This window comes from Nitrosococcus wardiae, assembly GCF_004421105.1.
In the GTDB taxonomy this organism is placed as follows: domain Bacteria; phylum Pseudomonadota; class Gammaproteobacteria; order Nitrosococcales; family Nitrosococcaceae; genus Nitrosococcus; species Nitrosococcus wardiae.
The window spans coordinates 2,983,258-3,039,990 of the sequence record NZ_CP038033.1 but is presented as its reverse complement, the minus strand read 5'-3'; the positions used below and the strand labels follow the sequence as shown (position 1 = coordinate 3,039,990).

General features: G+C 46.9%; 57 protein-coding genes, 4 tRNA genes and 1 pseudogene (2 of these 62 cut by a window edge). 43 read left to right on the top strand and 19 right to left on the bottom strand.

What is annotated here, in order from left to right; translation table 11 throughout:
- The 8 genes and pseudogenes from nuoG to E3U44_RS14405 all read right to left on the bottom strand — a co-directional run.
- Positions 1-159, bottom strand: the start of a protein-coding gene (gene nuoG / locus E3U44_RS14440; RefSeq protein WP_134358832.1) for an NADH-quinone oxidoreductase subunit NuoG. The gene continues 2,559 nt to the left of window position 1, outside the view; 159 of the gene's 2,718 nt are visible here — the first part of the coding sequence; its start codon is at positions 157-159; its stop codon lies off the left edge, out of view.
- Positions 159-1,451, bottom strand: a complete 1,293-nt coding sequence (nuoF, locus tag E3U44_RS14435) for an NADH-quinone oxidoreductase subunit NuoF (RefSeq protein WP_134358831.1) — start codon at positions 1,449-1,451, stop codon at positions 159-161. The genes nuoG and nuoF overlap by 1 nt, the downstream gene beginning before the upstream one ends.
- A complete protein-coding gene (nuoE, locus tag E3U44_RS14430) occupies positions 1,448-1,912 on the bottom strand; it encodes an NADH-quinone oxidoreductase subunit NuoE (protein ID WP_134358830.1) in 465 nt (154 codons plus the stop codon). The genes nuoF and nuoE overlap by 4 nt, the downstream gene beginning before the upstream one ends.
- A 2-nt stretch (positions 1,913-1,914) precedes the next feature.
- On the bottom strand, positions 1,915-3,657 hold the full coding sequence (gene nuoC / locus E3U44_RS14425; RefSeq protein WP_134358829.1) for an NADH-quinone oxidoreductase subunit C/D: 1,743 nt from the start codon (positions 3,655-3,657) through the stop codon (positions 1,915-1,917).
- Positions 3,658-3,815: 158 nt separating this feature from the next.
- Positions 3,816-4,328, bottom strand: a pseudogene (locus tag E3U44_RS14420) (NuoB/complex I 20 kDa subunit family protein); the annotation flags it as partial.
- A gap of 4 nt (positions 4,329-4,332) precedes the next feature.
- Complete coding sequence (gene ndhC / locus E3U44_RS14415; protein WP_134358827.1) at positions 4,333-4,728, bottom strand: NADH-quinone oxidoreductase subunit A; 396 nt, start codon at positions 4,726-4,728, stop codon at positions 4,333-4,335.
- Positions 4,729-4,840: 112 nt separating this feature from the next.
- On the bottom strand, positions 4,841-5,074 hold the full coding sequence (locus E3U44_RS14410) for a hypothetical protein (RefSeq protein WP_134358826.1): 234 nt from the start codon (positions 5,072-5,074) through the stop codon (positions 4,841-4,843).
- A gap of 18 nt (positions 5,075-5,092) precedes the next feature.
- A complete protein-coding gene (locus E3U44_RS14405) occupies positions 5,093-5,566 on the bottom strand; it encodes a hypothetical protein (protein ID WP_134358825.1) in 474 nt (157 codons plus the stop codon).
- 222 nt (positions 5,567-5,788) lie between these two features.
- Here E3U44_RS14405 and E3U44_RS14400 point away from each other — a divergent pair, with 222 nt between their 5' ends.
- The 7 genes from E3U44_RS14400 (at position 5,789) to E3U44_RS14370 (ending at position 13,669) form a co-directional block, all read left to right on the top strand.
- Positions 5,789-6,517: a PRC-barrel domain-containing protein gene (locus tag E3U44_RS14400; protein ID WP_134358824.1), complete on the top strand. Its 729-nt coding sequence runs from the start codon at positions 5,789-5,791 to the stop codon at positions 6,515-6,517.
- A 31-nt stretch (positions 6,518-6,548) separates the two neighbouring features.
- The gene (locus tag E3U44_RS14395; RefSeq protein ID WP_134358823.1) at positions 6,549-7,913 is read left to right on the top strand and encodes a cytochrome ubiquinol oxidase subunit I; all 1,365 of its coding nucleotides are present in this window, start codon (positions 6,549-6,551) and stop codon (positions 7,911-7,913) included.
- An 18-nt stretch (positions 7,914-7,931) separates the two neighbouring features.
- Positions 7,932-8,930 carry a cytochrome d ubiquinol oxidase subunit II gene (gene cydB, locus E3U44_RS14390; protein WP_134358822.1) on the top strand — a complete coding sequence of 333 codons (999 nt, stop codon included), beginning with the start codon at positions 7,932-7,934 and terminating at the stop codon, positions 8,928-8,930.
- Positions 8,931-8,949: 19 nt separating this feature from the next.
- Positions 8,950-10,002: an RNA 3'-terminal phosphate cyclase gene (gene rtcA, locus E3U44_RS14385; protein WP_134358821.1), complete on the top strand. Its 1,053-nt coding sequence runs from the start codon at positions 8,950-8,952 to the stop codon at positions 10,000-10,002.
- A gap of 288 nt (positions 10,003-10,290) precedes the next feature.
- Positions 10,291-11,394 carry a pyruvate dehydrogenase (acetyl-transferring) E1 component subunit alpha gene (gene pdhA, locus E3U44_RS14380; RefSeq protein WP_134358820.1) on the top strand — a complete coding sequence of 368 codons (1,104 nt, stop codon included), beginning with the start codon at positions 10,291-10,293 and terminating at the stop codon, positions 11,392-11,394.
- Complete coding sequence (locus tag E3U44_RS14375) at positions 11,387-12,367, top strand: alpha-ketoacid dehydrogenase subunit beta (protein ID WP_134358819.1); 981 nt, start codon at positions 11,387-11,389, stop codon at positions 12,365-12,367. Before pdhA ends, E3U44_RS14375 begins: the two co-directional genes overlap by 8 nt.
- Positions 12,368-12,379: 12 nt before the next feature.
- Positions 12,380-13,669, top strand: a complete 1,290-nt coding sequence (locus tag E3U44_RS14370) for a dihydrolipoamide acetyltransferase family protein (RefSeq protein ID WP_134358818.1) — start codon at positions 12,380-12,382, stop codon at positions 13,667-13,669.
- 42 nt (positions 13,670-13,711) lie between these two features.
- On the opposite strand, the gene E3U44_RS14365 is transcribed toward E3U44_RS14370, so the two are convergent.
- The gene (locus E3U44_RS14365) at positions 13,712-14,608 is read right to left on the bottom strand and encodes a carbonic anhydrase (protein ID WP_134358817.1); all 897 of its coding nucleotides are present in this window, start codon (positions 14,606-14,608) and stop codon (positions 13,712-13,714) included.
- Positions 14,609-15,045: 437 nt separating this feature from the next.
- On the bottom strand, positions 15,046-15,429 hold the full coding sequence (locus tag E3U44_RS14360; protein WP_134358816.1) for a hypothetical protein: 384 nt from the start codon (positions 15,427-15,429) through the stop codon (positions 15,046-15,048).
- A gap of 311 nt (positions 15,430-15,740) precedes the next feature.
- Between E3U44_RS14360 and E3U44_RS14355 the strand changes: the two genes are divergently transcribed.
- The 5 genes from E3U44_RS14355 (at position 15,741) to E3U44_RS14335 (ending at position 18,798) form a co-directional block, all read left to right on the top strand.
- Positions 15,741-16,355 carry an inorganic pyrophosphatase gene (locus E3U44_RS14355; protein WP_134358815.1) on the top strand — a complete coding sequence of 205 codons (615 nt, stop codon included), beginning with the start codon at positions 15,741-15,743 and terminating at the stop codon, positions 16,353-16,355.
- Positions 16,356-16,888: 533 nt separating this feature from the next.
- Entirely contained in the window at positions 16,889-17,089 is a 201-nt protein-coding gene (locus tag E3U44_RS14350) for a hypothetical protein (RefSeq protein ID WP_134358814.1), read from the top strand.
- 859 nt (positions 17,090-17,948) lie between these two features.
- Positions 17,949-18,167, top strand: coding sequence for a hypothetical protein (locus E3U44_RS14345; RefSeq protein WP_134358813.1), 219 nt, complete (start codon positions 17,949-17,951; stop codon positions 18,165-18,167).
- On the top strand, positions 18,167-18,442 hold the full coding sequence (locus E3U44_RS14340) for a hypothetical protein (protein WP_134358812.1): 276 nt from the start codon (positions 18,167-18,169) through the stop codon (positions 18,440-18,442). The genes E3U44_RS14345 and E3U44_RS14340 overlap by 1 nt, the downstream gene beginning before the upstream one ends.
- Before the next feature lie 53 nt (positions 18,443-18,495).
- The gene (locus E3U44_RS14335) at positions 18,496-18,798 is read left to right on the top strand and encodes a thermonuclease family protein (RefSeq protein ID WP_134358811.1); all 303 of its coding nucleotides are present in this window, start codon (positions 18,496-18,498) and stop codon (positions 18,796-18,798) included.
- Between the two features lie 587 nt (positions 18,799-19,385).
- Here the strand turns inward: E3U44_RS14335 and E3U44_RS14330 are convergent.
- Both E3U44_RS14330 and E3U44_RS14325 read right to left on the bottom strand, forming a co-directional pair.
- Positions 19,386-19,461 (bottom strand) — tRNA-Asn (locus tag E3U44_RS14330).
- A gap of 66 nt (positions 19,462-19,527) precedes the next feature.
- Positions 19,528-20,715, bottom strand: coding sequence for a pyridoxal phosphate-dependent aminotransferase (locus E3U44_RS14325; protein WP_134358810.1), 1,188 nt, complete (start codon positions 20,713-20,715; stop codon positions 19,528-19,530).
- 93 nt (positions 20,716-20,808) lie between these two features.
- On the opposite strand from E3U44_RS14325, the gene uvrB reads away from it, so the two are divergent.
- The 15 genes from uvrB (at position 20,809) to E3U44_RS14250 (ending at position 35,934) form a co-directional block, all read left to right on the top strand.
- Positions 20,809-22,854 (top strand): excinuclease ABC subunit UvrB, encoded by a 2,046-nt coding sequence (gene uvrB / locus E3U44_RS14320; RefSeq protein WP_134358809.1) that lies wholly within the window; start codon positions 20,809-20,811, stop codon positions 22,852-22,854.
- Between the two features lie 140 nt (positions 22,855-22,994).
- Positions 22,995-23,071, top strand: a tRNA-Val gene (locus E3U44_RS14315).
- 79 nt (positions 23,072-23,150) lie between these two features.
- Positions 23,151-25,085, top strand: a complete 1,935-nt coding sequence (thrS, locus tag E3U44_RS14310; protein WP_134358808.1) for a threonine--tRNA ligase — start codon at positions 23,151-23,153, stop codon at positions 25,083-25,085.
- Positions 25,086-25,106: 21 nt separating this feature from the next.
- Positions 25,107-25,604: a translation initiation factor IF-3 gene (gene infC / locus E3U44_RS14305; RefSeq protein WP_134358807.1), complete on the top strand. Its 498-nt coding sequence runs from the start codon at positions 25,107-25,109 to the stop codon at positions 25,602-25,604.
- A 76-nt stretch (positions 25,605-25,680) separates the two neighbouring features.
- Positions 25,681-25,878: a 50S ribosomal protein L35 gene (rpmI, locus tag E3U44_RS14300; RefSeq protein ID WP_134358806.1), complete on the top strand. Its 198-nt coding sequence runs from the start codon at positions 25,681-25,683 to the stop codon at positions 25,876-25,878.
- 12 nt (positions 25,879-25,890) lie between these two features.
- Positions 25,891-26,250, top strand: coding sequence for a 50S ribosomal protein L20 (gene rplT, locus E3U44_RS14295; RefSeq protein ID WP_134358805.1), 360 nt, complete (start codon positions 25,891-25,893; stop codon positions 26,248-26,250).
- Positions 26,251-26,383: 133 nt separating this feature from the next.
- Positions 26,384-27,403, top strand: a complete 1,020-nt coding sequence (pheS, locus tag E3U44_RS14290) for a phenylalanine--tRNA ligase subunit alpha (RefSeq protein ID WP_134358804.1) — start codon at positions 26,384-26,386, stop codon at positions 27,401-27,403.
- Between the two features lie 23 nt (positions 27,404-27,426).
- Positions 27,427-29,805 carry a phenylalanine--tRNA ligase subunit beta gene (gene pheT, locus E3U44_RS14285; protein WP_134358803.1) on the top strand — a complete coding sequence of 793 codons (2,379 nt, stop codon included), beginning with the start codon at positions 27,427-27,429 and terminating at the stop codon, positions 29,803-29,805.
- A 3-nt stretch (positions 29,806-29,808) separates the two neighbouring features.
- On the top strand, positions 29,809-30,111 hold the full coding sequence (ihfA, locus tag E3U44_RS14280) for an integration host factor subunit alpha (RefSeq protein ID WP_013034103.1): 303 nt from the start codon (positions 29,809-29,811) through the stop codon (positions 30,109-30,111).
- Positions 30,089-30,445: a MerR family transcriptional regulator gene (locus tag E3U44_RS14275; RefSeq protein ID WP_013034102.1), complete on the top strand. Its 357-nt coding sequence runs from the start codon at positions 30,089-30,091 to the stop codon at positions 30,443-30,445. The genes ihfA and E3U44_RS14275 overlap by 23 nt, the downstream gene beginning before the upstream one ends.
- 45 nt (positions 30,446-30,490) lie before the next feature.
- Positions 30,491-30,567: transfer RNA gene (locus tag E3U44_RS14270), tRNA-Pro, on the top strand.
- A gap of 979 nt (positions 30,568-31,546) precedes the next feature.
- Positions 31,547-32,326 carry a PEP-CTERM/exosortase system-associated acyltransferase gene (locus E3U44_RS14265; protein WP_134358802.1) on the top strand — a complete coding sequence of 260 codons (780 nt, stop codon included), beginning with the start codon at positions 31,547-31,549 and terminating at the stop codon, positions 32,324-32,326.
- Positions 32,327-32,481: 155 nt separating this feature from the next.
- A complete protein-coding gene (locus tag E3U44_RS14260) occupies positions 32,482-32,853 on the top strand; it encodes a substrate-binding domain-containing protein (protein ID WP_420812597.1) in 372 nt (123 codons plus the stop codon).
- A 4-nt stretch (positions 32,854-32,857) separates the two neighbouring features.
- Positions 32,858-34,078: a TonB-dependent receptor gene (locus E3U44_RS14255; RefSeq protein WP_134358801.1), complete on the top strand. Its 1,221-nt coding sequence runs from the start codon at positions 32,858-32,860 to the stop codon at positions 34,076-34,078.
- A 656-nt stretch (positions 34,079-34,734) separates the two neighbouring features.
- Complete coding sequence (locus E3U44_RS14250; protein WP_134358800.1) at positions 34,735-35,934, top strand: O-succinylhomoserine sulfhydrylase; 1,200 nt, start codon at positions 34,735-34,737, stop codon at positions 35,932-35,934.
- Here E3U44_RS14250 and E3U44_RS14245 read toward each other — a convergent pair whose 3' ends face one another.
- Positions 35,935-37,131, bottom strand: coding sequence for a class I SAM-dependent rRNA methyltransferase (locus E3U44_RS14245; protein ID WP_134358799.1), 1,197 nt, complete (start codon positions 37,129-37,131; stop codon positions 35,935-35,937).
- A gap of 36 nt (positions 37,132-37,167) precedes the next feature.
- Between E3U44_RS14245 and E3U44_RS14240 the strand changes: the two genes are divergently transcribed.
- Positions 37,168-37,587: a secondary thiamine-phosphate synthase enzyme YjbQ gene (locus tag E3U44_RS14240; RefSeq protein ID WP_134358798.1), complete on the top strand. Its 420-nt coding sequence runs from the start codon at positions 37,168-37,170 to the stop codon at positions 37,585-37,587.
- 20 nt (positions 37,588-37,607) lie between these two features.
- Here E3U44_RS14240 and E3U44_RS14235 read toward each other — a convergent pair whose 3' ends face one another.
- The 3 genes from E3U44_RS14235 to E3U44_RS14225 all read right to left on the bottom strand — a co-directional run bounded on the left by E3U44_RS14235 (position 37,608) and on the right by E3U44_RS14225 (position 40,331).
- Positions 37,608-37,973, bottom strand: a complete 366-nt coding sequence (locus tag E3U44_RS14235; protein ID WP_134358797.1) for a hypothetical protein — start codon at positions 37,971-37,973, stop codon at positions 37,608-37,610.
- 1 nt (position 37,974) lies between these two features.
- A complete protein-coding gene (locus E3U44_RS14230) occupies positions 37,975-39,297 on the bottom strand; it encodes a sulfite oxidase (RefSeq protein ID WP_134358796.1) in 1,323 nt (440 codons plus the stop codon).
- A gap of 131 nt (positions 39,298-39,428) precedes the next feature.
- Positions 39,429-40,331: an alpha/beta fold hydrolase gene (locus tag E3U44_RS14225; RefSeq protein ID WP_134358795.1), complete on the bottom strand. Its 903-nt coding sequence runs from the start codon at positions 40,329-40,331 to the stop codon at positions 39,429-39,431.
- 121 nt (positions 40,332-40,452) lie between these two features.
- On the opposite strand from E3U44_RS14225, the gene E3U44_RS14220 reads away from it, so the two are divergent.
- The 8 genes from E3U44_RS14220 (at position 40,453) to E3U44_RS14185 (ending at position 46,359) form a co-directional block, all read left to right on the top strand.
- Positions 40,453-40,526 (top strand) — tRNA-Gly (locus tag E3U44_RS14220).
- Positions 40,527-40,609: 83 nt separating this feature from the next.
- Complete coding sequence (locus tag E3U44_RS14215) at positions 40,610-41,578, top strand: site-specific integrase (RefSeq protein WP_134358794.1); 969 nt, start codon at positions 40,610-40,612, stop codon at positions 41,576-41,578.
- Between the two features lie 466 nt (positions 41,579-42,044).
- Positions 42,045-42,308: a recombinase family protein gene (locus tag E3U44_RS14210; RefSeq protein WP_134358793.1), complete on the top strand. Its 264-nt coding sequence runs from the start codon at positions 42,045-42,047 to the stop codon at positions 42,306-42,308.
- The gene (locus E3U44_RS14205; RefSeq protein WP_134358792.1) at positions 42,308-42,535 is read left to right on the top strand and encodes a hypothetical protein; all 228 of its coding nucleotides are present in this window, start codon (positions 42,308-42,310) and stop codon (positions 42,533-42,535) included. Before E3U44_RS14210 ends, E3U44_RS14205 begins: the two co-directional genes overlap by 1 nt.
- 24 nt (positions 42,536-42,559) lie before the next feature.
- A complete protein-coding gene (locus E3U44_RS14200) occupies positions 42,560-42,841 on the top strand; it encodes a hypothetical protein (RefSeq protein WP_134358791.1) in 282 nt (93 codons plus the stop codon).
- A gap of 216 nt (positions 42,842-43,057) precedes the next feature.
- Complete coding sequence (locus E3U44_RS14195) at positions 43,058-43,618, top strand: hypothetical protein (protein WP_134358790.1); 561 nt, start codon at positions 43,058-43,060, stop codon at positions 43,616-43,618.
- Between the two features lie 283 nt (positions 43,619-43,901).
- A complete protein-coding gene (locus E3U44_RS14190; protein ID WP_134358789.1) occupies positions 43,902-45,407 on the top strand; it encodes a hypothetical protein in 1,506 nt (501 codons plus the stop codon).
- Between the two features lie 637 nt (positions 45,408-46,044).
- Positions 46,045-46,359, top strand: coding sequence for a MarR family winged helix-turn-helix transcriptional regulator (locus E3U44_RS14185; protein ID WP_134358788.1), 315 nt, complete (start codon positions 46,045-46,047; stop codon positions 46,357-46,359).
- A gap of 705 nt (positions 46,360-47,064) precedes the next feature.
- On the opposite strand, the gene E3U44_RS20710 is transcribed toward E3U44_RS14185, so the two are convergent.
- Positions 47,065-47,268 carry a KilA-N domain-containing protein gene (locus tag E3U44_RS20710; RefSeq protein WP_420812623.1) on the bottom strand — a complete coding sequence of 68 codons (204 nt, stop codon included), beginning with the start codon at positions 47,266-47,268 and terminating at the stop codon, positions 47,065-47,067.
- 157 nt (positions 47,269-47,425) lie between these two features.
- Between E3U44_RS20710 and E3U44_RS14175 the strand changes: the two genes are divergently transcribed.
- Positions 47,426-48,088 carry a hypothetical protein gene (locus E3U44_RS14175; RefSeq protein ID WP_134358786.1) on the top strand — a complete coding sequence of 221 codons (663 nt, stop codon included), beginning with the start codon at positions 47,426-47,428 and terminating at the stop codon, positions 48,086-48,088.
- Between the two features lie 98 nt (positions 48,089-48,186).
- Here the strand turns inward: E3U44_RS14175 and E3U44_RS14170 are convergent, their stop codons facing one another.
- Complete coding sequence (locus E3U44_RS14170; RefSeq protein WP_240761515.1) at positions 48,187-48,999, bottom strand: GIY-YIG nuclease family protein; 813 nt, start codon at positions 48,997-48,999, stop codon at positions 48,187-48,189.
- Positions 49,000-49,762: 763 nt separating this feature from the next.
- Between E3U44_RS14170 and E3U44_RS14165 the strand changes: the two genes are divergently transcribed.
- The 4 genes from E3U44_RS14165 to E3U44_RS14150 all read left to right on the top strand — a co-directional run bounded on the left by E3U44_RS14165 (position 49,763) and on the right by E3U44_RS14150 (position 53,795).
- On the top strand, positions 49,763-50,410 hold the full coding sequence (locus E3U44_RS14165; RefSeq protein WP_134358785.1) for an arylesterase: 648 nt from the start codon (positions 49,763-49,765) through the stop codon (positions 50,408-50,410).
- 134 nt (positions 50,411-50,544) lie between these two features.
- The gene (locus E3U44_RS14160; RefSeq protein ID WP_134358784.1) at positions 50,545-51,258 is read left to right on the top strand and encodes a retropepsin-like aspartic protease family protein; all 714 of its coding nucleotides are present in this window, start codon (positions 50,545-50,547) and stop codon (positions 51,256-51,258) included.
- 124 nt (positions 51,259-51,382) lie between these two features.
- Positions 51,383-51,808 (top strand): DUF2267 domain-containing protein, encoded by a 426-nt coding sequence (locus E3U44_RS14155; RefSeq protein WP_134358783.1) that lies wholly within the window; start codon positions 51,383-51,385, stop codon positions 51,806-51,808.
- A 55-nt stretch (positions 51,809-51,863) separates the two neighbouring features.
- Complete coding sequence (locus tag E3U44_RS14150) at positions 51,864-53,795, top strand: S9 family peptidase (RefSeq protein WP_134358782.1); 1,932 nt, start codon at positions 51,864-51,866, stop codon at positions 53,793-53,795.
- Positions 53,796-53,824: 29 nt separating this feature from the next.
- On the opposite strand, the gene msrA is transcribed toward E3U44_RS14150, so the two are convergent.
- The gene (gene msrA, locus E3U44_RS14145; RefSeq protein WP_134358781.1) at positions 53,825-54,466 is read right to left on the bottom strand and encodes a peptide-methionine (S)-S-oxide reductase MsrA; all 642 of its coding nucleotides are present in this window, start codon (positions 54,464-54,466) and stop codon (positions 53,825-53,827) included.
- Positions 54,467-54,615: 149 nt separating this feature from the next.
- Between msrA and E3U44_RS14140 the strand changes: the two genes are divergently transcribed.
- Positions 54,616-56,244 (top strand): bifunctional metallophosphatase/5'-nucleotidase, encoded by a 1,629-nt coding sequence (locus E3U44_RS14140; protein WP_166805090.1) that lies wholly within the window; start codon positions 54,616-54,618, stop codon positions 56,242-56,244.
- Positions 56,241-56,733, top strand: the 5' portion of a protein-coding gene (locus tag E3U44_RS14135) for a DsrE family protein (RefSeq protein ID WP_134358779.1). It continues 56 nt past the right edge of the window; the window shows 493 of its 549 coding nt (coding positions 1-493); it begins with the start codon at positions 56,241-56,243; the stop codon falls past the right edge of the window. Before E3U44_RS14140 ends, E3U44_RS14135 begins: the two co-directional genes overlap by 4 nt.

Below are 56,733 nucleotides of genomic sequence, written 5' to 3'. Positions count from 1 at the left end.
AAACTGCTTGACCGCGCATTGCCGGCAGGCACCCACCGATCCCATCGCTGGATGCCAGCAGAAGTAAGGTAAGTCGAAACCCAGAGATAGGCAGGCCTGCAGCAGGTTGTGTCCGGCATCGACCTCGTAGGATTGGTCATCAATATGGATGATGGCCATCAATTCCTCCAGGGGCAGTGCTGTTCGCGGATATGTCGCTCGAAATCTTCCCGGAAGTATTTGAGGGCGCTTTGCAGCGGTTCCATAGCGCCTGGCGCATGCATGCAGAAGGTTTTGCCTGGCCCAAGAAATTGGGTATGCATTTCTAATATCTCCAAATCTTCCATTTGCCCTCGGCCTTCCTCGATAGCTTGTAGAATGTGCGCCACCCAGGGCAAGCCATCTCGGCAGGGTGTGCACCAGCCGCAGGACTCTTGGGCGAAGAACCGTTCCAGATTGAGAACCATGCCCACCGGACAGGTTTTATCATCTAGAATGATCATTCCCCCGGTACCCATGCGGCTGCCCGCCTCCATGATCGAGTCGAAATCCATCGGGACATCCAGATGTTCCTCCACTAAAAAATCGGTGGAGGCACCGCCGGGCAGCAGGCCCCGGAAGAGATAACCTGCCCGCATCCCCCCCGCATATTCCTCTAGGATCTCCCGGATGGTCGTGCCCATAGGGAGTTCCCAGCAGCCGGGCTGTTTGACTCGGCCACTGGCCCCATAAAGCTTGGTCCCCCCATCCTCGCTGTGACTTAGGTTGTGATACCATTCGGCACCATAGTTGATGATATGGGGCACATTGCAGAGGGTTTCCACATTGTTCACCACGGTGGGTTTGCCCCACAGGCCAGAGGCTTGAGGATAAGGTGGCTTCTGGCGGGGAATGGCGCGTTTGCCTTCCAAGGAGGTGAGTAGAGCAGTTTCTTCTCCACAGATGTAGCGACCAGCGCTAGTATGGATGTGGAATTCCAGGCTAAATCCTGAACCTAGGATATGTTTTCCCAGAAAGCCTTGTCCATGGGCTTCCTGAGCCGCCTGTTTTAGGCAGTGGGCTGCCAGTTTGTATTCGTCGCGTAGGAAGATATAGGCTACATCGGCTTGGGTAGCATAACTGCTGACGATCATTGCCTCAATCAACTGGTGGGGATCGTTCTCCATGAGTAGGCGGTCCTTGAAGGTGCCTGGTTCCATCTCGTCGGCGTTGGCAACCAGATATTTGGGGTGAGGGGCATCGTCGCCCATGGGGATAAAGCTCCACTTCATTCCCGTGGGAAAGCCTGCCCCGCCTCGGCCCCGGAGTTTAGAATCTGTGACCGCTTGCTGAATCTCTTCGGGAGTCAGTTCCTTGATGGCTTTGCGGAGTGCTTGATAGCCGCCGGCCTGCTGGTATTGTGTGATGTCTAGCGGTTCCCGGTCAGGGATAATGTTTTGGGTGAGAGGAGTTGCCATGGATTTTCCGGTCATTGATACCTCCCCAAAATTTCATCGACTTTCTCTGGGTCCAGATCCCGATGCAGATCCTCATCCACCATCATTACCGGGGCATGGTTGCAATCACCCAAACAGCAGGTGGGCAACAGCGTAAATCGATTATCCTTGGAGGTTTCCCCCAGCCCTATTCCCAAACGATTCTGTAAGTGTTGGTACAGCCGGTCATAGCCCATAATCCAGCAGCTGACGCTGTCGCAGAGTAAAATAGCGTGTCTACCTACTGGCCGGCGGAAGATAAGATTATAAAAGGTGGCTACCCCATCCAGTTCCTCGAGCGACATTTCCAGCATTTCCGCGACATCGCGCAGATGCTGGTCAGAGACCCAGCCGTGGCGCCGCTGCACTATCTTGAGCGCTTCCACGGAGCCCGCCTGCTTTTGCTCGTACTGGCGAAGCTCGGTCTCGATCTCTTTTTTCGCTTCATCACTTAGCATAATTAGCGATCTACATCTGCCATTACAAAATCGATGCTACCCAAGGTGGCAATCAGATCAGGCACCATTGCCCCCCGGCTAATGAGCGGAATCATCTGAAGGTGGGGGAAGGAAGGGGTGCGGATGCGTACTCGATAAGGCTGAGTTTGGCCATCGCTAATCAGATAATAGCTGTTGTTGCCTTTAGTCGCTTCAATGCTCACGCAAGCTTCACCCGCGGGAATCACGGGACCCCAGCTGACACTCAAAAAGTGGGAAATTAAGGTCTCAATATCATGCATGGTGTGTTCTTTTCGCGGCGGGGTGGTCAGAGGGTGGTCGGCCTTATAGGGACCGGCGGGCATATGGTCAAGGCATTGCTTGATGATCCGCAGGCTTTGGCGCATTTCTTCAATGCGTACTCGGCACCGGTCGTAACAGTCACCGTGCTGGGCAATTGGGATATCAAACTGAAACTGTTCATATCCTGAGTAGGGACGTTGTTTACGAAGATCCCATTCTAAACCGCAGGCGCGTAGGCCTGGTCCCGTAACCCCCCATTCAATGGCCTCGGCAACCGTGTAACTGCCTACGCCCTGAGTACGCTTTTTGAGTATCCGGTTTTGCATGGTAATTTTGTCGTACTCGTCAAGGCGTGGCGGCAAATAATGTAGAAAGTTTCGAATTAAACGTTTCCAAGCGAAGGGTAGATCTTGGGCTACACCGCCGATACGAAACCAGTTAGGGTGCATCCGGCCCCCGCAAATGGCTTCGATAATGTCAAAAACCCGTTCTCTATCCGTAAACATGTAAAAGACGGGGGAGAGTTGGCCCACGTCCTGCGCAAAAGTGCCGTAAAACACCAGGTGACTGGCAATGCGAAAGAGCTCTGCTAGCATGACCCGGATGACCTTAGCCCGCTCCGGGACTTGGATACCTGCCAATTGCTCGACGGCTAAGACATAGGGGAGGTTATTCATCACCCCACCCAGGTAGTCGACCCGATCGGTGTAGGGAATATAGGTATGCCAGGATTGGCGCTCGCCCATTTTTTCAGCGGCCCGATGGTGATAACCGATATCGGGGACGGCATCGACAATTTCTTCCCCATCAAGCTGCAGAACAATCCGAAAAACCCCATGGACACTGGGATGGTTGGGACCCAGGTTGAGGAATATAAAATCAGTGCTTTTAGCGGTCCGTTTCATCCCCCAGTCTTCCGGTTTAAAGCGTAGAGCCTCTTGTTCCCGCTGTTGTTTTTCTTCAGACAGGTGAAAAGGACCCATCTCGGTTGCCCGGGCCGGATGATCCTTGCGCAAGGGATGGCCCTGCCAAGTAGGGGGTAAAAGAATACGGCGAAGGTGAGGGTGGCCTTCAAAGTTAATACCAAAGAGATCCCAAACTTCCCGCTCATACCAGTTCGCGGCCGGCCAGATCGAGGTAATGGTAGGCAAGGAAGGTGATTCCCCGTGCAAGGGAACTTTGAGGCGGATATCCTCATTCCGATCAAAGGATAAGAGATGATATACCAGGGTAAAATCGCTCTCCGGTTGACCGGGTCGATGGGTTCGGACTCGTTCATCGATAGCCGTTAAGTCGTAGAGCATAGGGTAGGGCCGCTCCACTTCGGATTTGAGATACCGTAAAACTGCGGCAATTTGCCTCTTTTTTACCCAGAAAGTAGGGACTCCCTCGCCGGTTTCTTGCAAGATAAAGTTTGCTTCATCAAATTGCTGATAGAGCGCCTCCCTAATAGAGCTAGCCATGGGGAAAGTCTCCCTTTGGGTTTTGCTCTGGTTTAAACTTCATCTGGACTTCGCAGGACAGTGGCTTGCTGGCGTTCAGGGCGTTTTTGATCCCGCAGGCTCGCTTTGGGTAACTGTTCTACGCCTTGGGGGCCGATCATCCAACTTAAAGGGCGTTTTTCTTTGCCGATCGCCTCCTGAAGCAGTAGTAATCCTTCCAACAGGGCATCGGGGCGAGGAGGACAACCGGGAACATAGACATCCACCGGGAGAAATTTATCGACTCCTTGAACTACACTGTAAATATCGTACATCCCGCCGGAATTAGCGCAGGATCCCATAGAAATCACCCAGCGGGGTTCCATCATCTGCTCATAGAGGCGTTTAATGACAGGAGCCATTTTTATAAACACTGTTCCCGAGATCACCATGAGATCGGCCTCTCGGGGGGTGGCGCGGATGACTTCGGAACCAAAGCGGCCGAGGTCATATTTACTGGTAAAACTGGTGGCCATTTCCACATAGCAGCAGGAAAGCCCAAAATTAAAGGGCCAGATAGAATTTTTCCGGCCCCAGGAGATAAGATCCTGCAACCGAGCAAATAGCAAATTACGCCGGACAGCATCTTCAAAAGAATCTTTGCTCTGTTCAATTGAAGCTGCTGTTTTGGGTTTGCTTAACCACCATCGCATAGGATCACAACCCTCTAGATGTTCGTTTTTTTCTTCCCTGGGGCTGCCAATCCAGAGCTCCTACCCGCCATTCATAAATCAGGGCCACCACCAAGATGGCGATAAAAGCTAGCGCCCCCCCATATCCTATCCAACCTGTTTCCCGGAACGCCACCGCCCAGGCGAAAATAAAAACGGCTTCCATATCAAAGATGACGAACAAGACAGCAACCAAATAAAACTTGGCAGAAAAACGTAACCGTGCGAAGCCAACCGGCACAACACCTGATTCAAAGGGTTCACCGGTCGCTCTTTCCCTATGACGCTGCCCCAAAATATAGGATAGCCCGAGGATTGCTGCGACTAAGGCAAGGACAATACCGGTATAGAGCACAAAAGGCCAAAATTCAGTTGATTGCATGGGGTTGATAAAAATCTTAAAAAAGGCTTTTACTAAACCGTAGGCGAGGAAGGCGCTGGCTGCAAGGTTAATAAATACCTTAAGAAGAGAAGGGGCTTTGGCGGTACTGTCCTTAAAAGGGAATTAGGCTATTATGTTCTTGAGTGAGTGAGAGCCATTCCTCAAACTCTTGGATTGATTTTTCAAAAAGAGGCTTATAGTTTTTTTGGGAAGCATGACTGGCCGGGCTAGCGACCGCTTCGCGATAGATATTGAGCGTTCTTGCGACCCAGTTTTGGGTCGCCTCTAACCCATCACGCTGCAGGAGTAAGTTTATCCTTTCCTTTTCGGTATTAAGTGGTGGCATTTTTCCCTTCAAGGGGCATTAGGGCCCTTCGAAAATTTCATTGAGAGAGAAAGTATCGGTAATAAAGCGGGCAAGTCTTTCCCGGGCTCCTGTGAAAGCGCTTAGATCATGGGTCATCAAGGGTATTACTTCGATTTCAGCACTCACTATGTCGCGTAGCAATTTTACCTGGGTTTTAAGTAGTTCCTTAGGTTTGAAAAGGTAGGCTAGACGGCTTTCCTCTAAAGCATATTTTCCTAATTTCTCTTTTAGATCAGGTTCGAATAAGGAAAGGAGAGAGTCCAAAGTATAGAGGGTAGAAATAAAGCTATCGATGGCTAACACCGCATTGGCTAAATCAACTTCGGACTGGGTGTTTTTGTGCCGTGTAAATGCTTCTTCGCAATTGATAAAACCTCCATAAAGCAATATCGCTGCCCTGGCCTGATGTTGCCGTGGCAATGCATCATTAAGACAACGCTGCTCCATTATTTCAACAAGTTCAATCCACATGGTTTTCCCTGTCTGTTCAATAAATCATTAGACCATTGCCTATCCTCTAGGATAGATCAGGGCTATTCCCTATATGTAGTCGGATATTGGCAGGATTCAAAGAAAAAATTGCATTACACTTTATTAAAAGACTAAAGGAGCTAAGGAGGGCAAAGTGAATATTTTGGGCTAGGGTGCTCAAAATGAGGTTGATATTTAAGCTACTGGAGTTAAGAGGTTGCGATGTTACACGTGCTAAGAAGGATCCAAGGGTTGAAATGCTTCACACTTCATGCCAAAGATGGGGATATTGGGAAACTCCGAGAAGTTTATTTTGACGACTCTTCTTGGAGGGTGCGTTATCTGGTGGTTGAAACGGGTAATTGGCTAATAGAGCGCCCGGTTCTGATTACTCCCGAGGCTTTAGGCTCCATTCATGAAGAAGAATGGATATTGCAAGTGGAATTAACCCGAGAGCAGATAGAGACTGGTCCCCCTATTGATGTAAAAAAACCAATATCACGGCAGCAGGAGGAAGAGTACCACCGATACTATAGTTGGCTACCTTACTGGAGAAGCGATTTGTTTGGCCACCTAGGCCAGGAGTCTAAAAAAGAAAACAAGGGGGAAGAGGTTGGAGACCCCTATTTACGGAGCAGTGCTGAAGTGACAGGGTATCGTATCGAAGCCCGTGATGGGGAGATCGGGCATGTGGAAGATTTTATCGTGGATGAGAAGGACTGGGTCATTCGATATCTGGAAATCAGTACCCATCCAGGGTGGTTTGGAAAGAAAGTTCTTGTCGCACCTGCCTGGATTGAGCAAGTCAATTGGAAGGACCGTAAAGTGCAAGTTGATCTATTGCGTGAAGCTATCCGTTCCGCACCTGAATATGAAGAGGGACAAATTATCGGTCGTGATTATGAAGTAAGTCTCTATGGGCATTATGGTCGCAGCCAATATTGGGAATAACCACTAAAAAATTCTCATAAGGAGCCAGACGATGGAATTTGACGCTGTGTTGCTGTCCCGGATTCAGTTTGCCTTTACGCTAGCTTTTCATATTCTCTTTCCCACCCTTACCATCGGGCTTGCTGTATTTCTGGTGATTATTGAGGCCTTATGGTTAAGGACAAAAAAGGATTTGTATTATTACATCTACAAATTCTGGGTAAGGATTTTCGGGCTGAGTTTCGGGATGGGCGTGGTCTCTGGCATTGTGCTTTCCTTCGAGTTTGGAACTAATTTTAGTCGTTTCTCTGAAGCCACGGGAAATGTCCTCGGCCCACTGCTTGGATACGAGGTGATGACGGCTTTTTTCCTTGAGGCGAGTTTTTTGGGTGTCATGCTATTTGCATGGTATCGAGTAGGTAATCGTTTGCACTTTCTGTCAACTTGTGTCGTTGCCTTGGGGACTATCATTTCTGCTTTCTGGATATTGGCGGCAAATTCCTGGATGCATACACCGGCAGGATATCGTTTGGAGGAAGGAATTTTTTACGTAACGGATTGGAGTGAGGTGATTTTTACTTCTTCTTTCCTTTATCGTTTTACTCATATGTTGTTCGCTTCCTTTCTTAGCACTGTTTTTCTGATCGCCGGTGTAGCAGGATGGTATTTGTTAAAGGGTCAGCACGAGTTTGTGGCCCGTTCCTGCTTTTCTCTTACTCTGGGGTTAGCCGCGGTGCTTGCCCCTGCCCAAATTCTCATGGGTGATCTCCACGGTTTGCAGGTTCAGCGAGATCAACCTATGAAAGTGGCTGCCATGGAGGGACTTTGGGAAACTGGCCGTGAAGTACCTTTCCTGATTTTTGCTTGGCCAGACCAGGAGAAGGAAACCAATCACTTTGAGATAGGTATCCCCAAGGCTGCTAGTCTGATTCTTCAACATGATCCAGAGGGCGAGGTAAAGGGTCTGAAAGAGGTCACCCCAGATCAGCGGCCCAATGTGCCTATTGTCTTTTTCTCTTTCCGAATAATGCTATTTAGCGGGTTTTTATTTCTAGGGGTAGCATGGATAGGGTTATGGCTTCGCTGGAAAAAGCAACTTTATAAACAGCCTTGGTTCTTTCGCCTTTGCATGTTTACTGCCCCCTTAGGTTTTGTCGCCACGGTGGCGGGGTGGGTGGTTGCGGAGGTGGGTCGGCAGCCTTGGATAGTGCAAGGCTTGATGCGGACGGTAGATATGGCTTCTGATATTCCGGCACAGGCCGTGCTGATCTCCCTTTCACTCTTTGTGTTGGTCTATGGGATTTTATTCTTGGCCTTTGTCTATTACCTTTTCAAGTTATTCCGAGCCGGCCCTGATTATAAAACCGAGCCACCCCCCTTTACCTCAGCCCGCACAGCGTGGCTTCCAAGTGGATGAAAGCGGAAGGAGAAAATTATGGATCTGGTGCTAATTTGGGCTGTACTGCTGTCTTTTGCCATTTTGATATATGTGATTCTGGATGGTTTTGACCTAGGAATCGGGATACTTTTTCCGTGGGGTCGAGATGCCAAGGAGCGGGATATGATGATGAACAGCATCGCCCCAGTTTGGGATGGCAACGAGACTTGGCTTATTTTTGGGGGCGGCGGGCTTTTTGCGGCTTTTCCCCTAGCCTACAGCATCTTAATGCCGGCCCTTTATATCCCCGTTCTGATAATGTTGTTTGCCCTAGTTTTTCGCGGTGTTGCCTTTGAATTTCGTTTTAAATCTGAGCGCAGTCAGGGGGTATGGGACGGAGCATTTAACTTTGGCTCTTCTGTAGCGGCCTTTGCTCAGGGCTTAATCCTGGGGGCTTTTATCCAGGGATTAGAAGTCACCGAGGGGGGCTATACGGGAGGGGCTTTAGATTGGCTGACCCCTTTTAGCCTGATGACGGGTTTTGCCTTAATGTGTGGTTATTCCCTATTGGGAGCGACTTGGCTTATCATCAAAACCACGGGAGAGTTACAGCAGTGGGCTTACCAGGCTGCCCGTTGGTTGCTGCTCATTGTCTTAGCTTGGATTGCAATGGTGAGCCTCTGGACACCTCTAGCTAAACCTGAAGTTGCCGAGCGCTGGTTTTCTTGGCCTAATTTTCTACTTTTGTCTCCTATCCCTGTCGCTACCCTGGGGGTCGCTCTCGCCCTTTGGCATGCTTTGAAAAAACAGCGTGAACGGGCTCCATTTATCTTCAGTGTATCCTTATTTTTTCTTTCTTTTATTGGTCTGGCGGTAAGCATCTGGCCTTACACCATACCCTATCAATTGACCCTGTGGGAAACTGCAGCACCCCCTGAATCCCAACGCTTCTTATTGGTAGGTGCCGTCATCCTCGTGCCTCTCATTCTGGGTTATACCACTTTTAGTTATCGCATATTTAAGGGAAAAGTCGCTGCGGGAAGGAGCTATTACTAAATAATGGTTCAATAAGTTAATGGCAAGAGGGGAAAATATCAGCTCCGAACTGCTGATTATTGACGGTTCTATAGGGGAAGGCGGGGGGCAGATTCTACGCACTTCACTGGCTCTTTCCCTGTGTTTAAACAAACCCTTTCGTATCATCAACATTCGCAGCAGGCGAAAAAAACCTGGCCTTAGGCCCCAGCACCTGGCGGCAGTTCGGGCCGCGGTTGAGGTGGGAAATGCTCGGGTGCAAGGGGCAGACATCGGCTCGCAGGCATTAACTTTTCTCCCTGAGCGGATAAAGACCGGTCCCTATAGGTTCGATATTGGTACTGCCGGGAGCACCAGCTTGGTGCTCCAGACGGTCTTACCGGCGCTGTTGCAGGCAAAGAGGGTTTCCCAGTTAGCGTTAATCGGTGGTACTCACAATCCATTGGCGCCACCCTTTGAGTTTTTGCAGCAGGCGTTTGTCCCATTGATTAACCGTATGGGGCCTTCCTTGAAGATTGAGCTGGAGCAGCCGGGATTTTATCCTGCCGGCGGAGGTATGGTGCATGTCCATATTGATCCCAGAGACCGCTTGGAGCCGATTCACCTGCTTGAACGGGGCAATATTGTTGATATACAGGTCTGTGTGCTGCTGTCTCGGTTACCGGATCACATTGCCCAGCGGGAGCTGCAAGTATTGTCTAAGGCGCTCGATATTCGTAAAGAACAACAAATTATCACTTTAGTGAGCAATGCCAGAGGCTCCGGCAATGCGGTTACAGTGAGCGTAATCAGTGAGTTTATTACTGAAGTGTTCACCGGCTTCGGTGAGCGGGGCGTGCGCGCGGAAACTGTGGCGCAACGGTTAGCTGGCAAAGTACAGCGTTATCTCCAGGCTAAGGTGGCGGTCAGCGAGTATATGGCTGATCAATTGCTGTTGCCCATGGCGTTGGCAGGAGCAGGGTCCATGTTGACTGTGCAGCCCAGTCTGCATACCAAAACTAATATTGAGGTTTTGCAACAATTTATGCCTCTTGAGGTGAGTGTGCAAGAGCAGGCCCCGGATCGTTGGATGATTGCGTTACAGGCTCGGTAAGTTTTTGCACAGGAATCATCAGCATTTGAAAGGATAACAGGCTCTCCTCGCCCGGTGTAGAAGACAGGAGTCGGCATCTGTTGCCAGGATCATCAGGTCTAGGTTCTACATATTCAAAGAAAAATTATTGCAGACAGGAGGTGTCCCTGACAGAAATTAAGTCATTCTGACCTGGCACTTGGTACAAGGCTTTGCTATAGATTTATAGCAGTGGCAAGAATAAACGTCCCACCCAGTTGCTGCAATTAGCGATTGGTGTAAACAAAGGGCAAAGAACAGGATGCCGATATGCCAAGAAAAGAAATCGAGTTAGAACATTCTATTGAGCACCTTTCCATACTTGATGAGAATGGCAGTCTCGATCAGGATTTAATGCCAGAGCTCTCCAAAAAGCAATTACTTCGGTTCCACCGAGGGATGTTGCTTGCTCGCCGCTTTGATGAGCGCTTGTTGTTGCTGCAACGGCAAGGACATATTGGAACCTTTGCGCCCGTCAAGGGTCAGGAGGCAGCGCAAATTGGCGCTGTTGCCAATTTAAAAGCTGAAGATTGGATGCTTCCCGCTTTCCGCGAAATTGCCGCTATCCTCTGGCGAGGGACGCCCCCTTCAGCCCTAATCATTTTTAATGCAGGCTACAATGAAGGTGGAAAGATTCCAGAGCAGCAGCGAGATTTTCCCAATGCAGTTCCGGTAGCCTCCCAGCTTCCCCATGCGGTGGGAGTTGCTTATGGGATTAAATACCGGAAGAAACAAGAGGTCGTGTTGACCTTCTTTGGCGATGGAGCAACTTCCGAAGGCGATTTTCATGAAGCATTAAATTTTGCCGCTGTGTTTGGGGTCCCCGCGGTTTTTGTATGCCAGAACAATCATTGGGCCATCTCCGTTCCCCGTGAGAAGCAAACCAAGTCCAAGACCTTGGCACAAAAAGCTTTGGCCTATGGGATACCGGGGATTCAAGTGGATGGTAACGATGTCCTGGCCGTTTATGCAGCAACACAAGAAGCGGTTGATCGTGCCCGTTCTGGTGGGGGGCCTACTTTGATTGAGTGTATCACCTACCGCCTTACCATGCATACCACCGTGGATGACCCTACCAAGTATCGTCAAGAAGAGGAGGTCAAAATTTGGGAAAAGCGGGATCCCTTGCCGCGATTTCAAAAATTTTTGCAAGAAGCGGGACACCTCTCAGAAAAAGATATCGATGATCTAGAGAAGGAAATAAAAGAACAACTGGATGCAGAGTGGTCAGAAGCCCAGCAGCAAATGGAAAAGCTGGGTAACCCTCTCGATATGTTTGAGTATATCTATGCCCAATTGCCCCCTTATCTTCAGGAACAAAAAGAATTCTTCAGCCAGTTTATAGAGGCGCAAGAGGAGGCAGATCATGCCTGAACTCACTATGGTAGAAGCGCTGAACCTTGCTCTTAGGCAAGAAATGGAAAAGGATGACCGGGTGATGGTGCTAGGCGAAGATGTGGGCGTAGACGGTGGGGTATTTCGGGTTACTGATGGTCTCATTGATGCCTTTGGTGAAGAACGAGTGATGGATACCCCTTTAGCAGAGGGGGTAATTGTGGGGGCTTCCCTTGGCATGGCGGCTTATGGACTTCGGCCTGTTTGTGAGATGCAGTTTTCTGGATTTAGTTACTTTGCTATGCACCAGGTAGAGGGCCATGTCTCCCGGCTGCGTTGGCGTTCCCAGGGACGTTATACCGCTCCCATGGTTATACGAATGCCTTATGGTGCTGGTGTTCATGCACTGGAGCATCATTCCGAAAGCAAAGAAATCTACTATGCCCATACGCCGGGACTCAAAATGGTCATACCCTCTAGCCCTCGTAACGCCCGGGCCCTCTTAGTCAGTGCTATTCGCGACCCTGATCCAGTGGTGTTTTTTGAACCTAAGCTGGTTTATCGTGCTTTTCGCGAGGAAGTTCCCGAGGAAGAAGAAACATTCCCTTTAGGAAAATCCAGGATTCTACGAGAAGGCAATGATCTGACCTTAATTTCCTATGGCGCTATGCTGCATCGCACCTTAGAGGCCGCGGCTAGGCTGTCAGAAGAAGAAGGGGTGGAGGCAGAAGTTATTGATCTCGTCACTATACATCCTCTGGATGACAAACTATTCACTGAATCGGCCCGGAAGACGGGCCGAATCGTTATTGTCCATGAAGCTCATCGAAGCTTTGGACCCGCAGGGGAAATCATGGCCCGTTTGATAGAGAAATCGTTTTTCTACTTGGAAGCCCCAATTCAACGGGTCACTGGATTCGATGTCATTGTGCCCTTCTTTGCACGAGAACAGGACTATTTACCTACCGTGCCCCGTATTCTGGCAGCGGCCCAACAGGCGCTCAGTGCATAAGGAGGGAATCCCATGGCTGAAGAGTTTAAATTTCAAGACCCGGGCGAAGGTATCCATGAAGCGGAAATTCATGAAATCAGAGTGTCTGAGGGAGACTCTGTAGAGGAAGGAGAGATTCTTCTGGATGCGGAGACTGACAAGGCGACCTTTGAACTGCCGGCTTCTTTCACTGGCACCATTGAGCAGATCAAAGTCCAAGAAGGGGATCGAGCTCAAGTAGGTGATGTGTTGATGACTTATCGAGCAAAGGGAGAACAGGCTCCGACTGAGGAAAAAGCACAGCCCGAGGAGGAGAAAAAAACTCCGCCGGCAGAAGAAATCTCCGAAAAAAAGCAGCCGAAACCTGAGCAGCCCCCCCAGCCAGAGAAAGGCCCAGTGCCGGCATCGCCGGCAACTCGGCGGTTGGCAAGAGAATTAGATGTGAATTTGCGGGAGGTTTCAGGGAGTGGACCCGGCGGGCGTGTGGAATCTGAAGATGTTAGAGCGTACGCAGAGCAGAAAAAGAAGGCGCCCAAAGAGGAGAAGCCACCACAAAGAGCGGGCCGTTTTCCATCCGAGGCTCCTCCTTTGCCTGATTTCAGCCAATGGGGGGTTGTAAAAACCCTTCCATTCCGGGGTATCCGGCGCAGAACCGCTGAACGCATGGCCCTAGCTTGGTCCCAGATCCCCCATGTCACCCATGAAGATGTTGCTGATATTACGGAACTTGAGGAATTTCGCCGCCAGCAAAAAGCCACTGTGGAAGCCCAGGGTGGTCGGCTTAGCTTGACTGTGTTGGTGATGAAAGCCGCCGTGGCAGCGCTTAAAAAATTTCCCCGTTTTAATGCCAGCTTAGATGTGGAATCGGAAGAGATTATTTTAAAGGAATACTATCATTTGGGGATTGCGGTAGATAGCGAACAAGGATTGATTGTGCCTGTCATACGGGATGTGGATCGTAAAAGTCTTATCGATTTGGCTATTGAACTGCCGCAACTGGTGGAGCAGGTACAAAGCGGTAATATCAAACCCGAGACGATGCGGGGTGGTACCTTCACGATTACTAATCCTGCCCCCATTGGAGGAATGCGTTTTGCCCCCATCATCAACTATCCCCAGGTTGCTATTTTGGGTATGGGCCGCGCGCGGCTAGAACCTGTCATCCAGGGGGATAGGGAGGATTTTACTGTGGTTCCCAGGTTGCGCTTACCATTAATTGTGGCTTTTGATCATCGGATAAATGATGGGGCCGATGCAGCTCGTTTTGCTCGAGCCATTGTCAATACTTTAGCTGATCCAGAAGCTTTTATGTTGACGGTTTAGGAAAGGAAGGGGGATTAAAATCCCCCTCCTAAATGTTGTTAATTATTCTGGCAATCCTTCTTGAGTGGTGTCAAAAAATATCTGACGTCCATTTATTTTTTGGATAGGACGATAATTATTGGCGCAACAGGAATGATTTAAAATTTTCCTAAATTTTTCTATTTGTTCACGGGACATCTCAATGGGTTGTTTTAATACTACCCATTGGACTCCTTCTGTGCAGGGAGGGGTGGTAAATGAACCTTTATAGCGGTAGGTGCGCCGATGGGTCGGTAAAGCATCGCCAATATTTAGAGAAAAAGGCAAATAGAACTCATTTCCTTCATGTATGGGTAAATGTTGCCAAACTCTTTTTAAAATTTGATTTTCTTCCCCTTCGCGGATAAAGACAGTGACCACCGCTACTGGGGTATCACTATCAGGGTCAATGCTGAGATGCACTAAGTGCATTTCCATATCAAAACGAGCTCCGAGGGCTAAAGTATGTTCGCTATGGCTATGGAAATGGAACTGATGGAGTTCATAGTCGATGTTTTCGATCTCGATAAAGCTACCCGGATCGTATTCTAATTCAATAGTCCGGCCATTATTAAAAATATGAACTGACGTTGGTTGATAGAAAAAGCCGATATCGGAAAGATCCTTAGGGATAGCTGTCATCGGATCGATATCGATGGGGGATTGTTCCATGCCCTCGGAGCAAAGATAAAAGTTAGAATCTAGTTCAGCCCATTTGTCCGGCCCATTGTAATCATCGTAACCCCAGATGGTTTCATCTTCCCTGCCTCGGAGTATATGTTTATATTCTGGGTTTAGATTGGTATAGGCCCCAGCTATGAGAGGCAGCTTCTGAAATAGATTATACTGATCTGCACTAGAGGGAGCGATGGCAGACAGTGATAACGCTACAATTGTTATTAATTTCCTGCTTTCTTTCATGGTTATTATATCCTTTATTATTCTCATATTGGTCTGAGATGAACTATGCTAGCTCTCGCTGCTATCAGGCGGTAATTGATGGCTAAGCCCCAATAAAGTCTGGAGCGGCCATACCGTCTATTGGTGTTTATAAAGTAGATGAGCATAACAGCGCAAGTGAGAACGCTTTCTACTTAGTAGCGAATTTCATGGAATTTTCTGTGAAAATGTAGATAAGTTTATAATTAATAAAGGAATAAAGAGATTAAAGTAATGTGCTGGCAGGCAAGAGGCGGGGGAAACCTATATGGGTGATTTCAGCTGATCTTTTTGGCCGTTAACAACAGCTAATCTAAGTGTGCGGCTGTGCTTGGTGAATGTGGTAGAAAGACATCGGCTTCCCTGCCTATTTTCCTGTCTTCCTTTATCTTTGGAGCATTCAAAATTTAGAGAAATTTTCATCCGGGTATAGGTAATTCGAGAATGGTTTCAGAGTGCATCTTCTCTTGCTCTAGGATTTGCTCCATCATTTGCTGCATGACATCCATACGTTGTTCCATATTTTGCATCCATTCTTGGGTGTCTTGAGCCGTAATTTTTTGGCCCATATTATTTTCGTGCCCTATCATGTGATGCATTTCCTGCATTTGTTTGAGCATCAATCGCATGTGTTCTCTCATGAGCTCGTTACGCTTCTTTCCTTTTGCGGCCTGTGCCTTATTCATTATGGTCTCCATTTCTTGGAGACGCTGCTGCATACGCTCCATATTTACCTGGGGTTCGGCACCATAAGCAGGCGCTATAGCGAGCATTATCATAGGGATAATATAACGGGTTTTCATAACAGAACTATCTCCCGTTTAGAGGATAATCAAAATAAAGCATAGACACTTTTTATGAGCTAGCCTAGTAATTGATGTGAGTAAATGGCAGAGGTATTACTGCAAGTAGTGGATAGGGCGGTAGTGGAAGGCTGGGATAAAGACTCGGTGCTAGTTCTTGCCGCTGCGGTGGAAGGGTTTCTAAGCATATGATTGCCTATGGCATTCAAGAGGCCACCCATTAGTCATGTCTTTAAGTACTGTCATTGTCGCTCTGAATGCCTAGTTTTTAATGTGATTTGAATAAAAGAAATTAAAGAGGAGTATGTGACATGAGCCATTCTGACGAGTTTGCCCACTGGCGTCCCCACCCTTGGCATGGTTTAGAAACGGGTTTGAATCCCCCGGGATGTGTCCATGCCTATATTGAAATTACTCCCTTTGACCTCATGAAATATGAAATTGATAAAACTACGGGTTATCTCCGGGTTGATCGTCCTCAGCGCAGCTCTTCGCTTCCCCCGGCGCTGTATGGTTTTATTCCAAGAACCTATTGTGGTGATCAAGTGGCAAGCCTTTGTGAGGGAGCAGAAGAGGGGGATGGAGATCCCTTGGATATTTGTGTACTCAGTGAGAGGCCCATTAGTCGCTCGGAAGTGATTTTGAATGCGAGAGTAGTGGGTGGATTGCAGACCATTGATCATGGACAGATCGATGACAAGATTATTGCCGTGCTAGAAAAGGATGATTTTTTGGATGCCGCTAAGGATATTTCTGATCTCCCCGCTATTCTAATTGAAAGGTTACGTCATTATTTTGCTACTTACAAGATGATACCTGGCGAATCTTCACCGGTTTCCATAGGCCAGACCTATGGCCGCGAACATGCTTTCCAGGTGGTCACTGCATCCATGGAAGATTACGCCAAAAAATATATCCATTCATAGAATGGCTTTCAGTTATTGAAGTGCTCCCTTTTTGAGCGGAGAATTTTTATTTTTAGAGAGGGAAAATCCTTCAATAAGCTCATAGAAAAGAGATAACGATTATTAGCATGTTCGATAAGTCCTGTTTGCGCCTTTGAGAGAGGAAACGTTATTAAATAATTTAGTAACAGCGGCGTTGAACTAACTGCTAGCCTGCCGTCCCCGCCTATTGCTTAATTCCATAAAACTCAGCCTAATTGACTGCTATCTCGCAGAGATAATGGTTAGATGGGGGCAGAATTTTTGCTTGGTCCTAATAAGCCATTCTTTGCCTGAAACCTTTACTTATTGGGTTAAGAGACGATGACTTAATAAGTCATGGGGCAACGATAGTCTTAGGAAAGAGAAGCGAAACACTGGTGATCATGGGAATGCATTGTCAGAAGAAATCAAGTAGGTCTAAACGCTGCAAAGGGAATCTATAAACTTTAAGGTTTATACTATTTATATTGAAATCATTTATATTGAAATTTTTTTTATTAAAGTACGGCACAATGATTACTATCAACGAAAGATCTTTTGAACTCGTTCGCGAAGCTAGGGATGAGGCTTTTAAAAGAGGCATTCCTGAGCAAGCGATGAATGTTTTTTTTACATTTTATTTAGCTAATTACGCGGCAAAGCTAGAAAGAGCGTTAGCTAACTCTATTGAAGAAAGAACGCATGAAATGATTGAACGATGCAGAGGACTTTGAAATTTCCGGGTTCTGATAAAAAGGCCTCCGCAGCAAGATACCCTGAAAAAGGCAGGGACCCCTCTTAAGTCACTTGCTTGTGACTTTTAAGTTAATATATTAATTTTTTATTTTAAATATTTGGTATTAAATATATTTTTAATAAAAAAACGATTGCTGCTAATCAATGGCGTTTTGATGGTTTACTTAAATGTGATTGTTAATATCGTGTATTAATAATTTAATATAAGCTTCTAAAAAACATCAAATTACATTCTTTGATTGAATTGGTATAAAGTTGAGCACTGAGCTGCTTGGAGTTAGGGCTATTGCAAAGTGCCACCTTGACGGGGTTATTTTTTATCTAAGGATCTGAAGATAGGATCTAGGGTCGTTCCAAACCCAAAAGACCCATGCCATGATTGCCATAGGCCTTGACTTGATTGGCTCCCCGGGACGGGCTCGAACCGCCGACCTAGTGATTAATAGTCTATTTGCTGAGTACTTGGCCCCTGACCAATTCACTGGGTTTATAATCTGGGCTATTCTTCCTTATCCCGACTTTCTGCTCCGTTGCCCCTCAGATCCCTATCTGCAAACCTCTTTTAATTTTTTGCAAAAACTTCCTAACCGTATTTTTTTAGCGCGGTTTATCTTATGTCATGCAAACAGGATGAGTACCAGATGCTTGCATTCTCATTTGCAATTTATCTTAAGAGGTAAGAAATGAAAAATTACAAGTTCAAATCCCTTTTATCTATCGTCCTTGCCAACTTTATCATTGTCCCTGCTTTTGCCCAGCCGTCTGCTAACTCTTCAGCGCACTTAATAGAGTGCCTTGCTACTACTTTCAATCAGTAAATAATCTATACAGCTTAATTTGAGAATCAGTGCCGGGCTGAATGTTACAGGATTCTGGCAAGGTGACGAAACAGTCCAAGGGCGGGTAATTGCCGTGATATTGGGCTGCTTTGTGCCGGGCATGGTGTATGCGCTTATTCAGGCTATGAATGCTCAGCAGACAGACAGCAAGGTACCCGTCAAAGCCAGGGCCAAAGAACGCACTAAGACCCAAGTACGCAAGCTGGAGGCGGCATAATGAGTAAGACAGATACGAGGAAGGTGGTTCCTTTGCGCTTGGCGCCTCCACCTGCCAAGCAGGGAGGCGCACCCACCATTGAGATATTGGAGAAGCTTCTCCATATGGCGAAATGTGGCGAATTGGAGGGAATTATCTTTGTCGCCATGAAAAAGGGGGACCATAATAGTTACGGCTGGGCCGGAAAGGCAGGAAGTAATTCCCTGGAAACATTGGGTGCCCTGGAGCGGCTAAAAGATGAACTCTTAGCGTATGCCAAGCAGCGAGGTTTATAAACCCTTACCGCACCCCGCCTGCCTGGCGGGGTTTTCTTTTTCCCGAGGTACCTATGAAAAAAATAATAGTGTTTGTGTCTATTTCCCCCCTTACCGCCCTAGCCGACTACCATGGCCGCGTGGTGGGAATATCTGATGGCGATACTCTAACCCTACTGACACCCGCCAAGAAACAAATCAAAGTCCGACTAGCCGAGATCGACATACCCGAGAAGGGGCAACCGTACGGAAGCCAGGCAAAGCAGGCTCTCTCTAATTTGGTATTCGGCAAACAGGCGCGGGTAGTGGTGGAGGATGTTGACCGCTATGGCCGTACGGTGGGCCATTTTTTTATTTTTTTCGCAATCTACATATAGCTTGGATACAATCATCGCAACCATTTCCGGTTTGATATCCACATCCATCATATAGGCTGCATCTAACACATCCTTTATCGTATCTTCCAAAAGTTGTTCATTAATAACCGATGGCTTTTCAATCCCTGGATGGATGTCCCACGGCTCCACCCCTAGAAACTCTGCCCAACGCTTAGCCGCGGCCGGGCCGATAGCCGCGTGTCGCCCTAGCTCCCCAGAAATTAAAGAACGCTCTACCCCCATGCGCTCAGCCACATAATTTTGAGTTACTTTAATGCCTTTCTTGAGTTGTTCCTTCTTATATTCGTTATACCGCCTATTAATATTTTCCTTAGCCTGTTTCTGGTCAGGCGTCTCAAGTATGCTCCGACTCATTACTCTAGTTCGATTGCTGTTAACTGAGGCAAACGTTATTATATTACCCCGATTTTATTAATATTGTGCTGGTTAAACGCGGAGATTATGGAGGCTATAAAAAGGAAATTCCCCAATATAAAAAAGGCCGATTTTTCCTTCTGGCGCTTACTTACTGCTTACATAAACAAAAACAGCGGCCCTGCATGGTTGCATAAGCCGCTGATTTTAAATGGCTCCCCGGGACGGGCTCGAACCGCCGACCTAGTGATTAACAGTCACCCGCTCTACCAACTGAGCTACCGGGGAAGAAAGCGCATATCCTAATAATCCTTGCCGCTTTCGTCAACTTATTTAAGTTATCACAATGGCAATTTAGGGGTTAAGAAAAGCAGTAATACGCTCCAAAGCCTGCTCCAGGTTTTCCATGCTGGTAGCGAAAGAGAGGCGCAGATGGCCAGGTGCGCCAAAGGCGGATCCGGGTACCACAGCAACGCCCGCTTCATTGAGCATCTTTTCAGCTAGCTCCACGTCATCTTTAATCTCCCCTCGTGAGGAAATAACCGCTTGGATATTAGGGAAGGTATAAAAAGTTCCGCTTCCAGATAAACACTGGACTCCAGGGAGGGCACTCAGTTGTCCGACCACAAAATCATGGCGGTTTTTAAATTCTTGGCACATGGTCTTGATACAAGTTTGATCTCCCTCTATTGCCGCTTGGGCGGCTACTTGGGAGATAGAGGTGGGATTCGAGGTGCTTTGGGATTGAATAGACTTCATCGCTTTGATAAGCGTTGCTGGGCCCGCTGCATAACCAATGCGCCAACCTGTCATAGAGTAGGCTTTGGAGACGCCGTTGAGTACCAAGGTGCGTTCATAAAGATCGGGGCAGGCATTCACGATATTACAAAATGGCTCTGTACCCCAATAAATGTGTTCATACATATCATCAGTGGCGACAAGCACCTGGGGGTGGCGGCGTAGGATTTCACCTAAGGCAGCAAGTTCATCGCCTGTATAAGCGGCACCAGTAGGGTTGGAGGGGCTATTGATCACCAGTAACCGGGTGAGGGGGGTAATAGCGGCTTCCAGTTGTTCTGGGGTAATTTTGAACTGACGTTCCTGCGGGGCAGCAATGACCACAGGGATGCCCCCAGCCAAGAGGACCATATCCGGATAGGAGACCCAATAGGGTGCTGGTATGATAACTTCATCCCCTGGGTTCAGGAAGGCCTGGGCCAAGTTGTAAAAGCTTTGTTTACCGCCCACAGAGACGAGGACTTGGTTAGCCTCGTACTGGAGGCCATTTTCCCGGGCAAACTTGGCAATAATGGCCTCTTTCAGGCTGGGGATACCATCAACGGCAGTGTATTTGGTGAAGCCATCTCGAATGGCTTGGATAGCTGCTTCTTTAACGTGTTCTGGCGTATCGAAGTCAGGCTCACCGGCCCCCAAGCCGATGATATCTTTGCCCTCGGCCCGAAGAGCTTTAGCGCGGGCGGTGATGGCCAAGGTAGGAGATGGCTTAATTTGCTGAACGCGTGTCGAGAGAGTGATGTCCAATTGAAGCTATTCCTAATCGAGAAAATGTTACGATAACCTTCAAACTTTAAATATAGCGAATTTGTGTTTTTTCAAAAAGGTTTCAATGAAACAATGAAGCGTGTACTTCAGCTGGTGAGTGATTATCAGCCGGCAGGAGATCAGCCGGAGGCCATAGAGCGGTTGGTCGAAGGTCTAACGGCGGGAGAAATGTATCAGACCCTGCTTGGGGTCACAGGATCGGGTAAGACCTTCACTATAGCCAATGTAATTCAACAGGTTCAGCGACCAACTATTATTTTGGCGCCTAATAAGACCCTCGCGGCCCAGCTTTATAGCGAGATGCGGGAATTCTTTCCCCATAACCCTGTGGGTTATTTTGTTTCTTACTATGATTACTATCAGCCTGAGGCTTATCTGCCTGCCTCCGATACTTATATTGGGAAAGACGCGTCAGTTAACGATTATATAGAGCAAATGCGCCTTTCCGCGACCAAGGCGTTTTTGGAGCGCCCCGATGCCATTGTAGTGGCCAGTGTCTCTGCTATTTATGGGCTGGGTGATAAGGACAGCTACTTAAATATGGTGCTGCATCTCATGGTGGGGGACACGGTGGATCACCGGGGGATATTACGTCGCTTGGCAGAGCTGCAATATCAGCGCAACGATACGGATTTGTGCCGCGGTACCTATCGGGTGCGGGGAGAGGTCATTGATATCTACCCCGCTGAATCGGAGCAAGAGGCCATCCGGGTAGAACTCTTCGATGATGAGATAGAGGGCCTGTCTTACTTTGACCCGTTAACGGGTGAAATACTGTACCGGGTGCCCCGCTTGACTATCTATCCCAAGACCCACTATGTGACTCCTCGGGAGATCCTGTTGCGGGCTGTGGAGGACATTAAGATTGAGCTTGCTGAGCGGTTGGAACAGCTTTATGGGGCTAATAAGCGGGTTGAGGCTCAACGTTTAGAACAGCGGACCCGCTTTGATATCGAGATGATATTGGAGCTAGGTTACTGTACGGGCATTGAAAATTATTCCCGTTTCCTGTCTAGGAGACAGCCAGGGGAGGCGCCACCGACTTTATTTGATTACCTGCCAGAGAATGCTTTGCTGATTATTGATGAAAGTCATGTGACGGTGCCCCAATTGGGAGGCATGTACCGAGGTGATCGGGCACGGAAAGAGACTTTAGTTGAGTATGGCTTCCGCCTGCCCTCGGCCTTGGATAATCGGCCGCTGAAATTTGAGGAATGGGAGCGTTTGGCACCTCAGACCATTTTTGTTTCGGCGACCCCCGGGCCCTATGAGCAACAGCGCTCGGGGGCCGTCATCGAGCAGGTGGTGCGTCCTACAGGGCTGATTGATCCAGAAATTGAAGTAAGATCTGCCAGCACCCAGGTGGATGATCTGCTCTCGGAGATCCGTCAACGAGTAGCGGCGGCGGAGCGGGTATTGGTGACGGTGCTCACTAAGCGCATGGCGGAGGATCTGACCCAGTATCTGGAACAGCATGAGGTTCGGGTGCGCTACCTTCATTCGGACATTGATACCGTAGAGCGAGTAGAAATTATCCGCGATCTGCGTTTGGGCGAATTCGATGTGCTGGTGGGAATCAACCTACTACGGGAGGGGTTGGATATCCCGGAAGTCTCTTTGGTGGCCATTCTAGATGCAGACAAGGAGGGTTTTCTCCGGTCAGAGCGATCGCTCATTCAAACCATAGGCCGAGCAGCGCGCAATCTTCATGGAAAAGCTATCCTTTATGGGGATGAAATTACCGGTTCTATGGGCCGGGCCATTGCTGAAACGGAAAGACGGCGGAAAAAGCAAATTGCCTTTAATCAACTTCATGGGATTACCCCCCGCGGTGTGCAAAAATCGGTGCGGGAGATCATTGATGGAGTTTATGCACCCGGCATGGGTAATGCTCGCCAATACGCCCAAGTCGCCGAGGATGCTGCTGAGTATACCCGCCTACCGCCCCAGCAATTGGCTAAACGTCTGCAGCAGCTAGAGCAGCAGATGTATAAACATGCGCAGAATCTGGAATTTGAAGAAGCCGCCCGCTTGCGTGATGAAATTGAGAAAATCAAGGCCTGGGTCTTTAGAGAGGCTGCTCCTTTGGCTGGGCAGAGCCGGGAAGCCGTCAATTGAAGCTAATTTTGGGTGAATATTGCCATTTTTGCCTCTACGGGCTAGTCCTATTTAGCCGCCACTCCTCTCGGGTAAGCAGTTAAAAGCTGTTTACACGTTGCGGAACCAGGCTGGGCATGGTAAATTAATGCCGTCTTTACAGGCGCGTAGCTCAGCTGGTTAGAGCACCACCTTGACATGGTGGGGGTCGTTGGTTCGAGTCCAATCGCGCCTACCATTACGCTAAAAGCACCGTTGCGACGGTGCTTTTTTGTTCAACAGGCCTCTCGTATTGGCCCTGAACTGGATTATATCACATGCCTGTTATTACCCTTCCTGATGGTAGTCAACGTTATTTTGAACATCCCGTTACTGTTTATGACGTAGCCGCCGATATTGGCTCGGGCCTAGCAAAGGCAGCCTTGGCTGGCAAGATCGATGGCCATTTGGTCGATACTTCCTATGCTCTTAAGGAAAATACAGAGCTTACTATTATTACGGGACGCGATCCTGAAGGTTTGGAGATTATCCGCCACTCTTGTGCCCACCTGTTAGCCCAGGCGGTCAAAGAGCTTTATCCGGAAGCTCAAGTTACCATCGGGCCGGTGATCGAAGATGGTTTCTATTACGATTTTGCTTATTCTAAGGGGTTTTCCCCGGAGGATCTTGAAGCCATTGAAGCGAAGATGCAGGAACTGGTTGAGCAGGATATTTCGGTCCATCGGGAGGTGAAATCCCGGGAAGAGGCAGTTTCCTTGTTTCGCCAGATGGGCGAGAAGTACAAGGCGGAGATTATCGCCTCTATTCCCCAGGGTGAGGAGATTTCTCTTTATCGGCAAGGGGATTTCGTGGACCTCTGCCGTGGACCCCATGTGCCCTCAACCTCAAGGCTCAAGGCCTTTAAGTTGACTAAGGTGTCCGGTGCTTATTGGCGTGGTGATGCCAATAACGAGATGCTGCAGCGTGTTTATGGCACTGCGTGGCCTGACAAGAAAGCCCTCAAGGCTTACCTGCACCGCCTTGAGGAAGCGGAGAAACGGGATCACCGTCGGATTGGCACTGAATTAGATTTGTTTTCCATTCAGGAAGAAGCCGGTGGCGGTTTAGTGTTTTGGCATCCCATGGGAGCCCGTATTCGGCAGGTCATTGAGGACTTCTGGCGGGAACGTCATGGGGCGGCGGGTTACGAAACCCTCTATACCCCGCATATTGCCCACCAGCAGCTGTGGCAGACTTCTGGGCATACGGATTTTTACCGTGAATCCATGTACCAGCCCATGGAAGAGGATCACCAATTCTACCAACTGAAGCCCATGAATTGCCCATTTCATGTGTTGGTATATAAGGGGCGGTTGCGTTCCTATCGGGAATTGCCTTTGCGCTGGGCGGAACTGGGTACCGTCTACCGCCATGAGATGTCCGGTGCTTTGCATGGGTTGATGCGGGTGCGGGGTTTTACTCAGGATGATGCCCATATTTTCTGCCGCGAGGAGCAGATAGAAGATGAAATTTTGGGTATTCTCGATCTGACGTTAGAGATGTTATCAGCCTTTGGGTTTGAACGTTATGAAATCGATCTTTCCACTCGGCCGGAAAAGTCAGTAGGGTCGGATGCGATTTGGGAACGGGCCACCCAAGCGCTGCGCTCAGCCTTGGAGAAAAAAGGCCTGGATTATGCCGTGGATGAAGGAGGCGGTGCTTTCTATGGGCCTAAAATCGATATTAAAATCGAGGATGCGATTGGGCGCAAGTGGCAATGTTCTACAGTTCAGCTAGACTTTAATTTGCCTGAGCGCTTTGAAATGGAGTATGTGGCTGAAGATGGTGCCCGTCACCAGCCCATTATGATCCATCGAGCAGTGCTAGGGTCTCTGGAACGTTTTTTTGGCGTACTTATCGAGCATTACGAGGGGAAGTTCCCACCTTGGTTAGCGCCGGTACAAGTCGCCGTAATGAATATTACTGACCGGCAAGCGGAATATACCCGCCAAGTGGAAGAAGCGCTGAAAAACAAGGGCTTTCGCTCGCTTCTGGACTTGAGAAACGAGAAGATCGGTTTTAAAATCCGCGAGCACACCCTGCGTCGGGTTCCGTATCTATTAGTGATTGGAGACCGGGAAGTGGAAAACCAGACTGTGGCCGTACGTACCCGGTACAGTAAGGATCTGGGAGCGGTGAGCCTTGATGCCTTTATCGAGCGCCTTGACGCTGATATCGCTCGCCTTGGTCGTAGCATTTCTAAGGAGGATTAGAATATCGTTGCAAAAAAGAGCATGCGCCTAAACGAAGAGATTACTACTCCGGAAGTTCGCCTGGTTGGGGTTGATGGCGAGCAAATAGGGATTGTTTCCATCGAAGAGGCGCTGCGCGTGGCGGAGGAAGCAGGGAGGGATTTAGTGGAGATTGCTCCCCAGGCTCAACCCCCCGTGTGCCGAATTATGGATTATGGCAAGCATCTGTTTGAGGAGAGTAAAAAACGTCAGGCGGCAAGGAAAAAACAAAAGCAGATACAGATTAAGGAAGTCAAGTTCCGACCAGGGACTGAAGAAGGGGATTACCAGGTTAAACTGCGCAACCTGGTACGTTTCCTTAAAGAAGGGGACAAAGCCAAAGTCAGTCTGCGTTTCCGCGGGCGGGAGTTGGCCCACCAAGAATTAGGGCTTAAGTTGCTGGAACGGGTTCGCGATGATTTAGCGGAATACGGTACCGTTGAGCAAAGCCCCAAGCGGGAGGGTCGGCAAATGGTCATGGTTTTGGCCCCTAAGAAGTAATCATGGTGTCCTGAGCTCAGAGATTGGTTTGCCTGGATACCTTTCTATCAAGCATAAATGCGGAGTATTTAAAGTAATGCCTAAATTAAAAACCAATCGCGGTGCTGCCAAGCGTTTTAAGCGCACAGCTACCGGGAAATTCAGGCGTGCCCAGAGCCACCATAACCACATTCTCACTAAAAAGAGCAGCAAGCGGAAGCGTAACTTGCGCCCTTTAGCAACCGTGAATGCATCGGATGGTCCTCGGCTGAATCGTTTGTTGCCCTACGCCTAAGAGGAGATTGCTATGCCTAGAGTAAAACGAGGTGTAACGGCGCGCGCCCGGCATAAGAAAGTCATTTCTCAAGCCAAAGGCTATCGTGGCCGACGAAAAAATGTATACCGCGTTGCCAACCAAGCGGTCATTCGCGCTAGCCAGTATGCTTACCGTGATCGGCGTCAACGCAAGCGGCAGTTTCGTGCTCTTTGGATAGTGCGCATTAATGCGGCTGCTCGCGAGTGTGGTCTTTCTTATAGCCGCCTGATCAGTGGCTTGAAGAAGGCTGCTATCGATATCGATCGTAAGGTGCTTGCTGATCTTGCCGTTAGAGATAAGGCTGCTTTTGCGACCATTGCGGAACAGGCGAAAGCCGCGTTGGCAAGCTAGTGCCTTTGGCCGGAGCGGGTACTCGTATCCGGTTCATAGGGTTAGGCTTGGAAAGGGGGAGGCGACCTGCCTACCCCTTTTTTCGGTTGCTGATTGAGTTTATTCACCCTGGTACTGTGAGAATAAGGAGTTCATGCAAGCGTTAAGCGAGATCGTGGCAGAAGCCCGCCAGTCTGTGTCTGCTGCCCCTGATTTGGAGACCCTCGATGAGCTGCGGGTGCATTACTTGGGTAAAAAGGGGGAGCTCACGGGCTATCTTAAGGAGTTAGGTCAGCTTAGTGCTGAGGAACGGCCTATTTTTGGTAAAGCTGTTAATGAGGCTAAACAAGCGGTCCAGCTTGAGATCGAGGCCCGCCGTAGCGTCTTAGAACAAGCCGCATTAGAGGCACGGCTAGCTTCAGAGGCCATTGATGTCACTTTGCCAGGCCGTGGCTTAGAGGTCGGTGGATTACATCCCGTGACTCGGACTTTGGAGCGTATCGAGGCCTTTTTCTGCTATGCAGGATTTGAGGTGCGTGAAGGACCGGAAGTCGAAGACGATTATCACAATTTCGAGGCCCTTAATATTCCGTCTTCCCATCCCGCAAGAGCAATGCATGATACTTTTTATTTTGATGCCCATACGCTATTGCGAACCCATACCTCGCCCGTACAGATCCGGGTGATGGAGCAGCAGGGACCACCGCTGCGGGTTATTGCACCGGGACGGGTTTACCGCTGCGACTCCGATCTTACCCATACGCCGATGTTCCACCAGGTCGAAGGGTTGCTGGTCGATGAGCAAGTGAGTTTTACCGATCTCAAGGGGATTCTTGCAGATTTTTTGCGCGCTTACTTTGAACGAGAGGATCTTAAAGTTCGTTTTCGCCCCTCCTATTTCCCTTTTACAGAACCCTCGGCGGAGACTGATATTCAGTGTGTCAACTGTAGTGGCCAAGGCTGCCGAGTCTGCAGCCACACGGGATGGTTAGAAGTGTTGGGTTGTGGCATGGTACACCCTAAAGTTTTTGAGTACGTGGGCATTGATAGTGAGCGATATCTGGGATTTGCCTTTGGTCTAGGCGTGGAACGCCTGGCTATGCTTCGTTATGGAGTCAATGACTTACGTATGTTTTTTGAAAATGATTTGCGCTTTTTGCGCCAATTTAATTGAATTTAAGCGACCGCAAGTGAACAATGAAATTCAGTGAAGCCTGGTTGCGCCAATGGGTTAATCCAGACCTCAGTACGGAGGCACTGGTTGAACGGCTCACCTTGGCTGGGTTAGAAGTAGATAGCGTCGAGCCGGCTGCTCCTCCTTTTAATGGCGTTAGAGTGGCTAGGGTACTGAGTGTGGAGCTTCATCCCCAAGCGGATCGCCTGCGGGTTTGCCAGGTGGATATTGGGAAGGGTTCCCCTCTGACGGTGGTGTGCGGTGCCCCTAACGTCCGGGGAGGACTCTTGGCACCCCTAGCCATGGTCGGGGCCCAGTTACCGACCGGGGCAAAGATTGACCGGGCAAAGTTACAAGGAGTGGAATCTTTTGGCATGCTCTGTTCTGCTGCAGAATTAGGGCTTGCTGAACAATCGGTAGGGGTGTTGGAGCTGCCTGAGGAGGCTTCCCCTGGTGACGATCTCCACGAGTTTTTGCAACTTGATGATGCCAGCATTGAAATTGATCTGACCCCCAACCGCAGCGATTGTTTAAGCGTTGCAGGTATTGCCCGGGAAGTGGGCGTACTCACCCAATCTGCCGTAACAATACCTAACCTAGGGCCTGTGGCACCCAAAATCGAAGATATCTTCTCGGTAACGGTGACAGCACCAGAGGCCTGTCCCCGTTATCTAGGCCGGGTTTTACGGGGCGTTAATCCCCAAGCTCAGACTCCTTGGTGGCTTCGGGAACGACTTCGGCGCAGCGGTATCCGGAGTTTGGGATTGGTGGTCGATGTTACTAATTATGTCATGCTAGAGCTGGGGCAGCCGATGCATGCCTTTGACCTTGAGCAACTGGAGGGCGGCATTCAGGTGCGCTATGGGCATCCCGGCGAGTCCCTTACTCTGCTGGATGGCACCCTTTTACAGCTAGATGCAGAAACATTAGTCATTGCGGATCAACGGCGAGCCCTCGCTTTGGCCGGTATTATGGGGGGGGAGGAATCTGGAATTAGTGACCAGACCCAGCACCTGTTTTTGGAGAGCGCTTTTTTCAACCCTACCGTCATTGCGGGACGCGCCCGTCTTTATGGGTTGCATACGGATTCTTCCCACCGCTTTGAGCGTGGCGTTGATCCCGAGTTGCCACGGCGGGCCATGGAGCGGGCTACAGCCTTATTAATAGAGATTGCAGGGGGGCAAGCGGGGCCGATAATTGAAGTAGTGGATTCCTCTCAGCTTCCTCCTCGACCGATAATTATCCTGCGGGAGACCCGCATTCGTCGAGTTCTGGGGGTTGAGATAGCTGAGAGCCAAATTACTGAGCAATTAACTCGGCTTGGTTTAGAAGTAGAAAAAATTGCAGAGGGTTGGCGGGCTAAAGTACCGAGTTTTCGTTTTGATCTTGCCTTAGAAGTAGATCTTATTGAGGAACTGGGACGCTTACACGGCTACGATCGTCTTCCCAGTACCCGCCCCGTGGGGCAGATTCGGCCAATATTAAAAACTGAAGCTGGGGTTTCCGTCAACCGTATCCGCCAGGTGTTAGTGGATCGGGGCTATCAGGAGGCGATTACTTATAGCTTTGTCGATCCAAAATTGCAGCAGTCGTTGGACCCTGAAGGGGAACCTGTGGCCCTGAGCAATCCTATTTCTATTGATATGGCGGTCATGCGCACTACCCTGTGGTCGGGCTTGATCCAAGCGCTGCGGTATAATTTTCATCGCCAGCAAGAGCGGATTCGTATTTTCGAGTACGGTCTTACATTTAACGGACAATTAACTGATCTTAAACAGGAAAGAACGATTGCTGGTCTTGTCTCAGGGATCTGCTATCCGGAGCAATGGGGGATAACGGCCCGGCCAGTTGATTTCTTTGACCTCAAAGGAGATGTGGAGGCATTATTGAGGCTAGGGGGGCAGCGAAATTGCTTTAAATTCGTTGCGGAGCAGCACCCAGCTTTGCACCCAGGGCAAAGTGCGCGAATTATTCGGGAAGGTCAACCGGTAGGTTGGGTGGGGGCTTTGCACCCTGCGTTGGAGGGAAAGCTGGACTTGGGGGCGCATGTTTACTTGTTTGCTCTCCGGGTTGAGGCGGTTGAAGGTGGCCGTTTGCCTACTTTTCAACCATTATCTAAATTTCCAGCAATTCGCCGAGATATTGCCTTTTTGGTGAACAGAAATATTCCTGCCCAGGCAGTTTTTGATTGCCTTAAGGGATTAGAATCGGATATTCTTAAGGAATTCCAACTATTTGACGTCTATACTGGGAAAGGTGTTGATCCTGATAAAAAAAGTCTTGCTTTAAGATTGATCCTACAGCATCCGTCCTACACGCTGACAGATGGTAAGGTGAATGCCTTTATGGAACGAGTGGTGACGGGGCTAACGACTGAGCTCGGTGCCATTATTAGGGAGTAGCTTATGGCGCTAACAAAAGCCGACATGACAGAAACCCTTTACCAGGAACTTGGTCTTAATAAGCGCGAGGCCAAGGAAATCGTAGAAATGTTTTTTGAAGATATTCGTTGTGCTCTGGAACGGGGAGAAACGGTTAAGCTCTCCGGCTTCGGTAATTTTGAACTTCGTGATAAAGGAGAACGGCCAGGGCGCAATCCTAAGACAGGCGAAGAGATCCCCATCACTGCACGACGAGTGGTGACTTTTCGGCCTGGACAAAAACTCAAGGCGCGGGTAGAAGCCTATGCTGGAGGCAAGCAACAATAACGAATTACCACCGATCCCTGGAAAGCGTTATTTTACCATCGGTGAAGTAAGTGAATTGTGTCACGTGAAGCCACATGTGCTGCGCTATTGGGAACAAGAGTTTCCTCAGCTAAAGCCGGTGAAGCGACGCGGCAACCGACGCTACTATCAGCGCCAGGATGTGATCATGATTCGCCAGATTCGGAGCCTTCTCTATGAGCAAGGCTTTACGATAGGAGGAGCAAGGCAAAGGCTTTCTAGTGCTGAAGCTAAGGAAGACAGCACGCAAAGTAAGCAGATTATACGCCAGCTCCGTTTAGAGCTTGAGGAGGTTAGAGATTTGCTTAAGACTTAAAGCGTCTTTAGTTGTAAAGAGTTTTAAGTTATCATGTAAACATGTCGGGGCGTAGCGCAGCCTGGTAGCGCACTTGAATGGGGTTCAAGTGGTCGGAGGTTCAAATCCTCTCGCCCCGACCAATTTGTGTAAATCATTTTATTTTACTCTAATCCCTGGTCTAATATTTAGGCGAGTTGTTATTGAGATTTTTCCCTTCCTTAATTCCCTACCGCGGCTCTAGTTCTAGAGATTACCCATTCTGTTTAGATGTAACTGCTGATGCGCCTTGTGAGTGCTTGTTGTGGCTTATTGTGTGTTTGAGACACGGTGCCAAGTAATATTATTAAAATATCTAATTGAGTATTTCTTTGTTGAAAAATTGAGATCGGTGTGAAACTATATACTTAAAAAGCACATATTTGAGCTATTTTGTATATAGTTAGATCGTAAGTCTAATAAATAAAAATAAATAATTAGTAGTTCCTTGTGATTTTCTTATATTTAGAACTCTTTACCTAGAGCTTTGCTCTTAAGAATAGGGATAAGCCCGAGAATTAAAATTAGTCGGCAGGGCATCAAAGCTTTGTTATCCTGGGCAAAAAAAAACATTCTAGGTATTCAGCAAGGGCAATAATAGGGAGCGTGCTTGGTGGATAGATTGATTAAGGGTGTGGGGGGGTGAGGCGTCCAAATGCGGCAGCGTGGATCAATATGGGCGGCTTGATGATGAGCAATTCGGCTGACCGCTTCCTTGGCTGGAAAACCTGTCTTCTTAACTTGCCCCCCCTATCCCAGGTATTTACTGTGTTCCTCGCCTTTCTTTTACCGGATACCTCATATAAAAAATCATTCCAGTGGTCACCAACAACGGCCCCACAGCTATTCACGACAGTAGGTGTTCATGAAAGGAAGCCTCTTCATGGCTAACACGGGGGTAGAGAAGCGTTCTGGGTCAGTGCCGCTCAACCAAGAAGTGTGTCCACATTTCATTGCGGGAAAAACGGAGTTGGTGCTCCGAAAAATGCTTCTCTTTAGCTTTTTGTTATGGCCTTCTCTTTTTCTATTGACTCCACCTGCTACACACAAGTGGCTGAAAATGGTTTAGAGGCAGTTAAGAATATGAGCGATTTAATCGCGGCATTCAATAAATATTTCGAGATTATCCCTGCAAATACAGCTGATCTTAAAAACCAATTTTTTCATTTACGTTATCAAGTTTATTCCCAAGAACTGCAATTGCCAGGCTTTGAGTCCTGGCGTTATCCGGATGGCCGGGAGATCGATAAGTATGATAAACGGTCTGTTTGTTGTTTATTACGTCACCAACCAAAGGGATTTATAGTGGGGGGGATACGGCTGGTATTTTGTGATCCCGATGATCCATTTCAACCTTTTCCTATTGAAGAACATGTTGGACATCACTTTGATACTCAGCTAATTGAACCTGCTCAATTGCCCCGTCGTACTACTGTTGAAGTTACCCGCCTGGTAATTTCGAGGCAGTTTCGAAACCGTGGAAGGGAAATTCATTATGCCCATGGACTGGATGATTCCAGCTTTGGTAATAAATCAGATAAACGGCGGCAATTTCCCCATCCGGTACTAGGCCTTTTGGTGGCATTGGTGCAGATGTCTTCAGAGTATGGTATCACCCACTGGTATGCGGGTATGGAGCCGGCGCTTAATCGTCTCCTGAGGCGGTTTGGTTTTAACCTAAAGCCAATAGGCCCATTGGTCGATTATTATGGTATTCGACGACCTTACTTAGATACTGTAGACAACGTGCTAACGCGGGTGTTCCAAAAAAAACGGGACATTTGGGATCTAGTCACTGATCGTGGAAGAATCTGGCCGGTTTCGAAAGAGTGGACAGCTAAGCAACTGAGTACGAATTCCTAATTAGACCAGAAGGTAGAGGTTTGCCTCGTACGCGAACGCCCCCCGGCCTTATAACTCGAATAATGATGCGCTCGACTATTTTACGTTTTTGGAAGTGCAGGGTCATTGTTCGCTTCATATTTGTAGTGCTCATTGTTTCTCATTTGATACAGGGGGTGAATGCTCAGGAAGTTGTTGTTAATCCTAGTGTCACAGAAACAACGCTGACTCGGAGTGCGCTTCGAGCAATTTTTAGCATGCGTTTGCGAACTTGGCCCGACGGATCATTGATTAAGGTTTTTGTGCTAAGTGATAATTCTCCATTACACGTTCAGTTTTCAAAAAAAGTACTCAATATTTTCCCCTACCAACTTCGCAGAACATGGGATCGGCTAGTTTATTCAGGTACTGGCCAAGCGCCTACTGAAGTGAATTCTATCAAGGAAATGTGCAATAAAGTTGCCTCTACGCCTGGCGCTATCGGGTATTTACCGGAGAAAAAGATTGATGCCCACGTGCGTAAAGTAAAAGTAGTGCAGGTCAAGTAAAGGCATGATGAGAGGAACCAGAAAAATAGGGCATAGGGGGTTAGCGCTTGGCACCATGTTGTTGTTGGTTACTCCCTTACAGGCTGAATGGAAGCTTCCCGATTCTTTTCAGGTCCATGGTTTTGCTTCGCAAGCATTTATATTGACTACGGACAATAATTTCTTTGGTAATAGTAAGGATAACGGTACGTTTGATTTTCGGGAGTTGGGAATTAATGCTTCTTGGAGAATTTTGCCTAGGCTTCAGTTTGCTGCCCAGGGGGTTGCTCGCTGGGCTGGGGAAAATGACGAAGGCGATCCGAGGTTGGACTATGGCTTAGTCGACTATACTGTTTTCAGTGATCCCAAGAATACCTGGGGCATACGACTTGGCCGCGTCATTAACCCCATTGGTTTTTATAACGACACTCGCGACGTGGCTTTTACCCGGCCAAGCATCTTTTTGCCCCAGTCTATTTATTTCGATCGCACTAGGGATTTGGCACTATCGGCGGATGGAGGCCAGATTTATGGCGAACGGCGTACTGATATCGGGGATTTTTTCCTACAATTTAATATTGCTAAACCACGACTAGGCTCGCGGGAAGAGCTAGCTCTGCTCGGTCATGATTTCCTTGGCGGTTTTGAGGGGGATACCTCTGTATTTGGGCGTCTCTTTTATGAGAAGGATGGGGGGAGTATTCGATTGGGATTTTCTTCCCTTTGGGCTGATTTTGATTTTGATTCTGGGTTGCCCCCAAATAAGCTTTCCTCAGGCTCAATCGAATTTTCTCCCCTGATATTTTCGGGTCAATATAATGGGGAGAAATTAAGTCTGACGAGCGAGGTTGCCTTAAGGCGTTTTGATTATGCTGGCTTCGGGCCTAATCTTCCAGATAAAGATTTCACTGGCTTGAGTTGGTATGTTCAAGCTGCCTACCGTTTTTTGCCCAAGTGGGAGGCTGTTGTCCGCTTTGATAGCCTTTGCGTTGAGCTTGGTGATTGTGATGGGGAAGAGTATGCCGCCCAATCCGGACGATCTGGGCATCAGCGGTTTGCCCATCGGCGGTTTGCAGATGATTGGATGGTGGGATTACGCTGGGATGTGACCCCTTCCGTCATGCTGAGAGCTGAGTTTCACCATATTAAAGGTACTGCTTGGATAACTCTTGAAGATAATCCAGATATTAATGCCCTTGAAGAGGAGTGGAATATGTTCTCTGTTCTGGTCTCTTTCCGTTTTTAAAGGCCTTTCAGGGTTAAACCTGTCTAATCAGGTCCATACGTATAAACCCTTATTTACTACTTTCACCTTTACGCCTAAGCTTTCAAGCGAGTGATGTTCATGGGTGCTACTTTAAATAGCGCTTGTGAATATCCTCCCCATATTTACAGCAGGTAAATAGATTATTCTCCGTAGGCGTACCTCAATGGAAGGTAGCCATCCGACGGTTGAGGCAGCACACGGAGGTGCTGCCAATTTTTATCTTCCGGCCCTTGCATCCAGGCTGAACCGGCCAGCTCATTGTGCGGCTAAAATCAGCAACCCCTCAGTTTCTCATAAAACATGGTTATTTGGGTGCAATCACCCAAACTAGCGTGAAAAATTATCCCAGCTAGCAGACATAAAAGCGACCAGTGCTGCTGCCGTTCAACAAAGGCACTAGCCTAGGATAAGCGCCAAACCCCTCCGATTTCTAACTCGACGATCTCTGGCAGCAATGCACCTGGTATCCCATAGGCTTACATGTGGGCTTGGGTTTCCGTGTAACCGAGGGTTTTATTCATGCCCGCCACTTAAAAAAATTGCCGCTATGAGCATACGGCCAATTAAGGTGGTGATATGCTGCATAATTGCCACCCATTGCCTATACGTGTTAAAAATAAATCATGGAGAAAAAGATGCTGACTGATGATCAAGATGAATACAGTTTTGCCACCTTGGCGGTGCGGGCGGGGCAGCAACGCACGAGTGAAGGTGAGCAGTCGGAGCCCATATTTTCTACTTCTAGTTTTGTATTTGAAAATGCCGCCCAGGCTGCCGCTCGTTTTTCCGGGGAGGAAGGGGGTAATATTTACTCTCGTTTTACTAACCCCACGGTCCGGACCTTCGAGCAACGTCTTGCGGCTTTGGAAGGCGGGGAGTGTTGTGTGGCCACCTCATCAGGAATGGCGGCCATCCTGGCCACTTGTCTGTCACTGCTAAAGGCAGGAGATCATATCGTCTCCTCGGAGAACATTTTTGGAACCACGCGGGTCCTCTTCAATAAATATCTGGCCCGCTTTGGAGTAGAAACTACCTTTGTTCCTCTGGTCCGCCTAGAGGCTTGGCAAAATGCTTTGCGCCCTAACACGCGCCTGTTGTTCCTAGAAACTCCTTCCAACCCTCTGAATGAAATAGCAGATATTGCTCAATTGTCAAGTTTAGCCCGGGCACATCACTGTCTCTTGGTGGTGGATAATTGCTTCTGCACTCCAGCCCTGCAGCGTCCTTTAGAACTCGGAGCAGATATTATCATCCATTCGGCTACCAAATATCTCGACGGTCAAGGGCGCTGTGTGGGGGGGGCTGTGATAGGTGATGGGCAGCAAGTCGGGGAAGAAGTCTTTGGTTTTCTGCGGACTGCGGGTCCGACCATGAGTCCCTTCAATGCCTGGGTCTTTCTTAAAGGCTTAGAGACCTTGCAGGTGCGTATGGAAGCGATAAGTCAGCGGGCTCAGGCTTTAGCGGAATGGTTGGAGGCGAAGTCAGAGGTCGCAAAAGTGTATTATGCTGGCCTGCCTACTCACCCTCAACACGCATTGGCTTCAAGGCAACAGTCAGGATTTGGTGGTCTGGTGGCGTTTGAGTTGAAAGGAGGAAAAGATGCCGCCTGGACCCTTATTGATGCGGTGAAGTTTATCTCCATTACCGCCAATTTAGGTGATGCTAAAACCACCATCACTCACCCCGCGACGACGACTCATGGCCGTTTAACGGTGGAGGAACGAGCCGCAGCGGGAATCAGTGATGGCTTGGTGCGAGTCTCCGTGGGCCTGGAATCCCTAGAAGATATCAAAAGGGATTTACAGCGGGGGTTTGAGGCAATGTCCAAGTGCTAATCAACCCCGATAGAGGACTCGACAGAGCAGGGTCTTAAGATATTCAGTTTCCGGTATCGCAGGATGGATAGGATGGTCTGGACCCTGATGGCCCTGCTCAAGTATCTGAATGGTTCGGTCTAGGTGCCGTCCGGTACGGCGTAAAATATCCCGGAAAACATCCCATTGTAAGTGGCTAGAACAGGAGGAGGAGATCAAAATTCCGTCTCGGGTGAGCAAGCGGGCAGCAAGTTCATTTAGTCGTCGATAGGCCGCGAGCCCCTGCTTGAGGTCTTTTTTACGCTTGATAAGGGCAGGAGGATCTAGGATTACCACATCAAATCGTTCTTTATCTGCTTGTAAGGCATTCAAAAGGGAAAAGGCCTCGCCATGGAGGGCAGTAACGGCACCGATTCCCTGGTTAAGGTTGGTATTGCGGTGGATAAAGTTGACAGCAGCTTCGGAGCTCTCCACACACAGTACCTGGTGGGCACCTGCTACTAAAGCCTGGATTCCCCAAGCTCCAAGATAACTGAAGACATCGAGTACCCGTTTGCCCTTAACATAGTGTTGCATCCGAGCCCGGTTCAAGCGATGATCGAAGAACCAACCGGTTTTTTGCCCCTCCATCAAGGGCACATTGAAATATCCTCCATTTTCAAATAATTGGATAGTTTCGGGGACTTCTCCCTGAATAATTTCAAGGTAGGATTTTAATCCTTCCAGATGGCGAATGGGGGTGTCATTGCGCAGTATGATGGTGTGTCCGGGTACCGTTTTGTTTAGTGCGGCGATGATAGCTTCTTTGACTTGCTCCATCCCGGCGGTTGTGATCTGGACTATCAAGATATTATCATAGCGGTCTACTACCAGCCCTGGCAGACCGTCACTTTCTCCGAAGACCAGACGGTAGTAAGGATCGGCAAATAGCCGGTTTCGAAGCGAGAGAGCTACCTTGATCCGGTGTATCAGCAAAGAAGGCCCAAAAGGATAGCTGGGATCGCGGCTAACTAGCCGTCCACAGATGAGGGAGTGAGGATTGACGTAACCTGTGCCGAGCACCTTATCATTGCTAGTGGTAATGGCAATAGGGGCACCGGCCTTAAAGTCAGTGAGGGGGCTACGCTTAATATCCACTTCGTTACTAAATATCCATAAATGGCCAGCTCGTAAGCGGCGTTCCTCTCCCTTTTTTAAATAGAGTGGTTGAAATTCCATGGCTGTCCCAAAATTAAGTTAATAAGGAGACTAAAAATGAAAAGCTATCGCAAAGAACTTTGGTTCAATGTGCCTAGTCGTCGGGGATTCGTCAATATCACGCCTCAGGTCGAAGAGTGTTTGGATGAAAGTGGGGTGAGCGAAGGACTGGTGCTAGTCAATGCGATGCATATTTCCGCCAGTGTTTTTATTAACGATGACGAGCCGGGGTTGCATCATGATTACGAAGAATGGCTGGAAAAGCTTGCGCCCCATGAACCTATCCATCAGTACCGCCATAATGATACGGGGGAAGATAATGCCGATGCTCATATGAAACGCCAAGTGATGGGACGGGAAGTGGTCGTTGCGGTTACTGATAAACGTTTAGATTTTGGACCCTGGGAACAGATTTTCTACGGCGAGTTCGATGGCCGTCGGCGTAAAAGAGTATTAGTCAAAATTATTGGAGAATAGATCATTTAAAATATATCAATTTATTGGGGAGGTTCCTCTCCTTCTAGGAAGTACCATTTCTCGATTTTTAAATTTGGCCGCCTTCCCCGTGCTTCTGGGGCATAATGCTTAGCAAGGTAATCTAAAATGGCTTCTTCTGTTTGGGGGTCGAATTGCCAAAGATTCTGGGTTCGCTGCATCCAACGGATGGTCTCTTTCCATCCTTCCCGGGTGGCTCGATTCTGAGTAATAAGCCTGGCTGAATGGCAGCCTGTACAGTTAGCTTTTACAATTTCGAATCCTTCATCAATGACAAGGCCTGTTTTCTCATCGACTTCCTCTTGTGCCCAGGAGGGTAGGGTCAGGGCTCCAATCAAAAGCCCACCTGTGAGCGAAGGTATTTTCATGCTACAGGATTTTGACGGCAATACGATGGCAGGCGTTATTTAAATAACCCTTTGGATTCCATCCTGGGACCAGCATCGGTTGCATTTTTCCATTGTCATCGGTGGCTCGGGCCCAGACTTCGTAATAACCTCGTTCTGGGAAATTGATAGTGGTTTCCCAATGTTGCCAGGCGTATGGGTTCTTGGGTGCTCTGAGTGAGCAGTGCTGCCAAGTAGCGCCAAAATCGATGGAAACTTCCATGGCGGAAACTGATAAATCGCCGGCCCAAGCGTGCCCTCTTAGCTTTAGATATTGTCCTAATTTGAGCATGGCGCCGCTGCGTGGAGAAGTGATAATAGATTTCACCGGCATCGATTCAATGATGCACATTTCCTCTTCTGGAACTTTTGCCCCCGGTGCCACTGGATGGCAAGGGACTCGATAGGAGTACCCCCCCATTTTGGTGCCGTCATGGATCTGATTGCGAATCACGATTTTTTCAAGCCATTTCCCAGAGGTTGAGGCTGGCCAGCCGGGGCATACCAGTCTTAGGGGATAGCCATTGAGGAGGGGAAGATCTTCACCATTAATCGCCCAGGCGATTAATGAATGGGGTTCAAGGGCTTTTGATATGGGTACGCCTCTAGAAATAGGAACTTTATGGGGGGTACCACTGAGATGAGTATCTTTACCATAATAGCCAATATATATGGCATCCTCTTCGATACCTGCTGATTTTAGTACCTCTCCTAAGCGAACCCCTGTCCATTCAGGGCTTCCTACAGCGCCTACCGTCCATTGATTACCGGGTGCAGGCGGATGGAACTCACTTCGGCCATTCCCCCCGCATTCAAGCGTTAATTGGTAAGTATAGTTTTTAAATTTTGTTTTTAATTCCTCGAGGGTATAGCTTACGGTTTTTTTTGCGGACTCACCGGTAATTGTCAAGGTCCAATGGTTAATATCGATATCCTGTGGTGGAATACCGTTATTACGAACAAACAATTTATCTGCGGGAGTAATGGGATCGTCTAAGAGGTGAGCCGGGGTTTCTGCATTAACAGGACGGTCATTGAGAATAACGAGGTCCGGATGTTTTCCCGGTAACTGGAAGGGCTCTGTAGAATCGGCAAGGACCACGGGGATGAGCCCTCCTGGCATGTTTCGCCAAAAAGGAATGTGAGCGCCTAATACTGCGCTCATAGCGAAAAGGGCACTTTTTTTTAAAAAACCTCGCCGGGTGAAGGGATTAACTTCCCTGCCCCAGAGCATTTTATCTGCTTCTAATGGGTCTGTTGCATAGAGTTCGTGGATACCTTTTTTTATCCTTTTGCCCTGTTCCATAGCACTTCCTCGCGGTGAAAGTTTCTGGCCTTAATTAGGGGAAGAGCGGCGTTTGCGATACCACAAATTCAAGGCGAATAGATGTATTAAAGATAGCATTGCATGGATTTGTTTGGTGATTTTTTGTAATTTTACAAGCCGGAATCTGGGCTCGTTTGTATTTCCTTCAAAGCCTCAAGAATATTATCCATATAATTGATAGGTAAAGAGAAATGACCTTCATTTGGGAAGTATTGGGCTTGGGCAGAGGGTAATGTTTTTTCTAGATAACGAGCATGGGAAACGGGAACCGTCGCATCAGCTTCTCCTTGCCACAGGTGAATTTTTAAATGGATATCTTCTAACCGGAAGCCCCAAGGATGGGCATAGAGTTTGAAATCTAAGAGCGCTCCCTGGGGACCCTTGTGAAGGGCCTCCCGCATAGACGCCAGAAGGAATACCTCAATATCGGGACGTTTTAGCACCAGGTTATCTGCCTTTGGGGCAGAAATGGTTAACAAGGATTGTGTTACCCGGGGAAACCAGTATAAAGCCCGGGCCACAATTCCTCCATAGACGAGGGGCAGGAGCCAAGAAGCGCGTTTAGCAAGGCCAAAGCCCAAACGGGCGGGCCATGCCATGTCATGGATTGCCCATGATTCGTAGACTGGTCCTAGGCCATTGACAATGCCTACACTCCGGAGGCAGGCGGGGATCTTCCAAGCACAGGCAAGGGCATAGGGACCCCCTCCTGAAATTCCCAGTAGGGAAAAAGGGGAAAGGTCTAAAGTATTAGCCAATTCAGCTATATTATCAGGCCAGTCAAGTATGCATCGTCCGGGTTTGAAATCTGATAACCCGTAACCTGGGCGATCTATGGTGATAATATGCCACCGATTCCGCTTTGCTGCAGCATCAATGATTTGGGCTTCTAGCCGAGAAGCAGGGAAACCATGGCAGTAAAAGAGAGGATCGCCGTGAAGATCCCCATATTCCGCATAGCCAAGCCGGTAGCCATCTTTGAGCACAATTTGTTGACTGGTGAGATTGGTCATTATTAGGAGCCCAGAAGAGAAATATTGTTATTGGGATTTGTTAATATAAATTTTTGATTTAAAAAACAAAATTTGTAGATGCTTGTCAGGTGGCTGGTTGAGACGTAAAATTACGCTAGCTGCGGGTGTAGTTCAATGGTAGAACCTCAGCTTCCCAAGCTGATGACGTGGGTTCGATTCCCATCACCCGCTCCAACCAAATCAATAACTTAGCTCTGATCCATTACCTCTGATCAACACATTGTCACAATAATGTCACAGTACAGGGGTAAATCAGTATGGCTACAATCAGAAAAAGAGGCAATAACTGGCAAGTACAGATCAGAGTGAAAGGCCATAAGCCAGTCAATAAATCATTCAGCGATAAAAAGATTGCCCTAGCTTGGCTAAAGAAGACAGAAAGCGAGATTGAAAGGGGAGTATTCCAAGATATAACAGAAGCACAACAGACTACATTTGCTGAAATCCTAGACAGATATGCTAATGAAGTGCTCCCTAGCAAGAAGGGATATTACAGAGAACTCAGTAGAATCGAGCACTTAAAGACTCATTTAGGCAATTACAGCCTATCAGGATTAACACCCTCAGTTATTTCTCAATACCGAGATCACCGATTAAAAACTGTTGCTAATCAGACAGCTAAGCATGACTTGAGCATGATTAGTAGAGTAATCAATCACACCATTATTGATTGGGGCATTAATCTTCCTCATGGTAATCCCATACAGAGAGTAAGGTTACCTAAGCTGCCAGCAGGCAGGACTAGAAGATTGTTACCATGCGAAGAGCAGAAGTTAATAGAAGCCAGTTCTATAGACCTCAAGCCCATAATCCAGTTTGCACTAGAAACCGCTATGAGAAGAGGGGAAATAGCGACAATGGACTGGAATCATATTGATTTTAAATCAAAAACTTTATTGATACCTGAGACCAAGACAGACCAGCCAAGAACGATACCACTCACTAGAAAAGCTATAGAAATCCTTCAGGTATTTCCCAGGAATATTAGCGGCAAGATATTCAATCTCACAGTAGATCGTATATCAAGAAATTTCATGCTTGCTTGTCGTAAAGCAGGAATTGCAGATTTGAGATTCCACGATTTGAGGCATGAAGCCACTAGCCGATTATTTGAGAAAGGTCTTAATCCTATGGAGGTAGCAGCTATCACTGGGCATAGGGATATGAAAATGCTTATGAGATACACTCACCTGAAAGCAGAAAGCTTAGTTCATAAGCTTGGATAAGAAGAAAGTTATTCTAGTAGAAAAAGAAGGGGGGGCGGACCTACCTCCCCCCACAAGACTGGAAAGGCTAACGAGCAACACATTATGCTGTTGCGTGGCCAGTATAAGTAACGCACGTGAAGAAATTATTACAATTCGGATACGATTTATTTAAAGCAGAAGCAGCTTGTGAATAAACAACTGTCAACTAGTTATTGATTACTTAACTTTTATGTGTTAGAATATCCCTGCACAGGTTGACTAGTTGGAATTCTTTTGATATGTGGCCTATAAAAATCAATAGGTTACAATTTAAAGCATAAAGAATTACCCCTAATAACCTTGCGCAGAATAAAGCTATTGAGAGATTATCGGCATAGGATTTTCCTAGTGGCTGAGAGTTAGCTCTGTGCGTTATTCAATTATCAAATAACATGAAAACCCAATTATAAATATACCACATGATTTATTAAAGGAGTACAAGAATATGAGCGAAGCACTAATAAATCCAGATAATCCGCTATTTGAATTAATGCGATCTGGAGTACTACAGCCTAATGATATTTTTAATTTAGCGTATAGGCAGACAATGGAAATCCTCATAGAGAAGGGATATAGCTTGAGCCAGATAACCAAAAGGCTGAATGAATGGGGATACAAGACCAAGAGGGGTGAAGAATGGACTAGGGAGAATGTTCACAAAGTTTTAAAGGAATTGGGACTGAAGACAGTTAGAGGGAGTGCTGCTTAGTGACTAAACAAGAAATAGCAAAAGTAGCAGCAGATATAGCAAGAAGGCGCTACGCGCAACGCAACGAAGCTGCTTTAATGAGAAAACAGAAGAAGCTACTGGAGGAATTAATCAATGATAGATCCCTCAATCCTATCCAAGTAGCTAGAGCATTCAGTAAGGAAACTGGGAAAAGGGTATCAGTAATACAACTAGGGGAATTACTCAAAAAGTATGGATTATGTTAATTGGATAACAGGAGGTGTATCTATATGGACTGGAGAGAACGAGCGTATGAATTAGGACTATTACCAGATTACAATCCTTTTAACCAGAAAGGAGAAAAAGCTTTAAGCCTGAAAAGGCAACGCAGCGAAGCTGCTTTAAGGCAAGTAGCACAAAGAGAAGATAAAAAGAAGAAAATACTGACAGAATTATATGAGAAATATCCCCAGGATTACAAGAAGATAGCAGAGCTATACAGCTTAGAGATTAGAAGGAATATAAAGAAGGGAAGAGTAAAGAAGTTGCTGAAACAGTATGGATTGAGATAAAGCAAAGGAAGTGTGCGATTAAGTGCGCTAAAAATGCGATTAAACAAATCACAATGTGATTAAATGCAATAAAGTGCAACAGTGAAGCTCTAAAACAAAGATTAGACATAGACCAATCGCCAAGAGGCAATCAAGCCCGAAGGGCAACGTAGCGAGACTACTGTAAGGGAAGATAAAGGGCCAAGAGGCTAAGGAGCTTTATAATGGAATATAAAAATGGACCAAAGCCAAACAAGGAGGCAAGTCTATGTACGAAATTTTGATAATGATCTAGCACATTCAAACCGCGAGGGGATTGATCGTGTGTGGTTGGAACGACACAAGGAGTATTTTAATGATAAAAATTTGATAAGGCTTGGTGATAGCAGAGAAGCTACAGGAAATGACCAAGGAATAGATATGCTTGTATATTCCCCCAAATTGGGGAAAAGTTACCGAATAGAACATAAGGAGCATTTAAATACAGAGTATGAAGACGATATTGTACATATAGAATACAAACAGATAGCGGAGAATGGAAAGATAACTCCAGGTTGGATAGCAGACGATAGCAAACAGACGGATATATTTGCATATCATAAAGAAATTACAGGAATTACGTACTATTGGAATTGGCAAGAGCTAAGGCAGTTCTGGTGGTATCTTACAGTTAATGAAGCACAAGGCGAATACAAAAGTTCTAGATCATGGAATGGTTGGGGATATACCTATTGCCTGCAAATTCCGGCTAGTGATATTACAGATATTATCGAGTTCATGAGTAGCAACGCTACTTGACGTAGCTCATGAAAGAAGCACAGCTACACCATTAAGCCCAAAAGGGCAACTTATTCAACAGTAACAATTTAGGTGCCTAGCTCATACTGATCAGTATGAGTGAAAGGGCTGCTTTTGTCTCCAGTTAATCCTGGCACCTATTTCTTTTAAACAATCAACCAAGGAGACAAAAACACCTAATCGCTTACGTGATTTGCTAATAAAATCATAGGAGACTGATATATGAGTATTATAAAGAAAGAGCCCTATAGGCAACGCGCTACGCGCTTTAAGGAATAAATTTATGGCCAGAGCACAAGAAAACAAAGAAGCCAAGTATTCAAGGCCATTTGACGTACATAGGTGGAGTGATTATCCAGAGGTAAATAAAGCAGTAGAAGCAATCAGAAGAGAGCTTGTAGCAACGAATCCGATAAAGAAAGTAACAGATAAGCAGAAGAAACACCTGAAGGTAGTTATTCTGGATTTGTATGTAGCATGGCTAAGTGATCCTGAATTATGGATAGGGTATTCCAGAGATCACCATGATTATCAAGTAGATAGCAGGTATAACAAGCTTCATATTGGATACAGAGCATTAATCCAAGTGATAGATAGTCTTGCGGATAGTGGTTATATAGAGCATAAAAAAGGATTTAATGATAGAAGAACAGGAATTGGATTTCAGTCCAGAATGAGAGCTAAAAAGAAACTGATAAATCTAATCAAGGATAGGTATAACATACGGCAATACATGACTAAGAGAACGAACACAGAAGAGGTGATTTTACTTAAAGACAGTGAAGGAAACTTGATTGATTACCAAGATAATGATAACACCATGCGTATGAGAATACAGCTTGAGGCAATTAATCAACGGTTAGAGAGAAGTTTAATAGACTTGGATATTTCAGATAGTGAACTTAAAGAATTAGTAAAGAGGTTCAGAAAAGATCCAGATAGGGGTACTTTAGATTTCAGCAGAAAGAGATTAAGGAGAGTATTCAATAATGGGTCTTTTGAAGAAGGAGGGAGATTCTATCATGGTTGGTGGCAAGAAATTCCAAGAGAGTACAGGAAGTTCATTACCATTAATGATAGTAAGACAGTAGAGCTAGATTATGGTGGTATGCACTTAAGAATGCTGTATGGCATTGAAGGATTAGAGCCACCAAAAGATTCTTATGATATAGGAATACCAGAAGCACCCAGGGATATAATCAAGAAGATTACCAATACTTTGCTGAATGCTGAAAGCTTACAATCAGCCAAGGGCGCTATTAGGAAAGATTATCCAGATATAGATTATGCAATATTACTAGAAAAGATATTCCAGAAGCATGAAGCAATTAAAAGATATTTTCATACAGGAATTGGAATAAAGCTACAGTATTGGGACAGTGTCATTGCAGAGAAGGTAATGCTGTACATGTATGGTCATTACGATTCCCCAACTCTACCAGTCCATGACAGTTTTATCGTTAAATCAGGAAGTGAAGCTAGGCTACAGAAATGCATGGAGATTATATTTAATGAACTATATCCAACAATTGAAGCACAAATTAAAAGGAGCATACAACTAATGAAAGAGGATACCTTTATTGATAAAGGTGATTATCAAGTAAGAGCAAGTAGTATAAGCAGAATTGATTTAAATGAGAATCCAGAAGCAGCAGCTAGAAGGAATATGCTAATCGAGCAGATAGAATCACAAGAGGATTGGAAATGGAAACCAGAGATACACACTAAGTGGAGTGAAGAAGATACTGAGCAGCAAATAGCCTATAAACCAGGTAAGAGAGGGTCATAGCGGATATATACAACTAAATCGCTAGAGCGATTTGATATTCAGTCTATAAGCTGGGTCATAAAAAAAACAGATATAACAATTGTTCATAAGATTGAATATTATTACTAGATATATTGGATTGATATATACATGATTTCATAATCCTCCCTCTTATGGGGAGGGTATATATACAATATGTATCTTCTCTCTCATTACTCCCCACGTTTTTAAAGATTTAATCCCAATAAATCAATAGCTTATATTTTTGATACGATATTTTTGTGCTTAATCGCATTTAATCACATTAGCGATTTGTTAGCGATTTGCTCAAATCTTGCCTGAAGGTTCACTCTTTAACGCCTACGGCGTATGTAGCTTTGCTACGCTAAAGATATTCACTCCTCTAACGATAATAAAAAATGTTGAAGACGCACGAAGTGCTTTAAGCAGAGAATAGGATTGCATAAGTAATTGACGAATTGGGAATACAGAAACCTTAAACAACTAACTAACAAATCAATAAGTAGATTCCACTATAGACAATTGAGAGTTTTTTTACTTGAGTATTATACTCAAGGGTATAATATGGAAGATTATTGACAGCAGAGGGAGAGCGGTATGACATGCTTTACAATCAAACCCAATGAATAGGAATCCTTTGCACAAAGGAATCAAGTTCCCTTTACAAAAAGCTATTAATTTCATTGATCTGCTCAGGGAACACCATGCAGAAATGTCACCACATGCAATGCTGTGTTTTTTGTATGTGGCTTTACATGAGGAACTATATCAAACGGATTTAGCAGACTTGGTGGGTGTTACAGAGGCTAATGTCAGCAGGGATATATCCAGTCAGGTTGAACTGGGCTTGGTAGAATTATTTGACAATCCAATAGGAAGGAGACAAAAGACTATTAAACTGACATGGAAAGGTATAGCATTAAGAACCAAGTTATTGAAGATATTATTATAATTTTTGCCTAGAGAGCTAAAGGAGTAAAATCTCTCATGAGCCCTAAAGCAACTATGTTGCGTTGCCCTACGGGCTTTTTAGGTGCCTTATAATTGATTTTTGCTATTTTATGGGGTAAACAGTAGTTAACCATTACCTATATACGTAGCGTTGCTTAGAGAGCCATACAAAGCCTCTAATACCCATTATTAATGTATGGGAATACTCATACATAAGAATACGACACAAGCATGAGCATGTATTATTGGTGCTATATAGCCATGATAATTGTATGGTTATTATAGTACCAATACAGAAGGGATAGGAACTCACGTATAGCACCAAAGGCGCTAATGAATAGCGAAGGTATTTCCTTATATGGCAAATTGCCACCTTTGAGATTTAACTACGCGGATCTGTGCTGTATTCCTCCAACTGGAGCAAAGGGTGCCATTTCAAATGTGACCCTTCCATTCTTACCTTTGGTTATTTCTAGAAGGTGGAATTTTCCCTCCTTTTCTTATCCCGGAATTTTCCCGTATTAAGATTTTAAATACCTCTAATCCGAGTGATTATCTAAGTCCCTCTCTTGGAGCATATTAGTTTTGGGATCTAGACGTAACGAATCGTTACACCCTTATTAAGATTTAAAATTTCAGCAAGTGCCTGAATATACTCGTTAGCTCTAGCCAGCGAGCAACTCCATGAAATGGCAACGTAGCAAAGCTACTTTGAGAATACAGCTAGTTTAGGGTGTGCCCAAGTCCCTCCTTGCCTACCTTTGGTAATATCTAAAAGGCGTGAAAATCCCACCTTTTCTAACTCCTTGATATACCCAGTAGTTTTAGGTAGTCGTGTCCATTCCTTTGCCTCTTTCCCAAATGCCTTAGCAGCCTTAGTCATATTAAAGTACCCGTCCTTGCGGAACACGAAAGCCTTACCATTAAGTAATCCCAACTTCGTATGCAGTAGCAGCGCTACGTTAAGCGTAGCTTAAGGCAAATTAAAGATTCTACATTGCCTAACGATAATGGACTTAGTACGGTAAAAAAAACAATTTTAATCATAAATCTTGGCGTGATAAATTATGGCAAACTTATTTGAAGGATTAGGTCCACCTATTGGAATGGAGGAGTTAGTCGAAAAGGCTAATCCACAAGGCGTAGAACCTGTAATAACAGAAAATACGCCACCTCCTACTACCGTAGACATTATTCAATATAGATACCATAAAGGCTTCCAGAATAATCTTACGAATAAAATAATAGATAATATTGATACTGCTCCTTTAGCTAACTTAACTAATAGACTAGACAATAAAAAAGCACTGATAAAAGCACACCCTGAAGCCTATCAAGCACAAATGCTAGAATGTCCCAAGAGTTTGTTACCATGTGAAAAGCCAATAGGAGGAGTGATAGGGGATACGGCGGAATTTGTAGGAAATCTTACTGATCCAATAATATTTCTGCTTATATTTCTTGCAGTATTATCTATGCGCTTTGTTCGTCGTCATAAAGAAGTCTTCATGAACCGGATATCTAATCTAGGGCTGGCTGAAAGGTTTGTTATAGCAGGCAGTGTTTTCTGGATACTTTTAGCAATAGCATTTATTTTTGTATTTGAGCCTTTTGGTTCTAGCCTTAATGATACAGAGCTAATGAAAGCAATAAAGGTTACAGTATTTCCTCCCATAGTCATAACAACAGGATATTTTTTGTTTTACAAATGGACTATGAAGAAAAGATAATATGGACTGGAGAAGGAAATCTATTGCCAGGAAGTACTTGGTGTAGGTCAACAATTTTTCGTGGTCCTAGAATTTTTTTCATGTAAGGTTTTTTTCATTTACCAAACACCGTAGCTGCCCTGGCCATATGTATTACTTGTCATAGAAATTTTGCTAGCGCCAAATATAATAGCTTTTGCTAGCGCCATAATTAGTACCCACTTTATATAAGACATTACCCGTTGAGACCAGCTAGGCTTAGGTTCTTTCCTTTCAAGGTTTGGGTTTTGAGCAGGAATATCAGGTTCTTGCTCTTTTAGAATACTATAGTCTGATCCAGACACAGAAATAATTTCTCTAAAAGATAGTATCCAACTGCCTCCTTGTTTTTCGATATTACGATTTTTCTTATTTAGGACTGCTGATACAGCCTCGCAATCATAAACTTTATAACAAATCAATATGTTTAAATTTCTATCCCCAAAAGGATTGTTAACTGTAAGTCCATATTTCAATTTACCAAAATTGTCATAAAGATAGAAATAGCCAGGAATTCGTTGGGGTACTGAAAATGAAAACTGCGTGATTAGATTTTGTTTATACTTCTCGCTTTCTTGATTTGGAGTATTTAAGCGATCTATCTCTTCACAAACATGATTTATGATATTTATGGCTTCATTTATAGGTAATTTAAAAAACTCCCTGGAATTATGAGATCTATAGCTGTTTAAACGCTTGTGTATAAGTCTTTCAGCTTCTTTGCAATTTAAAACTTTTCTCTTGAAAGAAACTTTAAATGGGGTAGGAATACCAGTAGCATTTCTATATATTTCTTTAGCCCTTGCTTCTGGCGAACGAGAAGTTCTACCAATCTTAAGTAAGTTTTTCTCATAAGAAGAATTGGTTAGTATATAAATATATCCTCGACTCATTGAGCTAGATCTCACCTAGAGATAATATTTCTATCTCAAAATTTTTATATATCCCAATACTTTATCGGCATATTTCTTCTGCTCTTGAGCAACGTAGTTGCGATTTAACGCCGTAGGCGTATGTAGCATAGCTACTTGCAGCGCAGCTATCGCTGCTTAAAGCTGAAGCCATAAGGTGCATACATTTTTGGGAAAAATCGAAATTCGCAATCGAGAGATACATGCATTTTCAGAGAAAATGAAAATTCTGAAAAATATGATAAATCGGTATACGCAAGCTCCCCCCCTGATCATTTTCATTCAGATTTTGCCCCCCAGGGGGGTATAAAAATTACCAATCAGGCAGAAAAAAATAGATTAATCAATCACATGAAGCACATTTTCTTGTCACAATTCTGTCACACTGAAGCCTCAAAAATCCCCTCTTGAATTACTGTAATTCATTGATTATACTGGTGAGAATCAGGGGTAAATGAGCTTCCCAAGCTGATGACGTGGGTTCGATTCCCATCACCCGCTCCAAAAATCATTAGTTTACCGAGAGGCTTTTTCCAAATCTTCTCAAGCGAGCCCCTCTTTGTAACCCCTTCCTTTCTAATCTTTAAACTTCCTTGTAAGTCCTGAGCAGGATTACATCAAATAATCTGATAGAAATAAGGATTATAACGAACTCAGGCAAGTGTTGCTGAATCCTATAGTTTTTTGGGTAGGTGACGAAGTAACCCTCACACTAAAGAGTAAGATGGGGAAACAGATTGAGACAATGAACACTATACACTTACACCGGATCGGGAGGCTGGCTGGGTTTGGCCTCTTGTGGGGAACGATAGTCATTGCTGCTGCTTGTTCTTTGAGCGACTCTCCCCGATTATCGAAGCTTCCCGCTGATGGAGTCATTTTGGCTTTTGGGGATAGTCTTACTTATGGTACGGGGGCAGGGGGTTCCCAATATAGTTATCCCAGCATTCTTGAGGAAAGGGTTAATCGCCAAGTCATTAACGCCGGGGTGCCTGGAGAGTTAAGCCATCAGGGACTAGCCCGTTTACCTGAAGTATTAGATCAGTATCAGCCTCATCTTGTGGTGTTATGTCATGGGGGTAATGATCTCCTGCGAAAACAGGATGATGCCCAGATTGCGGCTAACCTCCGGGGGATGATAGAGCTTATTCAAGATCGGGGCATTGAGGTCATTCTATTGGCGGTACCGAGGCCCGCGGTGTTTTTCATGGATGCTGCTGATTTTTACGCTGGAATTGCTCGGGAATATCAAATCCCCATTGATAGCGAAACGCTTTTGCGCTTGGAAAAGGATCCTGCCCTTAAATCGGATCAAATTCACCTTAACCAGGAAGGTTATCGGCAGTTAGCTGACGCTGTTGTTCATTTGTTGAATACTTCCAATGCCATCTAGCTTGGGTTTCTCCCTGGATAGTTTACTGAACTCCTCCCAAAGGCAGGAAGAACACTAAGAAAGCAATGGGAAATTATTTTGCTAATATTCAATTGAGATCCATTTCACTTTAGGGTTTAAGACTACCCCATACTATGATAGGAGATATTCGCATCCCCCTTTATTTGATCGTTATACTTGTTATTCTAAGTCCTGCCTATGGGACAGCCCAGGAGCCTTCAGCTAAATTAAAGCGGACGCTAAATGAAGAGCTAAAGAGGTTATCCGCCGTACACGGTATTGTAATTAAAGGTCTTGAAAAAACTAGAACCATCCCGGCACGTTCAACCCAAGGCTCCTTACGGCAGCAGCTCCAAAAGCTCCTTGCTGATTTTAATTATGTCATGATTCAAGCGCCCGATAAGGGGATTGAGCGGGTACTCATTTTGCACCCTAAAGAGGCTACACCTGATGTTCCTGAGCAAATTGTTTTGGCGACGGAGCGAAAGGGTAATCATCATGTTGTTCGGGCGACGGTTATGGGCTCCCGCTCAATGGCTATTGACGTTTCACTATTAGTGGATACGGGAGCATCGCTGGTGGTGCTTCCTGCTTCAATTCTCCCTGAGCTTGGTTTTAACGCAGACGATCTTGAGGATCAGGAAGTGCAAACGGCCAATGGTCCTGTAAAAGCGAAAGTAGGGCAGCTACATGCTATCGAGATTGGCACGGAGGTTGTCTATAACGTGGATACGGCCTTTATTGATGATAGCCTCCTCGGTCGCAATGGATTGTTGGGGATGAATGTGCTGGGCCGTTATCTGATGACCATTGATGATCAGCAGAACCTGATTACCCTGATCAAATAGCCCTAAAGGTGGTTCGGGAAATGGCCATGATACCCAATTGAATATTGGTTGGGGTTACCTATACTGAGGTGCTAAGGGGAGTGTAATTAACGAACTTTAGGAGCTTATGGAGAGGAGGTATCCCATGAGTGCTACCGGGCTTGAAGTTTTTGACTCAACTTTGCAAAAGACATCTCTATGGTTGAATGACCTCATGACGGAGATGGGGTGGAAAGATCGGCACAAGGCTTATTCGACCCTGCGGGCAGTATTGCATGTGCTCCGGGATCGCCTCATAGTAGATGAGGTAGTGGATCTAGGCGCTCAGTTACCCATGTTAGTAAGGGGATTTTACTATGAAGGTTGGCGACCGACCGGTAAGCCCCTTAAATATCGGCATAAAGAAGAATTTTTGAATTATGTCACGGAAAAGTATCAAGGTCTTGAGGGATCTGAGCAAGAGAGGGCGGTAAGCGCCGTATTTAAAGTTTTATCTCGGCATGTGACGGGAGGCGAAATCGAAGAGGTAAGAAATCAATTACCTGAAGAAGTACGCGTCCTTTGGCCCTAATCGGCGTGACGCGGGCTATGCAGATACAATAATTATAATTGGCTAGGGAGGAAACGTGCTCGCACCCATAGAAAAACCTTACGGTTCGTGGAAATCACCCATCACTACCGACCTGATTGTTTCGGAAACTGTGGGTCTAGGCCAGGTAGCGCTTTCTGAAGGCGCAGTTTATTGGATGGAAATGCGTCCCACGGAAGGGGGCCGAAGTGTGATTTTGCGCTGGACCCGGGATGGAAAAATTAAAGAGATGACTCCTCCCCCCTATAATGCTAGAACGCGGGTGCATGAATATGGTGGTGGTGCCTATTTAGTGGCCGGGGATTCGGTATTTTTCGCAAATTTTGAGGATCAAAGACTATACCGACACCAGGAGGGGATGGCGATTCAGCCGATTACCCCGGAAGGTGATTATCGTTACGCCGATGCTATTTTTGATGGAGTTCGGGATCGTCTTATCTGTGTCCGTGAAGACCACACTGATAAGACCCAGGAGGCGGTCAATACCCTTGTGAGTATTCCTCTCAACGGCAGTGGTCAGGTTTCAGTGCTTGCTTCGGGGGCAGATTTTTACTCCTCACCTCGCCTCAGCCCCGATGGAAATCGCCTGGCCTGGCTGACCTGGAATCATCCCCATATGCCTTGGGATGGGACTGAACTCTGGGTAGCTCAGGTAGATGGAGCGGGCTCCTTAGGAGAGGCAGAGCACATAGCGGGCGCAAGCAGTGAGTCCATTTTTCAGCCTGAGTGGTCGCCTGAAGGCACCTTGTATTTTATCTCTGACCGGACTGGATGGTGGAATCTGTATCGGTGGTGCGAAGGGCAAGTGGAAGCAGCCACTCAGATGAAGGCCGAATTAGGCTTGCCCCAGTGGGTGTTTGGTTTATCCACGTATGCCTTTGAATCGGCGGATCGCGTTATCTGCACCTATAGCAGCGAGGGTGTGGGCCATCTGGTCAGCATTGATACGACCACCTCTGCCCTGGAAGAATTTGATCTTCCCTGCACGGAGATAGGATTTTTACACGCTCAGGCTGGGCGTGCGGTATTTATTGCGGCTTCACCCACGGAATTTCCTGCCGTCGTTCAATTGGATCTGAGCAGCGGGGGTTTGGAAGTGCTGCGGCGCGCGAGCGAGATAACTATTGATCCCGATTATTTTTCTATTGCCAAGGCCATCCAGTTTCCGACAGAGGGGGGAGCCTTATCCCATGCTTTCTTTTATCCGCCGAAAAATAAGGATTTTATCGGGCTGCCGGATGAGCGGCCACCTTTGTTGGTGGTGAGCCATGGCGGCCCCACTGCGGCCACCGATAATACCTTGGATTTAAAGGTTCAATATTGGACCAGCCGGGGGATTGCCGTGCTTGATGTGAATTATCGCGGCAGCAGCTATTATGGGCGAGAATATCGCCAGCAACTGGAGGGACAGTGGGGGCTTGCCGATGTGGCTGATTGTGTCAACGGTGCCTTGTCTCTGGTACAGCGAGGGGACGTGGATCCAGAGCGTCTCGCTATTCGGGGGGGCAGTGCGGGTGGCTTTACCACATTGGCGGCATTAGCCTTTCATGAGGTGTTCAAGGCTGGTGCGAGCTACTATGGCGTAAGTGACTTGGAGGCACTAGCAAAGGAGACCCATAAATTTGAGTCCCGTTACCTGGACTACCTGATCGGGCCCTATCCGGAACGGGCTGATCTTTACGTGGCCCGCTCACCCATTCACGCCGTGGAGAAACTCTCTTGCCCGGTTATTTTTTTTCAGGGTCTGGAAGATAAGATTGTGCCCCCTGAGCAAGCCGAACAGATGGTAGAGGCGCTGCGTAGGAAGGGGTTGCCCGTGGCCTATGTTCCCTTTGAAGGCGAGCAACATGGCTTCCGGCGAGGGGAGAATATCAAACGGGCGCTGAGTGCGGAACTTTATTTTTATTCTCGGGTTTTTGGGTTTGATTTGGCCGATGAGATTGAACCCATTGCTATTGAAAATCTTTAATAACTTTACCCATATTTATTTTGTCTCCCTTAATTGGATTCCCCCCAAAGTTCCTGGAGCCGCTGATCCCGACCACAAGCAAATCGATATAGTTTGTAGCGGATTGGGTTTTTCTGATAGTAATTCTGATGATAATCTTCTGCAGCGTAAAATGTAGTCGCTGGTTTGATTTCAGTGACGATAGGTTTATTGAAGCGGCTAGATTGCCCGAGTTGATCTTTGAATTCTTCGGCCAAGCGCTGCTGTGCTTTGTCGTGGTAGAAAATGGCGGACCGGTATTGATTGCCTTGATCACAAAATTGTCGATCCGCAGTGAGGGGATCAATGTTATGCCAAAAAACTTCCAGTAATTTAGCATAGCTTACTTTCCTGGGGTTATAGAGGATCTGGACCGCTTCCGCATGACCGGTTTTTCCAGCAGAGACCTCTTCGTAGGTTGGATTCTTCAGCTGACCGCCCATATAACCAGAAGTGGTTGAAATAACACCCTCTAGTTTGTCAAAAGGCGGTTCCATGCACCAAAAGCAGCCACCAGCAAAAGTGGCTTTTGCTAAGTTTTTTTCATCTGTTGCTAACGCTGTAGAAACATTGGCGATAGCTAGCAAGCTAATAACCAGACTAAGCAAACCACTTGTAGGACCCAGCCCCTTCACCACATTTTTTTTTATCATGCTTTTCCTCCTTGTCTTTTAGGACTGTATTTCGAGTATAGAGTTTCGGCAAGTCCGTATTGAGGTTATAGGAGATGTCGTCTATAACCACGATACTGAAGAGCAAATAGGTTGAAGGCCGCCCATGTTGAATGTCTAAGAAGGGGAAAATGTTTTGGAACGTTATTTGCATCAAGGCTCTAGAGAAACTTAAAGTTGCATCTATTCCTATAGGTGGCTGTGTCGTGTTGGTGATGTCCTTGGTGCTGTTCTCTCCGAAGACGCTGTCAACGCGACTGACGATTCTCTATACCAATGATTTTCACGGTCGCTATATTCCTATTGAAGTAGCTCCTGGCAGCGCCACCTCCCAGACCGGCGATCCCGGAGGAAGAGCCATTAGTTTCGACCGTACCGGGAAGATTGGAGGTTTTGCCTACCTGAGCACCTTGGTCCAGGAGCGGCAAGCTCATGGCCCCTTATTGTTGGTGCATGGAGGCGATACTTTCAGTGATGATCTGCTAGGCAACCTTACCCGAGGTGAGGTGGTTATCCAACTGATGAACGCCTTGGGTTACGACTTTATGGCTTTGGGTAACCACGACTTTGACTACGGCCTAGAACGGACCCAGCAGCTACAAGCCCTAGCGGATTTTCCTATGCGTGCCGCCAACATCTTGGTGGAAGCGACCGGGCAGCCTGTGTTGGGTGCTCCCGTTAAAGTTATGGAGATCGCTGACCTGAAGGTAGGTCTTTTAGCCTTAGGCTATCATAATACTCCTTTAACCACCAGCCGCGAGCTTATTCGTGGATTGTCTTTTACCAGCGGTATTGAAGCGGCACGTCCCTATGTCCAGGTGTTGCGCCAGCGTGCTGATTTAGTAATTGTAGTCTCCCACCAAGGGATGGCAGTGGACCAAGTCCTGGCCCGGCAAGTGCCTGGAATCGATGTTATCATTGGCGGCCACTCCCATGATTGGATTGCCCCGCCCCATCAAATCGGGGGGACCTATCTAGTCCAGGCCCTCTCGGATGGCACCCTAGTGGGTGAGTTGGTATTGGAGAGCGAAGAGGGCCACGAACCTCAGGTAGAAGCCCACAATTACCCCCTTTGGAACGATAAGATCGCAGCAGACCCGGCATTGGTCGATTTAATAAAGAAATGGCGCCAGCTTCACCGCCCCTACCTGGAAGCGGTCATTGCTACTGCCATCGAGCGCATTGATCGCCAGTATAAGTCCCAGAGTCCCTTCGATACTTTGGTGGGGGATATTCTGCGGGAAGAGACCGGGGCCGAGATCGCGTTGTTGCCTGGCGTAGGGTATGGTGTCTCGTTGACCCCAGGGCCTATCACCCGGGAGCAGCTCTATACTCTGCTTCCTCATCCGGTCAGAATGGTCAGGGCGAAACTGATAGGTCGGCAGATTTTAGACATCCTGGAGCAGAGCGCCATCAACCTTAATCCTAGACATCCCCTGGAGCTCGTAGGCGGTCTTATCCAAACCAGTGGGATGTCATGGACCGTGGATTTGGATCGCCCCAGGGGGCAACGGATTCAAAATGTACGGATAGGGGAGGCCTCTCTGGAACCCATGCGCTCCTATAGCGTGGTGACCCACACGGGGATGCTGGAGGGGCTCCATCGCTATGAGGCCATTGGACAGGGTACAGAAATCCACCGTTATGATCGCCTGGTGGTGGATATCGTGGAGGCTTGGATGGGGCGTCAAGGGCAGGTTAAGGCCCCTCCTGGGGGACAGATCCGATTGATCAGTAAAGACAGAGGGAGTGCAAAATGATGAAAGTCTTGGGGTACCTGGCGCTCACGGGGTTAGTCTTTGTCGGTGCATTGAATTCGGTATTCGCCGAGGAATGGCAGACACCGCGGATAACAGGGTATGGCAAGGTTCGCCCTTACTCCGATACTGCTGTTTATCCAGAAGCATCCGGAGACTACAAAATCCTCTTCGATATTACCAAAGCAGCAGATGCGCCAGGGCAGATCAATCCGGGGTTCGAGCATGTAGCGCGCTTGCTCAACCTATTTGCTCTGGCTAAAGTGCCGGAGGATAGAATCAAGGTGGTATTGGTAGTACACGGTTCGGCCACGCCCGCCGTTTTGGATAAGACCTATTACCGAAAACAATTCGGGATCGTGAACCCCAATGCCCAGCTCATTACTCAATTGGCGGAGGCCGGGGTTACCTTGTATGTCTGTGGTCAAGCCCTGGCCCAATATCACTACCCGCTTGATTGGATCAATGGCGATATCACATTGGCTCTGGCCG

Bases quoted from the DNA above. Each gene is read 5' to 3' on its own strand.
- E3U44_RS14225 (WP_134358795.1), bottom strand. From the start codon at position 40,331: ATGACCAATCTCACCAGTCAACAAATTGTGCTCAAAGATGGCTACCGG.
- E3U44_RS14200 (WP_134358791.1), top strand. From the start codon at position 42,560: ATGGACTGGAGAGAACGAGCGTATGAATTAGGACTATTACCAGATTAC.
- E3U44_RS14140 (WP_166805090.1), top strand. From the start codon at position 54,616: ATGTTTTGGAACGTTATTTGCATCAAGGCTCTAGAGAAACTTAAAGTT.
- E3U44_RS14190 (WP_134358789.1), top strand. From the start codon at position 43,902: ATGGCCAGAGCACAAGAAAACAAAGAAGCCAAGTATTCAAGGCCATTT.
- E3U44_RS14165 (WP_134358785.1), top strand. From the start codon at position 49,763: ATGAACACTATACACTTACACCGGATCGGGAGGCTGGCTGGGTTTGGC.
- cydB (WP_134358822.1), top strand. From the start codon at position 7,932: ATGGATCTGGTGCTAATTTGGGCTGTACTGCTGTCTTTTGCCATTTTG.
- rplT (WP_134358805.1), top strand. From the start codon at position 25,891: ATGCCTAGAGTAAAACGAGGTGTAACGGCGCGCGCCCGGCATAAGAAA.
- E3U44_RS14170 (WP_240761515.1), bottom strand. From the start codon at position 48,999: ATGAGTCGAGGATATATTTATATACTAACCAATTCTTCTTATGAGAAA.
- E3U44_RS14340 (WP_134358812.1), top strand. From the start codon at position 18,167: ATGAGTAAGACAGATACGAGGAAGGTGGTTCCTTTGCGCTTGGCGCCT.
- nuoF (WP_134358831.1), bottom strand. From the start codon at position 1,451: ATGACCGGAAAATCCATGGCAACTCCTCTCACCCAAAACATTATCCCT.
- uvrB (WP_134358809.1), top strand. From the start codon at position 20,809: ATGAAGCGTGTACTTCAGCTGGTGAGTGATTATCAGCCGGCAGGAGAT.
- E3U44_RS14360 (WP_134358816.1), bottom strand. From the start codon at position 15,429: ATGAAAACCCGTTATATTATCCCTATGATAATGCTCGCTATAGCGCCT.
- E3U44_RS14195 (WP_134358790.1), top strand. From the start codon at position 43,058: ATGGACCAAAGCCAAACAAGGAGGCAAGTCTATGTACGAAATTTTGAT.
- E3U44_RS14275 (WP_013034102.1), top strand. From the start codon at position 30,089: ATGCTGGAGGCAAGCAACAATAACGAATTACCACCGATCCCTGGAAAG.
- rpmI (WP_134358806.1), top strand. From the start codon at position 25,681: ATGCCTAAATTAAAAACCAATCGCGGTGCTGCCAAGCGTTTTAAGCGC.
- nuoE (WP_134358830.1), bottom strand. From the start codon at position 1,912: ATGCTAAGTGATGAAGCGAAAAAAGAGATCGAGACCGAGCTTCGCCAG.
- E3U44_RS14370 (WP_134358818.1), top strand. From the start codon at position 12,380: ATGGCTGAAGAGTTTAAATTTCAAGACCCGGGCGAAGGTATCCATGAA.
- thrS (WP_134358808.1), top strand. From the start codon at position 23,151: ATGCCTGTTATTACCCTTCCTGATGGTAGTCAACGTTATTTTGAACAT.
- E3U44_RS14155 (WP_134358783.1), top strand. From the start codon at position 51,383: ATGAGTGCTACCGGGCTTGAAGTTTTTGACTCAACTTTGCAAAAGACA.
- E3U44_RS14355 (WP_134358815.1), top strand. From the start codon at position 15,741: ATGAGCCATTCTGACGAGTTTGCCCACTGGCGTCCCCACCCTTGGCAT.
- pheT (WP_134358803.1), top strand. From the start codon at position 27,427: ATGAAATTCAGTGAAGCCTGGTTGCGCCAATGGGTTAATCCAGACCTC.
- nuoC (WP_134358829.1), bottom strand. From the start codon at position 3,657: ATGGCTAGCTCTATTAGGGAGGCGCTCTATCAGCAATTTGATGAAGCA.
- E3U44_RS14160 (WP_134358784.1), top strand. From the start codon at position 50,545: ATGATAGGAGATATTCGCATCCCCCTTTATTTGATCGTTATACTTGTT.
- E3U44_RS14405 (WP_134358825.1), bottom strand. From the start codon at position 5,566: ATGTGGATTGAACTTGTTGAAATAATGGAGCAGCGTTGTCTTAATGAT.
- E3U44_RS14215 (WP_134358794.1), top strand. From the start codon at position 40,610: ATGGCTACAATCAGAAAAAGAGGCAATAACTGGCAAGTACAGATCAGA.
- E3U44_RS14210 (WP_134358793.1), top strand. From the start codon at position 42,045: ATGAGCGAAGCACTAATAAATCCAGATAATCCGCTATTTGAATTAATG.
- E3U44_RS14365 (WP_134358817.1), bottom strand. From the start codon at position 14,608: ATGAAAGAAAGCAGGAAATTAATAACAATTGTAGCGTTATCACTGTCT.
- E3U44_RS14175 (WP_134358786.1), top strand. From the start codon at position 47,426: ATGGCAAACTTATTTGAAGGATTAGGTCCACCTATTGGAATGGAGGAG.
- ihfA (WP_013034103.1), top strand. From the start codon at position 29,809: ATGGCGCTAACAAAAGCCGACATGACAGAAACCCTTTACCAGGAACTT.
- E3U44_RS14350 (WP_134358814.1), top strand. From the start codon at position 16,889: ATGATTACTATCAACGAAAGATCTTTTGAACTCGTTCGCGAAGCTAGG.
- E3U44_RS14250 (WP_134358800.1), top strand. From the start codon at position 34,735: ATGCTGACTGATGATCAAGATGAATACAGTTTTGCCACCTTGGCGGTG.
- E3U44_RS14235 (WP_134358797.1), bottom strand. From the start codon at position 37,973: ATGAAAATACCTTCGCTCACAGGTGGGCTTTTGATTGGAGCCCTGACC.
- E3U44_RS14400 (WP_134358824.1), top strand. From the start codon at position 5,789: ATGTTACACGTGCTAAGAAGGATCCAAGGGTTGAAATGCTTCACACTT.
- E3U44_RS14375 (WP_134358819.1), top strand. From the start codon at position 11,387: ATGCCTGAACTCACTATGGTAGAAGCGCTGAACCTTGCTCTTAGGCAA.
- msrA (WP_134358781.1), bottom strand. From the start codon at position 54,466: ATGATAAAAAAAAATGTGGTGAAGGGGCTGGGTCCTACAAGTGGTTTG.
- E3U44_RS14255 (WP_134358801.1), top strand. From the start codon at position 32,858: ATGATGAGAGGAACCAGAAAAATAGGGCATAGGGGGTTAGCGCTTGGC.
- E3U44_RS14230 (WP_134358796.1), bottom strand. From the start codon at position 39,297: ATGGAACAGGGCAAAAGGATAAAAAAAGGTATCCACGAACTCTATGCA.
- E3U44_RS14395 (WP_134358823.1), top strand. From the start codon at position 6,549: ATGGAATTTGACGCTGTGTTGCTGTCCCGGATTCAGTTTGCCTTTACG.
- E3U44_RS14240 (WP_134358798.1), top strand. From the start codon at position 37,168: ATGAAAAGCTATCGCAAAGAACTTTGGTTCAATGTGCCTAGTCGTCGG.
- ndhC (WP_134358827.1), bottom strand. From the start codon at position 4,728: ATGCAATCAACTGAATTTTGGCCTTTTGTGCTCTATACCGGTATTGTC.
- pdhA (WP_134358820.1), top strand. From the start codon at position 10,291: ATGCCAAGAAAAGAAATCGAGTTAGAACATTCTATTGAGCACCTTTCC.
- E3U44_RS14245 (WP_134358799.1), bottom strand. From the start codon at position 37,131: ATGGAATTTCAACCACTCTATTTAAAAAAGGGAGAGGAACGCCGCTTA.
- E3U44_RS14410 (WP_134358826.1), bottom strand. From the start codon at position 5,074: ATGCCACCACTTAATACCGAAAAGGAAAGGATAAACTTACTCCTGCAG.
- infC (WP_134358807.1), top strand. From the start codon at position 25,107: ATGCGCCTAAACGAAGAGATTACTACTCCGGAAGTTCGCCTGGTTGGG.
- E3U44_RS14335 (WP_134358811.1), top strand. From the start codon at position 18,496: ATGAAAAAAATAATAGTGTTTGTGTCTATTTCCCCCCTTACCGCCCTA.
- pheS (WP_134358804.1), top strand. From the start codon at position 26,384: ATGCAAGCGTTAAGCGAGATCGTGGCAGAAGCCCGCCAGTCTGTGTCT.
- E3U44_RS14265 (WP_134358802.1), top strand. From the start codon at position 31,547: ATGAGCGATTTAATCGCGGCATTCAATAAATATTTCGAGATTATCCCT.
- rtcA (WP_134358821.1), top strand. From the start codon at position 8,950: ATGGCAAGAGGGGAAAATATCAGCTCCGAACTGCTGATTATTGACGGT.